The sequence below is a fragment of the Ignavibacteriales bacterium genome (assembly GCA_026390575.1).
In the GTDB taxonomy this organism is placed as follows: domain Bacteria; phylum Bacteroidota; class Ignavibacteria; order UBA10030; family UBA10030; genus Fen-1298.
This window is the reverse complement of sequence record JAPLFR010000016.1, coordinates 519,045-576,436: the sequence shown is the minus strand read 5'-3', so window position 1 is coordinate 576,436 and position 57,392 is coordinate 519,045. Positions and strand designations below refer to the sequence as shown.

The window sequence follows — 57,392 nt, the reverse complement described above, 5'->3', positions numbered from 1 at the left end:
TATCGTTGTAGAATTGGCGGGCAAATGTGATTTGGTTTTCGGTCGTCGTCAATTCTTCCATCAGCGGTTGAACACTTTCGTTCGCTTTCAACGTAGGATAATTTTCAACAATGGCAAAAAGTTTGGAGAGCGCCGATGACAGCACATCTTCTTTCGCCATGCTGTCGGCAATCGTATTTGCACCAACAGCTGCGGCACGGGCTTGAATGACACTTTCTAATGTCCCCTTCTCAAATTCCATTTGTCCCTTCACCGCATTGACGAGATTAGGAATCAAATCATGCCGGCGTTTGAGCTGTACATCTATTTGTTTCCAAGCGTTCCGTACTTGATTCCGAATTTGGATAAGAGAATTGTAGCCGCCAATCGCAACGGCAACAAAGATTATTATGATCGCAAGAAAAATAAAGAAGAACATTGATCCCTCCTGTAGTAGTAATAAGTTGTCAAACGAATTATACTATTTTTTTTAATGCAAAGGACGAAATTTTCAACAGTGTATATTTTGCGCCTGTCACGAAGAGATTCTCTTGGAATTGCAGTGATCGTTATCCCTTCTTAAATAAAAAAATATACTCGTGTTTAAAAATGTAAAAACCGCCGACCAATGCACGATACCGCCAAAGTTCTTTCTGCATTCTTTTTCCCTTTGTTTCGTCGAAATTTTTTATGATAATAGACTTCAAGGAATATCCCCGTTTTAACACCTCTTGCATCGTATAGAAACCGAGCGGTATCCAAGTACCGGCGGAATATTTGTCACCAACAACAAGTGCAAAATACCGGCCTTTGTCTAACACGGGATACGTAGCATCGACGATTTTTCCGAAAAGATTTAAAAATTCATTTATGGATTTTGCATTTGACAAATCTCTTTTGTCTTTGCTAAATTTGACAATATCCCAGTACGGCGGGTGCATCATTAAGAATTGCACATTTTTAATTTTCCGCCGATGCAGTTCGGATTTAAAATCCAAGTGTGAACTGTCACCCACAATTATTTCCGTTCTGGTCGAATAACGATCGTCTTCCTGTTCAATTGCTTTTGAAGCCGAATGTGCAACTTTTCGCAGAAGTTCTACTCCGACACCATTCCGGCCTAATCGTTTGCTCTCTATTAACGTGGTACCACTTCCAAGAAATGCATCCAGCACCCACTCACCTTTTTTTGTATAACGTCTTAACAGTTGATTGGGAATTTGCGGAATAAAGTTACCCCAATAACCTCCGCTATGAGATCCGGAAGTGTTACGTTTTTCTAGAATCCAAAGACTATCCGTAAGAATATCATCATATTCCTTCCATCTATGTACATTCAGATCGTTCACCTTCCCGGTCTTTGTTTCCGAGAGTGCGCGGACTAATCGTTGGATATAGTATTTGGCTCGTTCAATGGTTCGCGTAACAAGAATTTGGTCAAGCTCACCAAATACATATTCCGATCGAACCTTGATCGATTTTCCGTTGATCGTAATCTTTCGAACCCCATGTTCATCATACGATAGCATTTCAATATCTTTTTTGACGTCATGAACCACAGCGCGAATTCGGGAGAGGCTTTTTTGCCTAAGCAATTGTGACAATGCATCGAGTATCATAGTTTTGTTTGATATCATTTTGTCGTTATATCCTCTGTTCGCAATCCATCGCCTATAAGATACTGCACCTCTTTTCCGTTTGCAAGAGTATATGCTTCTCAATATGCTTTGCTGTACAACATCATTACAAATTTGATTTATTGACTCTATCTCAAATTTCTATAATATTCAGAAAGAGAGACACCGTACTGCATGGAAAAATAATTCTAATTACAATAAGACAGAACATCAGTAAGACAAAAAGCTTTGTTTCCATTCGTCGTGAACAAAGTATTATATTTATAGAAAAGAAATAACCAATGATTCATAAGTATATTCTCAGCTGGTTTGGATTATTATTTATTGCCATAATCAATGGCGCACTTCGCGATTTAGTCTATAAACCATTTCTTGGTGATTTGCTCTCACATCAAATCTCGGTAGCAATAGGAATATCCTTTTTTGGGTTTTTCATCTGGTATCTCAGTAAACGCTGGCCTCTTTCATCTTCAAGCCAGGCTTGGCGAATCGGTTTTATGTGGTTGAGCATGACAGTCGCCTTCGAGTTTCTCTTCTTTCATTTTGTAAGGGAAGTGCCGTGGAGTATTCTCCTTCATGATTATAACATACTTGAAGGACGAGTGTGGATTCTCGTGCTCGTATGGGTAACGATTGCTCCGCGGCTGATGTGGAGATGGAATAAGAACTAGAAAAGATTCTTGAAACCCGACCTCCACATGTTTTTGATTATGAACAATAAATTCAACATAGTATGAAACCATAGTTTCATCATAGGGAGTTTAACGTTTATCATTCCATGTATTGCAGGTTTTATGTATCAAATGATTAAATGCATACTATTATCGCGGAAATGATGGATTCTTCTTTCCAGTATTTTCATTATATTGTCCTACAGTAAAATGAATCAAGAACTTAGCATACTCATAATAACGGCTGTATCCGTCGCGCTCGTTCATACGATTCTTGGCCCAGATCATTACGTACCATTTATTGTTATGGCCAAGGCCGGCAAATGGTCCACGTTTAAGACAACGCTTGTCACCATCTTCTGCGGCATCGGTCATGTGGGTAGCTCTGTTGTCCTTGGATTTGTGGGGGTAGGACTTGGAATTGCCGTTGCGCATCTGCAGTCGATCGAATCGATCCGCGGAAACATTGCCGGTTGGATATTAATCGCTTTCGGATTGATCTACGGAATTTGGGGACTTCGCAGAGCATATCTGAATAAACCGCATACTCACTGGCATCCTCACAGTGATGGCAATACACACAGCCATACACATGTCCATGCAGAAGAACACGCACACGTGCATGAACAGCCTGACAGTCCGAGTATGACGCCCTGGGTGCTGTTCATCATTTTTGTTCTTGGCCCGTGTGAGCCATTAATTCCAATACTTATGTACCCGGCTGCTCACGGTCATATTCTTAATGTTGTTATCGTAAGTCTTGTCTTCGGTTTGATTACCATTGGCACAATGGTTGGTATTGTTCTCAGTTCCATTGCCGGTTTACGCTTGCTTCCTATGGGGCATTTTGAGCGCTACACTCATGCGCTCGCGGGAATTTCAATATTCTTTTGCGGAATTGCGATCCAATTCCTAGGTTTGTAAAGATTTTTTCCTCTGGATGAGATGAGGAGCAAGGTAGTGGTTTATCCTGGTGCGATCTCGTTTTTTGTTAGAGTAAAATAGCACAAATTACTTCTGTAGTGCCTGGTAATATTCTTCTCCGTTGAACACATACGACTTAAGACATTTTCCTTGATCCAACTGTTTCAAAGTTGCAATAATTTCTTCTTGCTGCATAGCCAATGATTCCGTCATCTGATCAACAGTCATTGCACGGCGCTTGAGGAGCGCAAGAATCGCTTGTCCGTCAATACTGTGCTTTTGTGTCTTATGTGTTTCTTTGAAGATACCGACTATTTCACTCCGTTCACCCAATATCTTTTGAATCTCCTTCAAGCGGTCTTCATCAACCGGCTGTGCAATTGCGTATGCCGGCGGGCGGATGACGGTATTGAGATGAATTTTTTCCGGTAGGATTTCATCCAGCACCTGTTTCATCTTGAATACTTCCTCATCGTGGTCGTTCATTCCTTTGACAAAAAGAATTTCGATCCACATTCTGCCCTGGTATTCCCGCCGAAACGCTTTGATGCCGTCGATAATAGTGCTTATACGGAGTTTCGGATTGGGCCGGTCGACTTTTTCAAATACATCTGCCGAGACCGCATCCAGCGATGGCGAAACAATATCTGCATCCATCAAGTCGCGCCGTACTTCTGGATTATCCAAAAGCGTCCCGTTTGTGAGCACAGCAACTGGAACACTCGTCATGTGCTTGATGCCGCGGATGATGTCGCCAATTTTTGAGTTCAATGTCGGTTCGCCGGAGCCGGAGATGGTAATATGGTCGAGATCCGGATATTCTGCGATCACGTCTTTCACCTCGGCAAGAATTTCATTTGCTGGCAAATATTCTTTCCTTGCAAGGCCGCGTTTGTCGGTGATGCCGACTTCGCAGTACACACAATCAAGTGAGCAGAGTTTATTCGGGATAATATCTACACCCAGTGATAAACCTAATCGCCTCGACGGAACAGGACCAAAGGTATATTTTCGTTCTCTTGGCATATTTTCTTCTCGTATCAACAACACACGTTAGAGAATTGCAGTTCCATTTACCATGAATTACAGATTTGGGAGTTTATCTTTCTAAATTGGCAATGTAATATCAAACTTCACAGATAGCAGCCGGAGAGCTGTTGCTGTCATCAAACTCGCAGTCGCTGCGGATGCATGATCGTTTGTGAGCGACTTCACGATGATATACATCACTGCCGCACTCAGTGCACATGTTGCATATAAATGTCCGCCATGTTTAAATATATCCGGAACTTTATTGCAAAGGATATCGCGCATCACTCCTCCAAAGGTCGCCGTAATGGTTCCCATAAGCACAGCAATGAACCAAGAAACATTCAATTCTAGAGCATACGCAGCGCCAATCGCGCTGTACAAACCGAGTGCAAGTGCATCTGGAATGATAATCGCATACGGGCGAATAGTAATTTGCTTGTACCGAAGAATAAGTGCTGTGATAACCGAAAGGATAAAAATTCCTGCAGCATATTCTGGATGAATGACCCAAAAAATTGGATAACGGTTCAACAAAACGTCGCGGATAGTTCCGCCGCCGAGGGCTGTGATAAATGCTACCGTGTAAATGCCGATCAAATCCATATCGTTGCGCTTTGCTTCCAGAATGCCGGAAAGCGCCGCAACAAAGATTCCCAATATTTCTATCACTGTGAGAAGCAGCATGGATATACAATATACCTAATTTTCAGGAAGAGCTAAAGGAGGATTTACAATGAGAATACCATCGCACATGGACCTGCAATACGGTACTATGCTAGGCGGGAGTGTTGCATAGCATCATTCGTTCATGTAAAAACTATGTTAAGGAATTCTCTTTCTTACCTCGATAATTATTCATGGTGTGCCAGTTCACGATCGACTTCTTTTCTGTGGAAGAGTAAAATAAAAAGTTGCGCCTTTATCCACTTCACTCTCGGCCCATACTTCTCCGCCATGCCGACGAATGAGACGCTGAACAATAGCCAAACCAATGCCGGTGCCTTCAAATTCTTTATCACTGTGCATGCGCCAGAAAATGGTAAAGAGCTTGCCTGCATATCGCATATCAAATCCGGCTCCATTATCCCGAACCAAGTATATGATGTTATCTCCTTCTTGGAGATAACTCACTTCAATGATCGCACGCTCCCGCTTAGAGGAAAATTTTATAGCGTTGGAGATGAGGTTGAGCCACACCTCGCTGATGAGCGTTATGTCGCTCATTGTTTTCGGTAAAGGACCTACCTGGAAATCAATACGTTCTCGACTTTTCGGGGTTGATAATTTGTAGAAAATGGATTTTACAAGATCCTCCATATCGATCAAGGTCATTTGTATTTCAGTATGGCTGATATGAGAGAAAGCAAGAAGATCGTCGATCAATCTGCCCATTTGCTGTGACTCGCCGTAAATAATAGTACACAAACGTTTCCCTTCCTTGCCCAGTAAATTTTCATAATCTTCCAGCAGAATATGCGCAAAGCCATCGATTGCTCTTAGTGGTGCGCGCAAATCGTGCGCAACCGAATATGCAAAAGCTTCAAGTTCCTTGTTTGCTGCTTCCAACTGTTTTGTGCGTTCGATGACACGGAATTCCAACTCTTCATTCAATGTACGGACTTGTTCTTCTGCACGTTTCCGGTCTGAAATATCATGCAGGTCAATCGATCGACCTGCGATGTGCCCTTGCCAATCATGAATGATCGAAACGTGCAGGTCAAAGATATATGTCGTCTCTCCACGCTTCAGTGTCACCTCACTGCTGATATTGGCATTATGAATCCAATGTGAACTCAATTCCGGCAAAAATTGATCTATATGTTTGCCGATTGCTTGCGAGGCAAGTTCGCTTATCAACTTTTCTGCTGAAGGATTCATTTCCACAATACGATTTTCTCCATCCACGACCATGATACTATCACTAATACTGTCAATGATTGCTCTGCGAGAAATATATATCAGATCGCGACGCCGGAGAGAGGGTAAAAGAAAAGCTACTGTAATAGATCCTGCAGCCATTCCCAATGCAGTTGCTGCGAATGGCGGGAGAGGGCTCATAACGAGAAAATCCAACAGAACACCAAGCAATGCAAGTATTGCAGCAAATACTACTGCACCGGCTTGCCATCCATAGATTCCATGCGACAATATCAATAATCGGATAAGAAAAAAGCAGCCGACGCCCATGAGTAAATACGAGTAAGCAACAAATAACCAATACCAGATACGCGCGTCGGTAATAGAAACAAAGGTTGTTATGTTTACGATACGTGCTATACTCGCAGGATTCCAGACTAAGCCATGTATTTCGTTCGTGAGAATAAGCCCTGCGCTCAAGGCAGGGAAAACACTAAGCATAACAAGCGTACGGGTTGTGAGTATGTTCCCCCATCCGCCGTAACGCAGAGTAAGACAGAAGAATGCCGTAGGAGTAATGGTAAAACCCAAAATGCACATCTTGTACCAGAATACTTTTGTTGCAAAATCAAAATTGATACCTTGTAAAGCATGTGCCAGAGTGACATCGGCGCACGAGAGTAAAATTAAAACACCGGCTTTCCACGATGGTCTCACCCTGCGTGCGATGATAACATAGAGCGACGCCAGGATAAATCCAACCGCTGCAATCATTGATATAATTATATCTGCCGTCATTCTATCAACCATCTTTCATGACATAGATAGCAACGCTTGAAATAATGGAAACAGTATTCTTTTAAATATTTTCCCGGTGCGACAATCACCATATCTTTTTCTTTCTTCTTATTTCACTCTAAGATGAATATCAGAAATGACATGATGAATTTACAAATATTGCGCTTCATAAATCAATATTTTCATCTATACACTGATTCATAATTTGAACATTGAGAAATTGTGTTTTGCCCGATGCATGTGAGTGGATAAGCCGAACTTGAAAAACTGGCTGTTCATTTGATGCCTATTTTAAGAAATTCTATTTCTTATCTCGTCCAAACGTATCTTTGCAGATGGATCCTGGACGAAAAATAATTCAAGTTTCTGGCAGATATATTCTGAACAATACGCGCAGTTTTCTATTGCCTTTTGTTTTGCGCATTCTCTTATAGTGCACGTCGTACATCCTGAAAACAATCTTCCGCCTTCCGTGTGGCAGCCGTCGCAATCAGTGATGTCTGACAGCTCGTAATTCATTCTATAGTGTTCTTTACAAATTCTGGCGATCTCGGTTCTCTTTTTTATCTGCTCTTCTTTGTTGACTTCTCTCGTTGCCAAGTAAATAGGGCAGGTGCTGCAAACGAGGCCACAGTACGAAAATAATTCATTCATTTATTCCTCTCTTTCTGGAAGGGTTGACTCATGACCGCCTTACAGTCTGGAGTTCTGTAATACTTTAACCAAACGTCTTTCGAGGTTGAGATTGCTCAGGGCCGACACGTCCAACTATGATATCTGCTACGAAATAGTTCTCGCCTATGATTGGAGCTCCTGCCAGACGCCGCAGCATAGCAAGCTGGCCAACGTGCGTCAGCGCGTCAGCGATTGGTCCTTGAAATAACTTTTCCAATGGGCATGCAATCGTAGAACCGCTTGCCAGGTATGTATCAAATTGTCTTATAGAGTCAAAGAAACGAGCAGCTTCACTCTCCCAATCCTGTGGAGTTGATTCATGCCAGATGCCTTTTCCCTTTGCCATCGAAAGCGCCCAAACTATGAGGTCGCCCATGTGCGTTAGAATTTCAACAGATGTTCTGGATTTAGCATCGATCCGAAATGTGGCAAAATTTTCAGGGGCATTACGGAGCGTTTTTGCCGCACGATACGCTAAGGTTGCGATACTATGACGGAACATTTCATTCTTTGAATTAATAATTGTTTCCATATTCTTACCTTATTTCCCCTTATAGTTCTTGAAGATTCTACTGAACTTTTATAAAAGCCGCTTGACCGACGGGAGTTGCAATTCCCACTGCTCTCCGCGTTTTATGTGTCCCGATGTTTTTAACGGGATAGTGGAGAGTGCCTGCTTAGGCGTTTTCTCATATCGGCAATAGCCGCACATGAATGATCATTATTGTTTTGTACAACCATTTTTTCGAGAAGTTTATGTCCTTGATCCCATACTCGAATATCCAATCTGTTCATAAAATGAAGCCGCCTTGCTGTTTCATAGTCTATCCGTAGAGCGAGACTGCGGCAATCGGCGAGCCGGCACAAAGAGGGTGCGTGCTCATGGATTCTGCAGCCATTTTTGTCCAAGTATATACATTCACCATTTGATTTGTGAGCAAGCATGAATGCGCCCGGTATGAATGGATGAGGTTCGGTTTCATACTGCATCGCAGTGTCATCTTTCTCAAGCCTCACGGCGTCGCCCTGGCAACACAGGGTACAGCCATTACAAGGAACATCTGTTATCGGAAGTCTTTTTGCCATTTATCTTCCTTCTGCAAAAACATCGGGTGGAATGGGATTTTAAACTTTTATTAAATCCTTTGATAAAACTAATTTTATTTGTCCATTCGTGGGAGTCATATTCTCCCAGAGCCAATTATGATATTGAATCACTTTTTCAGCGCTCAAATAAGAACGATTTGCTGTTGTATGACAATCTTTGACCACGAAAATATTATAATCCTTGATTAAAGCAGAATGCACAGTCGCGTTGACACAAAAATCTGTCGCACAGCCAGTAATAAATAAATCAGTTATATCATTTTTTTTCAATATGGTTTCTAAATCTGTATTATAGAATGAATCGTTAGCCGTTTTACCCAGGATAATATCATCCGGACGCTGAATGAGCGTTGGTAAAATATTCCAATCAGATGTACCGGGAATATATGAATTTTCCTTCGTTCCATCGTGTTGGATAAAAATTACTTTGTCTCCATTATGCCGGAAATAATCTGATAATGAATTTATTCTTTCCACAACACCATCGGCATCATAGCGCGGCGTTTCAGGCTTAAAAGATCCCACCTGCATATCTATGATTAATAATACTTTCATTTTTCTCCAATTGACCAATAGTTAAAATGCCGCTCACAGTACCGCTGTTTAAAAACAGGATAGCGGAGAATTGCTATCTAGCCCGCAGCCTCATAAGAATCACCGTTGCACGAATGCAGACTCCAACGTTTCGAGAACCCTCTTGCGTGTCGGGAATGTCATGATTCCTACCAAGACTAATAAAACAGCAGATGCAGCATTCAGCCAATACATCGGATAAAATTCGATTGTCCCGTTCTGAACACCTATCATACAAATCACGGCTCCGAAGAAGGATGCTCCTTCAATTGGCGCCATGAGTATTATTGAACTTGTCCGGTATAATCCCACGGCATACAAAGCCGCATCTTCCGGTGTTTGAATGTCTGACTGCCCGGTGAGACGTTCGGGACGCAGTTGAAGGCTTGAGAGATAGAACGCTGTTGTAGCAGCTGCCAGCGTAAACACAGCATGTGCTGTGGAAAGCACATGCATCAACGACACATCTTGTTTGCTAAAGCCTTCAGGATTGAACATGGAGTACAAGAGAAAAACGACGAAGTAATAGAACGAGATTCCAAGCATCAGAGCAATTCTAATGATGAGAATTCCTCGCAATTGTTCCGCTGTTAAGGCTTGTTCAAGATGTGTACGTGTGAAGTGCATTGGAGAAGTCATGATAATATCATTTTATTGTTACGTGTATGCCTTCGCCGTCTCGCAGGGTGCAACTCCCACTGTTTTCCGGTGGGATTGTGGGCCACATATTGTTTATAAGTAACCACCGCTTGCGAGAGGCAGCTGTGAATATTCCGGTTTCGATTGTATAATTCCTATGATGAGTGCATTAAGTTCTCGCAGTTTTGTCGCCTGAGCATTTTCATTCTTTATTTCATCTTTCCAGTAAAGGTGTTTTTTCGACACCTTAGCGCATACATCAAATCTGTATATCGAAAAAGGTCTCACTATTGTAACGGGGCCCTCTGTAGGTACAATAAAAGTATCAGGATATTCAAAAAAACCGATTTCATTCATTTTATCCAAAATTTGCTTCAAGTCATTGGCGGATAGTGTAAATGGAACCGTAGTATCTCCATCGGAAATTAAATCCTTTGTATAGGTATTTTGAAATGTGTTGATAATATTCCGTTCGTTAACCCCATAACTGAACTTAAAATTAAAGTCTCTCATTTCAGGCGGAGTGGTTGAGTGGGAACAAGAAATAAAAATCGGAATTAAAATAAAAAATATTGATTTCACCTTTATGAGACGCTCCTTTGTTTATTCTCCGATTATACACTACTTAATGGATGGCGGCTAGGCTTATCCTCTGCCTTTCATATTTAGATATATTCTTATCCATTCAATCAAGTCATTGTAATCTCTTAATTCGAGTTCCCATTCATGCTTTTCATAAAATAATTTTGCATCCCTTGAGAAGTATGCTGTTGTGGCGAGAATTGCTTTTGTAGCCAACTCGTCATTTTTTACACCAAAAAGTTCTCTAACTGGCTGCACACCAACTTTTTTCCCGGGGTCAGGTCTCTTGCATTCGATTAAGTACTTTACCTTAACCTCAGAATTTCTGACAACTATGATATCTCTGCCACCATCACGAGTCTGCTTAGTTAGCTCGACATCGTAGCCAAATCCGTGGAATAGTTCTGCAACTAGATCTTCAAAACCTCTGCGATTCATTGTCTTTAGTTCTTGTGGGTGCGCACTAAAGTAATCTATTAGCTTCTCGTCGACAATGTTTGAATATTCAATTATACTTTTTCCGGCGAACTTGTCATCTAGCTTAAAAACAGCTTCGATCTCCGGGTTAGGTTCACTTGCGACTGTAAGAGTAGCTTCTACCGAACCAACCGCATATACCGTACCACTAAGCGAGACATAATAGTTCCTTGCAAGTCCTCCGCAAGATGGGCACTTAATTCTTATGCCAGTATCATCAACGTCAGGTTTGTGGAACTGGTACTTGCAGATCCGGCATTCGGCATAATCACTTTCCATTTTTTTCCTCTTATGAACCTAACTTATGATAACTCCTGCCGCTTTCTATCGGGATTGCGGGGAGCCGCAGGCTAGACGCCAATGAATTATTTACAGTTCCGAAAACGAAATGGAATATACATCCATGATGAAGTTGGTTTATTGTCGTTCATTGCTGGTTTAAATGTCCACTGCATTGCCGATATCAATGAACACTCATTGAAAATCTTGTCTGATGATTCCATTATTACTGCAAGCCTTGGATTACCATGCTCATCAACCCAAACTTTTACTTTGGTTGTACCAGTCATTGATTTAATGATTGCTTCCTTGGGACATTTAGGAATAATCATTTTCAAGAATGTCGGTTGCTGTGAAAGAGGAATTCCTTCATAGGGCGGAGCATCTGATGTATCTTTCATCTTTCTGTGTTTTTTAACTTTTTTTGCATCCCTGCTAAAGAAGGCGGAATCTCCAGTTAAAACAAGATTAGAGGGTTTTATTGGATCGATGGTGAGTATTTCGGGTCGTGATTGTCTTGCATCATTTCGAATTGTAATGAAACACAAAATAATGACACCGGTAAAAAATACTCTGGTAATAGTCATGAGTTATCCTTTTATATGTTTGATCATAACAACTCTCGTGAAGAGGATGATGGTGTAGAGAAACACTATTTATACTTGCTCAATATTGAAATACTTTTTTTATTTTTATAATATACAGCCCAATCCAACGCTGTTCTTTCTTCTTCAAATTCGTCTCTTAACCTAGGATTAGCCCCATGCGCCAATAAAAATTCAATTGTTTCTGATTCGTCTTTCTCGGCAGCAATCATTAATGGTGTCGTCTTAAAATCATCGGTTTGATAATTGATGTTGGCACCATGTTCCAAGGAATACTCTATAACATCTCTATGTCCACTGAAACAAGCATTAAACAAACAAGTCGAAAAGACGGTGCTGTCTGGCTGATACCTTTTCTTTATCATCAATTTCATTATTCCTAGATCGCCATCATGTGCTGCGTTTGTAAAGAATCGTAGAGTATCTTTTGGTAATCCTTGGGAATGAATCATAAATGTCTGTGCAACACTATAAGGAATAAAGTTTAAGCAAATAAAGAAGATCGAAATTATGAAACAAATAAAGTATTGACGTTCAATCTTCGATTTCTTGAATAACTTGATTATTATTCTAACCATCTGGATAAAAGTTATTATGATTAGAATGAGCGACGCTAATATCAATAATGCCCCATAGGAATGAACAAAACTAAATCCTATCATTTGTGGCCCCTGCTCCCAGGTCAGGAATGTCGCTTCATAATTCATTCTGATTGCCACAACTAACGCACAAATCCAAAGAACGCTTAGGGTATTAATCCTCATTATTGAGAAGTTAAAGTTTATACCGGAAATGTCGTAATGTTCTTCTCTCATAAATAAATGGTGTCTAATAGTTGGAAACTCCCACTGTTTTCATGCGGGATAGTAGAAATCGTTTGGTTAGGCGGCAATATTCTACAACGGCTTGTGGTTGGCACTGAAAGGAACCTGCCCTGCTTTTATTACCCGCCCATCAATCCCCAACAGCCCGCCCGCTTTTCTCCGGTTAATCTATTTAATCGGTAATCTAAATGCAAGGTATTTTACACTGGGGCGTCACGAACCACTTCGTGACGAGGAGTTATTGATAACAATTCATTTTAGTGTCACGGTATGCCTGCCTCGTGTATTTTACGGGGGACCGTGACACCCATGTCTGATAGATAGGCATCATTTTGCAACGGTTGAACGAGGTGAAGATTTCTTGTATATTCTTCCTATAAAACTTTTTTCACTTATCGTAAGACTGTGCGTTGATGAAATTTTTTTTCGCAAAATATTCTATTGTTGTTCTTCTCTTACTGTTCGCAGGAGCGGCACGAGTTACACCATATCAACAGCGTATGGGAGTTATCCGTAATAATAGTCAGATCAATACTGTCCAAATCAAACACATTCTCCAATCCGTTCAGCAGCGTTATGCACCAGATTTGCAGCTCGCAGTTTTTGACATTTCTTATAGACAGGTCGAAAAAGGAATTATCCTCCATGGAGAAGTCGATAACCCTGAAGCGAAGAGTGCTGTAATTCATGCATTGCAAAAAATTGTCAAGGGCACAGTGATCGACAGTATCCATGTGTTGCCCGAAGCTGCACTCGGACCGAACATAGCGGGTATCGTTACACTTCCTGTGGCTGATGTTCGCCGGAGACCAGGAAAGCAGGAAGAGCTTCTGACGCAAGCATTGATGGGGACTATTGTTACATTGCTGAAAAAGGAACGCGGATATTTTTTCATTCAAACTCCCGATCACTATCTTGGCTGGCTCGATTCTGCTTCCATGGTTGTGTGCAATCAAGCTGGTGTGGATGCATGGAATGCTGCCTCCAAAGTGATTGTCACAAATTTTATGGGCGTAGTACATGCACGAACAGATACATCCTCTACAGCTGTGTGCGAAATAATTGACGGATGTATTTTGAAAAACAACGGCAGGCAAAACGGGTGGATTGCAGTGGAACGTGCAGATGGAAAAAATGGATTTGTGCCGGAGTCGCTTGTTCAAGACCTTGACGAATGGAAGAGAAGCCGGGTGCCGACAGGCGAGAATCTTGAGAAGACCGCGAGATCATTTTTGGGCATTCGTTATCTCTGGGGCGGCATGTCAGTGAAAGGTATGGATTGTTCAGGGTTTGTAAAAACTGTGTACCATTTGAATGGCGTGGAATTAAATCGTGATGCCAGGCAGCAGGCACAGCAAGGAAAGCCCATTGAGCCGGGGGAGAATTTCCAAAATTTGGAGAAGGGGGATTTACTATTCTTCGGCCGAAAAGCGACAGCGAAACGGCAGGAACGTATTACCCATGTTGCTTTATACCTGGAAAACGGATTGTACCTTCACAGTTCAAAAAGAGTACGGGTGAGCAGTTTGAATCCATCATCGGACTATTATGAAGAGCCGCTCCTGAAGAAGTTCGTGCGTGCACGGAGAATTCTTCAGAACTGACCGGCACCGTTCACTCTAATTCTTGAAAGGAGATTATCATGGTACAAAACGAAAATACCCGCTTGCGTGCTAAGCAAGCAACGTATTTGATTTCAGCGCACACAGTACTTTATATTCTTTATAATTATGCCCATGGAAAAATAGATCTACTGTATGTGTTGACGGACTACATGCCGATCTTTTTAATACTCTGTCTGGCACCTCTTGCAGCAGTTCTCTTTTTATCCACGCCGTCAGCGCGACAGGGGGCAGTCGTATTGCTTGGCATATTGCCGGCAGAATTGATCTACAACATTTATACAAGATTCAGTGCTCCAGTGCCGTACAGCGTTGAGGAGCCAGCGTTACTCTGGAAGATTCTTTATGAAAGCTCGTTTGGGATTGTGCTGGTGTTAGAAGTGATTGCCTTTTGGCTGACATTCAGATTACTGCAGGAGATTCATACGCAATTGAATTCATTGTCAGAAAATCCGTCGTAGGCAGCACTCTCCATTCATAGATATGAGCGAACATAGTAGGAAAAGATGAAAGACGATGAATGCCTCAAACAATATTTTGCACAGAGAAAAAGTAATTCAAGAACTATGTACAATTCCAGGTGTTGGTAAAAGCATTTCGCTTGATCTTTGGAATCTCGGTATTCGCTCCGTTGATGCGTTGAAGAATAAGAATCCAGAATTGCTTTATTGGAAACACTGCGTTCTGGTTGGACAACCGGTTGATCGCTGTTTGTTGTATGTATTTCGATGCGCAGTGTATTATGCTTCGCACAAGCGTCATGATCCTGAACTGCTTCTCTGGTGGAATTGGAAAGATCATTAGGAATCCGCCTTCCTGCAACTTCTTCGCAGTTGTTACCGTAATAATACATGTTTTTCATCGGTATAAATCACACATAAATGTTACACCGTAACAATCGAGGTTATCATGAAAAAACTTTTGTTTCTTCTCGTTATTGTATTCACGTTCTCTGCCTTTTCACAGGAAGCAACGCTCATCAACGGCGAGATTGAAAGCGGCGGATTCGGCGGCCCGGTTCTCAAAGTAACAAATATCAACGGCGAAAATTCAGTCATGGTCGGCGGTCGCGGCGGATGGATTATCAATCATTCGTTCATTCTTGGCGGCGGGGGGTATGGGTTAGTGACTGACGTGAAATCGAAGGTATCAGATTCAGTTCATCAGTATATCGAAATGGGATACGGTGGTTTAGAGCTTGAATACATTGCATCGTCCAATGATCTTATTCACCTTTCCATAGGCATGCTTGTTGGCGGAGGCGGAATAGGATATAAATTTGAAGACAATGATGCCTTTAATGCTTCACACAATAAGAACGCATTTTTTGTATTTGAACCAAATATCAATGCGAATCTCAATGTTACACGCTTCTTTCGCGTTGCCGCCGGCGTCAGTTATCGGTATGTGAGCGGTTTAAAGAGCGTAGTATCTACCAACGCTGATTTGAGCGGACCTTCAGCGAATCTAACATTCAAATTCGGCAAATTTTGAAATGAAATTCTAAATGAGGTAATAAAAGGCAGGTGACCAACCTGCCTTTTTTTTGATGGGTACTCAGATATTGATTCTTACAAAAAAAAGGTCTAATGTTCAACGGTTCGGTCGTGTAATTGAACGCCGGCTCCTCAGAAAGGAAACCAAGCGAAGCAGAGTCTTATGAAAGGATCGATCATGAGGAGAACGATATACATTCTTTTATTCTTGGGCATCGCGCAGCCGCTGTTTGCACAGGAACAGGGAAAAGAGAGGTTTGTAAAAATTATCAACCGGCTGGTTGAGGCAATGAACAACCAGGATTATAATGGAATAGTGCGGGAGTACGACAAAGGGATGTCGGCTGCGTTTCCCCTTTTTAAAACGACGTATTTTTTTAAAAACAATTTTGATACTTTCGGAAAAGTTATCAAAGTAGATCCGCCTGAAGTGAGAGCAGTAGACCAAGCTTTTTGTGTTATGTATTCCGAACGCGGTGCACAAGATTTGACGCTTTACATCGATGATCAAGGAAAGATAAAAGGTTTTCTTTTTACTACTCACGTTGCTTCGGAACCTCAACCGAATCCATCAAATACAACAGAACCAAATGCAGCGGCAGTCCAAACACCAATTTCGTCGTCCGCGAAGCCGGCAGCACCTAAATCTAACTCAGATTCTTCCGCATATTCAGAAGCTGTGAAGGAAGTTGCACCGAGTTCCACACCATCACCCAGTCCGGTGAAGCAGCCCGTTGCTCCAGTCGTTCGCGACAAACAACAGACGCAATTATATGTACCATTTACAGGCACGTGGGCTGTCATCGCCGGCGGCGAATTACGCGAAGGCACATCGCAGAGTAACTTGCTGCAGCAACAGTATGCGTACGAATTTTCCGGAACAGATGCAGGCGGATCTCGCTATAAGAATGATGGAAAAGCAAATGAAGATTATGTCGGATACGGAAAGGATATTATCGCTCCAGCCAACGGTACGGTTGTTGAAGTTATTGACGGCATTCGTGAGAATTCTCCCGGCACGCGCAATCCGTACGCACAAATCGGCAACACAATAATCATCCAGCATTCCGGAAAAGAATATTCAGTTCTTGCCTTTTTGAAACAAGGAAGTATTCGTGTAAAAGTGGGAGATAAAGTAATCCGCGGGCAAGTGCTTGCAAAGTGCGGCAGTTCTGGAAATGCAACAGAGCCGGTACTGCATTATCATTTGCAGGATTCACCGTACCTGCAAAACGCCAAAGGAGTTAAATTTTATTTTGAGCATGCAATGGTGAGTAAAGAAGGAAAGAAGGAGCTTCAATTGATCCATTTGCCTGTGGTCGGTGAGGTTATCAGTCCAGAGTAAAAGACACTTTTTGCTTTCGACCCAAAGCATTGTTTACTTCGAAGTTGTTTGCAGTTCAGATTTGAGTTTGCCCTCTATAATTGCCACCATGTAACCGATATGTAAAGGTTTGGGAATAAAATAATCCACTCCCATGCGTAATCCCGCTCGCATAACGCGCGCATCGCCGAGTTCCGTCATCATGAGAAATGGTATCGGACTCAACCGTTTGTCCAAACGCGTTCTCTGAAAGAACTCAAAACCATCTGTGTTCACTTGTGGAAAAACAGCTTCACTCAGAATGAGATCCGGTGTATGTGTGCTTAGAAAGTGAATCGCATCATCCGGGTGTCGTTCAATTTTAACATCATAGCCATGATTCATAAGTGCCCGCGCAACATATATCGAGTTATCATGATCATTCTCTACGATCAGGATCATTGCCTTTGATTGGTTGGTTGTACGAAATGCAGAAAATTTCTTCTCTGCTGCCGCTTGTTCTTCCTGTGTGATTCCGTATTTCTTACGCATGATTTCTAAGATTTCATTTTCATGATCATCCACAACGCCGTCTCTCCACACAATACGTAACGCGTCAACGTACGCATCGATCTTGATGTCAACTTCAATTTGGCAATGGGTATCAAAGGAAATTGAATATTGTGAACGCGCACGATGAAGCATCTCAGAATCTTCGTGAGTAATAACACCGTCTGCCCAGCATTCCTTGAGCAACTCCCTGTATAATGCGAACCGGCTAAACTCTTCTTGCTGCTCGCTGATTGGTGTTGATTGCGGCTGCGGAATATCTACAGGCTGCGTTGGTATTTCGTTTTCTACAACATTGACTGGTTTTTCTAACAGAACTATGTCCGGCGTTGATTCGATAGATTGAGGAGTCTGCGTTTTAGGTAAGTCCTTTTCAGCCCGCATCAATGCCACGATACGATCTGATAATGCATGGGCGTTATAATTCTTTGGATCAATACGATATACTTTTGCCAGCTCATTCAATGCTTTTGGGTATTTTTTTTCCTTCGTGAAGGTTTCTGCGGATGCGAACAATTCTGATATGACTTCCATACGGTCTTCGTTCGTCTTGCTCGTTTCACCGAACACCTGCGATCGCTTTTCATTTTCCTTCTCGATCATATACTGTGTCCGTTCAAGAAAAGAACGAATGTATGCGTTTTTCGGATCAATTTTATAGGCGGTTTCAATTTCCTGCAAGGCGTCATCATACCGTTTGAGACGGACGAACTTGTCTGCCTCTCGAAGATGTTCGCCGGTGAATTCTTTTGTTGTATCAACAGAAAGTGGTCTTTTCGTGAACATTGTTTTTTCCATTTTCGATGAATCCAAATTATTATGTTTTCATTCTATTGTAAATATTACTTCAATGAATTTTCGAATGAAAGATATATTACGGATGGGAAACCGAATGTGATGTAGGAACAAGATGTGATACAGCAGACATACAATCGATGGATGTGCGTTTTTCTTCGATTTTTTTGTATACTTATCTACTTCATGAGCGGTAAGACAATGTCTCTGACCAAAAGTGCCGTGCAGTTATGCAGTGATTGGTAGAATTATTCCGGGGCAATCTATTCCTTCTTATTTCCTTTTTTCTGCATTCGTATAAAGCAATATTATTGATGCTGTTTCAACGACTTTTAAATCCAAGCGAACGAGAATATTTGCGGGGTCACAATGACGTTCGCAACTTTCCATCTATTATTGCTAATAATAAGTCGATATCAACCGGCTTCGTGATATAATGATCAACACCGAGGCGCAAACCTGCTTGAATAATTTTCCTATCAGTAAGAGAACTCATAATAACAAATGGCACATCCTTAAGGACAGAATGTTCTCGCAGCTTCTCGAAAAAGGCTACACCGTCAATTTGTGAATTCGTAAAAAAGAGTTCCGACATGATGATATGAGGAGTCTGTGCGGAAAGAATCTGGTAAGCGTCTTCTACTTTCTGTGCCATCAGGATAGTATATCCCCGTTGTTTGAGGGCTTTGCCCAATGACACAAGTATCTTTCGATCGGTATCAACAATAAGGATTGTACCGTGCGACTTTGATGGACGTTTCACCTCATCGTATCGCGCTTCTGAGATTTTTTGTTCTTCCGGCGAGATGTCATATTTTTCACGCATCATGTGCAGGGTCTTCTTTTCTGCTTCTGTCAGAAGATTGTTCCGCCATGCAATGTGGAGTGCTTCGAGATACGCTTCAATTTTAACATGGCGCTCAAGTTTTTCATGGTCTTCCTGAGTAATGCCGAACAGCTCTCGCACAGCGGTGAGTTCCTGTGCCTCCTCGTCGCTTACCTTTCCATCGAGCCAGACATTTTTAAGAAGCTCACGATACATAATGATGCTGCCCCGTTCATCCTCTTGAGGCCTCACACGGTCTGATTCTTCTGCCTGTAGTACCGGTTTGAATAACTTCGCCCCATCAACACTTCCTTCTTGCATCAATGTATCAATCCGTTCGGAAAATGTTTGGGCATAGTAATTCTTGGGGTCAATTTTATAAACCTCTGCAATCTCTTCCAGTGCAGCTTTATAATCTTTTTTGTTGACAAAATCTTCTGCCGTAGAAAGGTGCCGGGAAATAATTTCCATACGCTCTTCCAGCGTCAGCTCTGCCGGACCGCTTTGCACGGCTGCGTTTTGTTGTGAGCGTTTTTGCATGAGCTTGACTCGTTCAAGAAACGAGCGTGCGAAATTATTTTTTGGATCGATTTTTAAGGCAGAGTCTATTTCTAAAATTGCTTCTTCGTAACGCTGGTAGCGTGTAAATTCATCTGCTGTCCGCAGATGTTTGCCGATGCGCTCTTTTAATGCCTGCAGGTCAAGTTTGTTTTCGTTCGACATAGGTTTTTGTTAAGTAATTTTGGCTCTCAGTATGACAATTAGCTTTTATTTTTCACAATAAATCGGATATGATGATGCGGGCGGACTGCGGAGGGCAATTCATCTTTCTTCAGTACACTGATGGATCCATCAACTTCCAGCACTGCAATGCCAACATCTGTAAATTTTGAAATGCCATGCTCACGAAGTGCCTGTTCAAGTTCTTCGTTCGCGATGTGTTCTTTCTCCATATTCTTTTTAACCACAACTCCCCTGTGTATGAGCACCGTTGGTGTTCCTTCAAGTGCTGTACGCAATTTGCGTGAGCGAGAAGAAACTCGAGTAACGATTGCATTGGTAACGAGCAGCGTGCATGCCCCAACAACGCCGCCAGTAAGAGATGTATCTGGGCCAGTCATTGCGTTCTGCACAGCATTTGCCAGAAGCAAGATAAGCACCAATTCAAATGATGCCATTTGCCCGACTTCACGCTTGCCCGTGAGGCGAATTCCCGCCAGTACAATTGCATACACGATAACAGTTCTTAGCGCAACTTCTAGGAGTGAAATATTAAATGTCCACATAGTGCTGCTGTCTTAACTCCTGAATAATCAATTGATCATTGGAATTTCAATGCTTTCATTGTCTCAATACTCCAAACTGAGCAATGACTAGTGTTCCAAACACCGTTTCCACCGATCGGGTTGTGAGTAATTGAAGCGATGTACTTGCCGAATACCATATTCTTGAAGTTGTACTTTTAACGGATTCAGGTGGTGGAACCTCGGCGAACGAATTTGTCGTGCGAATGATTTCATCCGTCGGCATATTTCCGGCAACAATAAGAAGCTGATGGGTTGTATCAGGATTCATGGCGGCAATCAATTTTAAGCATTGTGCCTGCTCATTTGCTGTTGCTTTAGGCGGCAATTGCGTGCTTACAACGACGAGCGATCGCGCTCCTGCGTCAACGGTCGCTTGCAATGCCGCCTCGAAGCTTGTTGATCTCACCGCGTCCCATGAAAAATTATAGTGGGAAAGCAGAGGGTACACACTGAAAATTGCATTTCCAGTTTGTCTGCCGGAAATATTCTGCATTTCGCCGAAAGCATTGCGCCAGTCGATCTTTGCAGAAAGTTCATTGATAAAATCTACTCGCGATGAAACGCCAGGATAACGCGAAATACCTTGTATTGCAAGAATTTCAACTTGTTCACTTTTAAGAGTCTTCACGAGTTCGATTATATTATTTCGTTCAATTCTCTTGCTAAAATTGGCAAGATTGATGCTTGCAATCTGAATGGTGATCTCGGGTTTTTTTGCTACCGCTTCCTTCTCGGCTTTCGGCGGCGTTGCGCAGCTGTACAGGCACAACATCGTTGGTGCAAGTATGCATGCACGTAACATGATTGTCTTCATCGGGTTTATCATAAAAGAATTTAGGGAAATATAAAAGGTTCGCTTCATCAATTCACAATGTGGTACCTAGATATCTTATATTTGTTTTGATGTAAGATACATGTTCAACGGTTCGAATACAAATTCAGTCCAGCCAATTTTATGGCTTTGCCGTTCGCCGTCATTCGGAAAACCTGAGTGTTTCAAGGTGAGCTTCGTTCCGGTTTTTGTCGGTTTGAAGTGACACGTGACGATAGATGCTTTGTTTTCCTTCGCCCATTCCGAAGGTTTCCATGTGAAGGAAAGCCGTTTGCCTGATTCGTACGCGAGTACTATTCCTTTTACCCAGCCATCGAACAGTTCCATCTTTCCGCCGATAGTCGGTTGTACTTTCCCATTCTGACCACTCCATTTGGCTATCTGGCGTACATTTGTGAGAGCCGTGAATACGGCTTCAGGTGAAAATGGAAACGATGCAGCGATGGTGAATGATTTTGTTTTCATTGTCCGTCCTTTGATCTTTATTGTCGCTTCGTGTTGAAACAATCTGGTGGTTTGTTAATCTTTTTGTTTTGCTATATTCATTTGCTCAACGGCACACTCCGGGCAAATACCATGTGTCACTGCCGGTGCACCGCTATCGCGGAGATAATCTTCAATGGGTTTCCACTCGCCGTTTTCCGCGCGATATTTTTTACACCATGCACAAAGCGGAAGCAAAGTTTCCAAATCTTGAATCCGCTTTTTTTCCTTTTTCTGGAACTCGATTGTTTTAAGAAATCCGTAAACAAGAAGCAATATTCCTAAAACATCGCAAATGTTGCCGGCGTTTGTCAAAATTAAATCAAAACTTTCGCGCTTCCAGCCAAGCGGAGACGACGAGTAGCGAGATATTGATAAGTCAAGAATAACATCCGAAATTCTACCGATGGATAAGAAAACAACAGCAATCGCAATTGGAATTAAAGACTGAAACTGTTTCCGCTGTTTCCAGAGCAAGTTAAATGCCCAGCAAAGCAAGAAAAAACTAACAATATCAGGCAAGAAAGTAAAATTCATATTATCTCCTCTTGAGCAATTATAATATAAATCATATCATTTCCATCTGCCGGCTATCTTTGTGCCGCATTTGAAGCACGTTCCGTTTGATATTCGGTTACGCAATACCTGGAACCCTCGGCGCTCAATAAGCAGTTCGTTACAAGAATAACAATACGTATTCTCGTAGTTGCGCGTTTGTCCCGGACGATTGCCTGTATAGACAAAGTGCAATCCTTCTTTGTAACCGATCTCTGCCGCACGAATGAGTGTGGAGATGGGAGTGAACTCTTCACCTGTCACTTTATATCCCTGGTGATATGCCGTCACGTGCCAAGGAATATCAGGCGAGACGGAATGAATAAATTTGGCGATATCGGTTAATTCTTCGTTTGAATCATTCATTCCCGGAACAACAAGCGTAACGACTTCAACCCACTTACCGCGCTTGTGCAGAGATGGGATTGTGTCAAGCACATGCTGCAGCACTCCGCCCATTTGTCCATATGCTTTTTGACGGAATGATTTCAAATCAACTTTATAGAGATCAATCCACGGCTGAAGATAGTCGAGCACTTCCGGCGTGGCATTGCCGTTCGACACATACGAAGTAACAAGTCCGGCCTTCTTTGCAAGTTTGAATATTTCTACAGCCCATTCAGTTGTAATGAGCGGTTCGTTGTAGGTACTGGTGATGATTGGCGTTTTATGCCGAAGAGCAAGACGAACAATTTCTTCAGCCGTTATTACCTCGATAGTAGAAACGGCATGAGGATCGCGCAGAGTTTGTGAGGTTATCCAGTTTTGACAAAATGAGCAATGAAAATCGCAGCCAAGCATACCGAAACTTAAAGTAGAAGATCCCGGATAGGCATGAAAAAATGGTTTCTTTTCTATTGGATCAATTGCAATACCGGAGACATACCCCTGCGGAACAAATAGCGTTCCGTGTCGATTGAATCGAATTTTGCAAATTCCATCCTTATCCGGCGGGACTTTACATCGATGTCCGCAAGCAAAACACTGCACCCAGTTATTTGATAACTTGGTGTATAGTTCGCCTTCTTTCGTATGGTCAGCAAGGATATCTTTCAAAGTAACTTCGGGCATCACTCACCTCGGCAGTAAGGTACGGTGAATGGTGTGCGATGTCAAGCGTAACAATTGTCTCTGTGAATCTCCTGTCCGGTTATTTCGACAGCAGGTGAGGATAAACGGAACCTCTTCGTATCACTTCAGTGTTCAATAATTGATTCAAATTAATATTATTTTAAATTCAAATATGCAAAAACAAAAACTCATTGTTATTTCGTCTGTTCTGGTCGATGTCATCGGATTCGGCATTGTCATTCCTATCTTGCCGTTCTATGTTACGGAATTCGGCGCTTCGGCAGTCATCGTTACGCTTTTATTTGCCACATTTTCCTTTTTTTCGTTCTTGAGTGCGCCGCTGCTCGGAGCGTGGTCAGATAGAATCGGACGAAGACCGATCTTTCTTCTCAGTGTTGCCAGCACGGCAATAGGATGGTTCGTCTTTGCGAGTGCACATTCTCTTTGGATGCTTTTCCTTGGCCGTATTATCGACGGATGCGCTGCAGGAAACTTCACGACGGCACAAAGTTATATGGTAGATCTTGCGAAAGATGAAAAGGAGCGGTCCGCAAATATTGGACTTATTGGAGCGGCATTCGGTATAGGATTCATTTTAGGCCCTTTGATTGGCGGTGCGTTAAGTAAAGTGTCGCATGCATTTCCATTTTGGATCGCGGGTGCACTTGCCACAACAAACGCTGTCTCTGCATTTTTCTTTCTACCAGAGACACATCATAAACGCGATGCGCACAGTCCGATGAATTTTAATCCACTTGCACCGCTCATGCGAGCAGCACGAGATGAAAAATTGCGCCCGCTTTATTTCACATGGTCATTCTTTGCCTTCGCCATTGTAACAAGCCAGACAGTCTTCGGTCTATTTGTAAAAGATGTGTTTGGATTTAGCGCGTTTCAAACCGGGATGATGTTCACGATGGTCGGTGTGATTGTTGTGATGAACCAGGGCTTTCTACTTAAGAAGTTTTGGCTGGAAAAATTTTCGGAGTCAAAACTTGAAATTATGATGCTTCTAGTGCTAGCGATTTCCTCTCTCATGGTCTCGACAGAAATCTTATTGTTGTTTTATCTGAGCTTTCTTGGTTCAGGAACAGGCCAGGCTATACTCCGCGTTGTTATTACAAGTCAAGCTGCAGCCGCAGCCGATCCTTCAAAGAAAGGAGAGACGATGGGAGTTCTCTCTGCGCTGATGTCTGCATATATGGTGATAGCACCGATTCTTTCTGGCTTTTTGTACGAGATTCATCATTCTGGACCGTACATACTATCAGCTGTGTTGTTAATGCTCGGCGTTTATTTTGCATTGATGTTCAAGAAGCGGCGTGAAAAGAATCCAACAAGTTTACATATAGCCTGAATGTCTTCCTCAAAATAGTTCTAAGATAATTAGAAATATTCTTGTATTATTGTAGCGATGTTGTTTCATCATCGCAGCCTAGATTTTTTCATCCCCAAATATTTATTCTTGCATAAGGAAAATTATGGGTGGATTTTTTGGCAGTATCGCAAAACATTCCTGTGTGTCGGATGTTTTTTACGGCACCGATTATCATTCTCACCTCGGCACAAAAAGGGGAGGAATGTCATTCTTCTCTCAAGAGAACGGATTTCAGCGTGCCATTCATAGTCTAGAAGACGGATATTTCAGAAATAAATTTGAAGCCAATATTACCGGCTTCACAGGAAATCTTGGAATCGGTGTCGTCAGCGATACTGACGCTCAGCCGATTCTTGTTACATCGCATATGGGACGCTTTGCTGTGGCAACGGTAAGCAAGATTGTCAACATTGCAGAGTTAGAAAAGCGATGCCTAAAATTGCGGCACACATTTACAGAAACGAGTCAGGGTGCAATTAATCCAACTGAACTGGTTGCAATGCTGATTGCCGAAGGGGATGACTTTACATCCGGTATACAAAATGTGTATGATCTTGTGAAAGGTTCTTGCTCCATATTGATTTTAACTGAGGATTGCATTATTGCGGCCCGCGATAAACTTGGAAGGACACCCATTGTTTTAGGAAAGAAAAAAGAAGCGTATGCCGTTGCTTTTGAAACATGCGCATTCCCGAACCTGAACTATGAGATTGAAAAATATATAGGCCCCGGAGAAATTATACGTATCACGGCAGATGGATATGAACAATTGCGCAAGCCGAATGATAACATGCAAATATGTTCATTTCTCTGGGTGTATTATGGTTATCCGCCATCGTTTTATGAATGCAAAAATGTCGACGAATGCCGTTACCGCTGCGGTGCAGCACTTGCCAAGAGAGATTCTGTAGAGGCGGACTTTGTTGCAGGCATTCCTGATTCCGGCATTGGGCATGCGATGGGATACAGTAACGAAAAAAGAATTCCGTTAAAAAGGCCCTATGCAAAATACACGCCTACATGGCCGCGGAGTTTTATGCCGCAAAGCCAACATATGCGTGACTTAGTTGCCAAAATGAAGCTCATACCAAATGAATCGGTGATAAAAGGAAAACGAGGAATATTCCTTGATGACTCGATTGTGCGGGGCACCCAGCTGAAAGATAACGTGCGTGATTTGCATGATGCGGGTATGAAGGAAGTTCACATGCGTATCGCATGTCCACCTCTCACATTTCCATGTGAGTTTCTTAATTTCAGCCGCTCTAGATCTAACATGGATCTCGCATCGTACATTGCAGTCAAAGAACTTACCGGTAGAGAAGATTGCGATATGAAAGGGTATTCTGATCCCGAAAATGATAAATACAAATCTATGGTAGAACAAGTTAGGAAGAGACTTGATTTTACATCTTTACAATATCAGAAACTGGATGATCTGGTCGAAGCGATAGGACTACCCAAGGAGAAACTCTGCACACATTGCTGGGATGGATCAAGTTATTTTTAGCATCGTGACAATGCCAATATAGCAATCGACAACGAACTGCATATTTTAACTCATTTGTTTGAACATGTAGAGCTTCTTTATACTTTGTGTTCAGAATAGGGGGTAATATGATAGTAAAATGGCTTCTTGTCGGCATCACCATTGTAACCATTGGTTTCTTTCTTCCGGGCAATTCGCCAGAATTGTGGCCCTCGATGGATACTGCCGGAATAATTGCAATGCTTTACATTGCAGCACTTATGATCTATACATTAAGGTATCCTTTCCCAGTACGGACACGCATTATCGCTGTGATTTGCAGTATTGTCGTCTTGGGTTGTATCATCACGACATGGATCACCTCGGAAAATCAAAGTTATTGGCAGAAAGAAACGCTTCTTTCGATTAGAAGTATTATTGGCCGTGACTTGATTTTATCTGAAGTACCGAATGACCTCATCGAAGTTCTTGAGCTCTTTCATACTCAAGGAAAAGTAAAGAATACTACTCTTGGTCAAATATTTCAGCAAACATATCCACATGCTCCCGTGCAATCAAATATCCATCAGTTACACGAGGCATGGGATACCTCAATGGTATGCACATTGACTGTTTTAACAGATACTCAAGTAATAGTCGTTGCGCAAGATAGATACGCACGAGGAAGAAATCCGCTTTTTGAAAATATCAATGGCAAAAAAGGGACCATACAGGAAAAATTTATTCTCACAGAGCAAGGAGTAAACCATGAATCAGAAAATTGATACTCCTGAACCGGATAAAAAGAAAGAGCCGTTGGGTTTCTCTAATGATTTTATATTCATGCTTGTCATTCTCACTGGCGCTGTGCTCTTTTCACTTTTTTTCAATTATTATTTCCTACCTGATCGAACATCTGATAGAAATTTCGGCATTACCTCTTCGCCTTGGAATAAAGCATCAAACTTAACCATAAAGAATAGTGAAAAAGAATTCTCAGGCAGCCCGCTTGATCTTGTTCCTTTTTCTCAGCGTCTTTATTTGCTCATCAGCATTCTTCTTTTTATCATTGCACCGGCCCTCTTTTTCTTGGGTTGGAAGAAACGATACGAAGAAAAAACGACAGAAAAGAATAATAATGTTCCTCGAGCATATACGATATTGTCAATAATTGGAGGTTCCTTTATTCTTGCCTTGGCAATCTATTCTTTTTTGAAAATGTATATAGAAATAAAAATAATAGATAACCCATTGAGAGCCTCGACGGCAATCCAAACCAACAAGGACAATATCATCAATGATCTCAATGCGACTGCCTGGCAAGTGCATCAGTATAAAGCATTGCCTCATGAATTGGGCGGTGGTCATGGATCGTTTATTGGATATATATTACCAGTTAAACTTTCAGAGACTGAAAATGGCACATATACAACATCCGGTATGGATAGTACTGTTATTCTCACCGGCCAATCAAAGATTTATTCGGATGCCAGTGTTAAAGTGCGAATAGATAACCATGGAAAAATGAGTGATTGGCAATATTTCGGTAAGTTTAAAGAGTAAGAGTATATCGTTTTTGTAGTAAGGAGAAAGAAAATGCTCAGAACGGATAAGAAAATTCATATTGATTGGAGGTGGGTAGGAATTGGGTATTGTTTTATGGTTGTCGTTCTTTTATTACCCGGCATTATTTTCAGCGTTGTGCTGGTCTATATAAATATTAATATTTTAAACGTCCTGATTAACACCCCCACTATAGTCCGATTAATTGCCACCCTTGAAACTATAGTCATTGCATTCTATATCGGCTATCGCTCAAAAGGGAAAGCAATATTTGAACCGGGTATTTCAGCATTATTGTATTACGGAACAATGGCAGTGAGTCATTATTCTATACCTAAAACCATTGGTTTCTATTACTTTTGGGCAGTTGTGGTATTTTCTTATACTTCGATGAGTGCTTGGATTGGTAAGTTAGTACAGGCGCGAATAAACCGTGGTACTGTCGCACAAATCGATGAATAATAATATCTCACAAATTCATGTGTATAATTTTTGATCCGTTGAATCCGTTAAATTTTGTAGACGACGCTGTACTGTACGCTCCGATATTGTCAGTTAAAAGATAATCGCCAACTTCCAGGCTTGCCGGCAGTTCCGCCGATAACGTAATTTTATCGAAACTGTCGCATGTGGGTCCGACCACTGCGCATATTTCTTTTTCACCTTCCTTCCAAGCACTGAAGTTCGGAATCCAATGATCGTATACTACTCCAGAAAAAGTATGATACACCCCATCATTGATATGATAGAATACTTTTCCATCTCTGCGGGCTTTGCCGATGATTTCAGAAACGAGCGTCGCGGCGGTTGCTACCATGAAACGTCCAGGTTCAGCAAGAATTTCAATGTCATCCGGGAACAGCCTTTTGAATTCTGAATTCAATAAACCGGCAAGAACTTTAAATTCCGGTACTTGCGGATCGTACGGAACTGGAAATCCGCCGCCAATATCTACCAAATTGAGATTGAATCCTTTTCTACGGGCATCGTTAAAAATCTCTGAAGTGATAGCAAGCGCTGCTGTGAAATTGTCGAAATTTGTACATTGGCTGCCTACGTGAAAACTAATACCTTCAACCTTTAATCCCATATCGAATGCTTGTTGTATCAGTTTTTGTGCATCGGCAGGTTCGGCGCCAAATTTTGAACTCATTTCAACTTGTGAACCGGTATCTGGAACTTTCAGCCGCACAACCAATCCTGCAGTCTCGCAATGATCTTTTAGCTTTTTCAGTTCGTCGCTATTGTCAAATGTCACCAAGGGTTTGTATTGCTTGATCTTGCTCAGCGTGATTTTGTCTTTGATTGTGTTGGAAAAAATAATCTTATCCCAGACAAAATGCTTTTTATCTTTTTTGTCGAAATGTTTTATATACTGGTACACCTGCATGAATTCGTTGTATGATGCTACATCAAAACTGGATCCTTCTTTGAACAAAGTCTCGATAATCTGCTGAGTGGAATTTGCTTTGACTGCGTAATAACACTGAACCCGCGGTAAGTGTTTTTTAAATGTCCGGTAGTTTTCCCGAATTTTATCGTGATCGAGTATGAACAACGGAGTGCCATGCTGTTCTACTAATTTCAGAAGCGCTTCTTTCATTTCTATTTCTTTCCTTGTTGTATAAAAATAAAACCGCTCAGTGCGTGAAGCATATCTTCAGCGTTCTTTGCGGTCTATTGAGTCTCGTAGGAAATTATGCAAAAAGCTTATTCATAAGCGATTTTAATTCCTCAACTTCTTTATTGTTTTCAAGATACGATTTGATAAGTTTCTGCCGAAGTTCATCGCCGCGATCGTACAGTCGTTTCAGTTTCTTTGGCTTTGTTGTTTGTATGACATAAGCCGCCATGAGTGGAAAGGCAATAGTCGAATCTACATATGCGGTTACCGTTTCGTCAAGTTTAGTAGGATCTATTTTACCCCAGCTGGCCGCTTCGCTTGGCGGTGCACCGGAAAGACCGCCAGTGTCCGGTCGTGCATCGGTGATATTAATATCATAATCCTGACCTGCTTCAGGAATCATCAATACTTCCTGAATTTGCGGCTCAGTTTGTAGCATAAAATTCTTGGGGCTGCCGCCGCCGATGAGAATAACGCCGGTTTTTCCTTTTTCATATTGCTTGGCGTTCAGTATGATGGCGGTCGAGTCGTTGACGTCGATACTCGGATTAATCTTGAGTTTGAATCGATCGAGCATTCCGGATGCTTCTGCAAGCAATTCCAATCCAGCTACATTCATACCAATTGTTGAATCGCCGGGGGAGGATGTGAAGACTGGAATACCATTTCGATATGCAGCCGCGAGCACACTTACCTGACCGATATTACTCTTATGCTCGTATTCATTGATCACTTTGCCAAGATGATAATAGTATTCCCGGGTTCCCATCTCCTTTTGGAATTCAGGACGCAGCATAATTTTCCGTAAAATTTTATCTGACTCCATCAGTACATCTTGATAATCAAAAAGGATGTCGTAAATTCTTGTCACCCCTTTGTCGCGAAGATCGGCATCATCCACGTTATGACTACCGCGGAAGAGCGGCATATTGAAAGCAAAATGGAGATCGTGGTACATATTCGCACCGGTTGCAACGAGCCAATCTACAAATCCATGATTCATTAATGGAATAATGGTCGATGGACCGAGTCCTGCGGGTGTCATTGCACCTGCAATACTCAAACCAATAGTCACATCTTCCTGGGAGTATTTATCACGCAGTAATTGACACGCCGCTCTCAGTCTTCCGCCATTGTAAGCATCCATGTTGTCAATAACGGATGCAAGAGTACTCTCTTTGGAAATTGGTGCGGGAAGAACACGCTTTCCGGTTAAATATTTATCTTTGCCCGGACATTCTTTCTTATGTTCCATAATCATTCCTTTTTCCGTCTCGTAGTTCTTCACTTATCTTTTATCTTCTCTATCAACTCTAACGCTTCTTTCCGAAAGACATCATCGTCTTCGTCTTCTTTAGGCAACGTTGCAATTTTTATCAAATGCCCGCGCGCCTTTCCATATTCATCCATCTCAACGTAGGCGCGGGCACAATCGAGTCGGTACATTATAAAGTTCGGACGTAATTCGATTGATTTTTCGTAATTCTTTATTGCATCATCCATGTTTGCCCAACCAATTCCCAATGGCCAGCGAACAAACTTTGGTTTCTCGCAAAGCTTTGCATTTGTGCGCCCCAGTACGTAGTATGCTGCCGGCTCTGTTACATCGAGAGAAATTGCTTTTTCACAATCTGCCCTTGTTTGTTTAACGAGACTCAGCGATTCAAAAACACCACGGAAGAGTGCAATGCGACCATTCGCAATTGCTTCTCTTGTATACCCCATTGCACCCTGAGGGTTGGCAGCAATCGCTTTTTTTGCATAGTCTAAAGACTTCTCATAAAATTCCAGTTGCTTTTGTTTTTCTGCATCCGTTTTACCGGAAAGATGTTCACCGATGTCAACATAAGTGCGGCTCAGTCGCCAGAGGATTTCATAATCATTTGGTGAAAGAGAAAGCGCTTCGTTGTACTTTTCCAATGCTTTCTTGTTGTCAAACACTTTTTCTGAAAAGTTATTTCCTTCCGCAATCAATTGACTGACTTTGTTTGAATCGTCTGCAACGGTTGCCGCGTAAACGTTCGCTGCAGACACACAAAGGCCAACAAAAAGAATGAGTAACAGAGAATTGGAAATGTGTTTCAAGGTATGATCCTCCTTGATATGTAAGTGAAGAAAAATGCCAAATGAATTGTTGTATGATACCAAAGAATTATGTTATGAATTTCGCCCTTGAAGCTTTTTAAGCTCATCGCGCAGTTGCGCCGCTTTTTCATAATCTTCTTTGGCGATGGCGTCCTCAAGACGTTTTGTCAATTGTTCGAGCTGAGAAAGCTGGGGATTAGGTGGTTCTTCCTGTTCAGGTTTCGCATTGGGTGGAATTGCTTTTTCTTCTTCTCCGCCTTCAGACACAAACGACGCTTCTGCCATTACTTTTTCGGCAACATAAATTGGTGCACCGTACCGTACAGCGATCGCAATCGCATCGCTCGGGCGCGAGTCTATTTCTTGTGTGTCAAGATTGATGCGGGCGTAGAAGGTGCCATCGCGTAATTCGCTAATCAGGACATCTATGAGCTCGCCGCCAAGCAGATCGATAAGATTCTTTATGAGATCGTGCGTCAGCGGACGCGGAGGTTTGATGCCTTCCATTTCTAATGCAATGGATTGTGCTTCGAACGCACCGATGATAATAGGCAGCCGGCGTGCCCCGTTGGTCTCTTTTAAAATCAGCGCGTATGCACCGCCGCTGGCTTGACTGCTGGACAATCCTAGAATATCGACTTGAACTTTGTCCTCTGTGGACATATTATTTCCCGAGAAGCTTTTTCGCTTCGAGCATGATTGCAGGAACGATTACAAATGCATCGGCCACGATACCATAATCAGCAATCTGAAAAATAGGTGCGTCTTTGTCTTTGTTGACGGCAACGATATACTTTGAGGATGACATACCGGCAAGATGTTGAATAGCTCCCGAGACTGCCACAGCAATGTAGAGTGATGGTGAAACAGTCTTTCCGGTTTGTCCAACTTGCTCATTGTGCGGACGCCAGCCGGCATCAACAACGGCGCGCGAAGCTCCGACAGCTCCACCAAGAACATGAGCGAGGTCTTCAATCATTTTAAAATTCTCCGGACCCTTCATTCCGCGTCCGCCGGTAACGATAATATCCGCTTCTGCAACATCTATTTTGCCGGATGCTTGCATCGTTTCAATGACAAGCGATGCGAAATCTGATTCGGCAAGAGGAATATCCATGACCTCAACAGTTGCCGCGGCACCGGTGCTTGCTCCGGCGGGAAAGACATTAGGACGAAGCGTAAAAACCTTAACAGCCGAATTGATTTTTATTTCGGTCAGCGCTTTGCCCGCATACACGGGACGTGTTGCGATAATATTGCCGCCATCAACTTTTAAAGCTGTGCAATCTGAAGCAAGGCCGGCATCAAGTTTCACGGCAATACGCGCCGCTGCATCCTTGCCCATTGCTGTTGCAGAAAGAAAAATGATATCTGCCTGTTCTTTTTTTGCCGCCTCCGCAATGATTTTGGCGTATGCGGTGGAAGAATATTTTCCAAGTTTCGATTGTTCGACGATAAGAACCTTCGATACGCCGTATCCGCCAAGCTCGCCGGCAATGGCTTGCACTTGATCGCCGATAACCAAAGCAATGACGTCTCCGCCTGTTTGATCTGCGATTGTTCGAGCTGTGCGAATAACTTCAAATGCCGACTTTTTAAATTTATTGTCTCTTTGTTCTGCGAATGCAAGTATTTTCATATCAATTCAAAAAGAAAAATTATTAAATAAAAAACAGTTTACTGCTCATCTAAAATTATATATCGAAAAGAATCAAATAACCTTGGCTTCTTCGTGGAGCAAGCGGATCAACTCCGGTACTGCGCTCACATCGGTTCCGATAATTTTTCCGGCGTTCTTGGAAGGAGGTTTACGCATTGCCAGCACTTCTGCTTTCACTTGCGATGGTGTTGGCACTTTCTCTTCGATGGGCTTGCTCTTGGCCGACATAATTCCTTTGAGCGATGGATACCGCGGTTCGTTCAATCCCTTTTGTGCCGTGAACACTGCGGGAAGTGTTGTTTGAACTTTCTCTTTGCCGCCTTCGATTTCGCGTTCTGCAATTGCACTACCGTTCGCAATATCCAATTTTACCGCGACAGAAATGGAAGGCAATCCCAGCATTTCTGCAACCATAGTTCCAACCGCCGCATCATCTGAATCGACAGATTGTTTACCGAAGAAAACAACATCGGCAGAAATTTCTTTAAGCTCATCGGCAAGTGCGCGGGCAACAGCAAAAGAATCGCGCAGTGAATCATCTTTCAATAGAACTGCTCTATCAACGCCCATCGCCAGTGCTTTGCGCAATGTTTCTTTGTGCGAGTCGCCGCCAAGCGATATGGCGATTACTTCGCCGGTGTTCTTTTCTTTTAACCGAAGGCATTCTTCAATAGCGTATTCATCGTAAGGATTGAGAACGAACGTCATACCGGTTTTATCAATATTCTTCCCATCTGACGCAATATTGATTTTTGCCGCCGTATCAGGTACATGGTTAATACAAACTGCAAGTTTCATAGTGTGTTTCGTTATTAGTAATGGATGATTGCCTATTTATAAAATAGGAAAGTTTTCATAAACGAACAAGTCTCATCAAGAGTAGACTCGTTGTTATCTATAACCATTGTTTGAGGAGAGATGGTTCCACATTCCCGCCGCTGATGATGGCACAGATTTTCTTACCGGATAACTTGAGAACATTATGGAAGACAGCCGCCGGAGCAACTGCGCCGGTCGGTTCGACAATAATTTTCATACGCTGCATGCAGTAGCGCATCATCTCGATCACCTGTGTATCGGTCACAGTGATAACGTCATCGACATACTTCATAATAATTTCAAAGTTGCGTTTGCCAACAGACTGCGTTCGCATACCGTCGGCAATGGTATCTGGCGGAGCAATGCGTACGATTTCTTTTTTTCGAAATGACTGCTGGCAGTCGTTCGCCGGTTCAGTCTCCACGCCGATGACCTTGATATGTGGAAAAAAATGCTTTGCGGCAACGGCACATCCACTGATAAGACCGCCGCCGCCAACAGGAACAAAAAGATAGTCGATCGAAGTACGTTCCTGTGCAACTTCCAGCATCAACGTTCCTTGTCCAGCGATAATTTTATCATCATCGAATGGAGGTACCATTGCATAGCCAAATTGCGTCTGCAATTTTTTTGCAACTCGTTCCCTGTCATCAGAAGAATCTTCGCAAAAAACAACCTCGGCACCGTATGATTGAGTCGCATCGACTTTAATGCGAGGAGAATTCTTCGGCATAACAACAACAGCTTTTACATGTAACAGCTTGGCGGCAAGTGCTACCCCCTGTGCATGATTACCGGAGGAATGTGCTACAATACCCCTGTGTTTCTCGTCCTGCGTAAGCGAAGCAATTTTATTGTATGCGCCGCGAATTTTAAATGCACCAACCCGTTGAAGATTCTCTGCTTTCAAAAAGATTTCGTTGCCGCATATCTCGTTCATCCTGCGAGAGGTAAGGAGCGGAGTTTTATGAACCACCGGTTTGACGATGGTATACGCAAGTTCAATATCAGTAACTGAAATCATATAAATTTCGCTATTTTATGCAGTTGCAAAGTAGAGAAAATGATTTTCTTTGACAAGAGAAAAAAAATACTTGACACTCTGGAAAAAATTCTCTAATCTTTTATCAGAGTAAAGTATGAAAAAATATCAGAGTAAAGTATGAAAAAACCAAGTATAAAAGAAGTTGACGATCTGTATAACGCTATTCTCCAGCTCAATTCAGTGGATGAATGCCGGCGGTTCTTTCGCGATCTGCTCACAGAATACGAAATTAAAGAATTCGTAGAACGCTGGAAAGCAGCGCAGATGCTGGCAGACGGCATCCCGTACACGCAAATCGAAGCTGAAACCGGGTTGAGCACACGCACAATCGCCCGCGTAGGCAGATGGCTGAAAAAGGGTAAGGGCGGATATTCGATGATGTTAAAACGAACGACAAAATAACAATACATTTTTTTTGGACTAAACACTTTATCAGGATAAAGTATGCTTGCGACAAATGGAAGAATGAAAATAGCAATCCAGCGGAACGGACGTCTTACCGAAGATTCGGTTTCGTTGCTCCGTGCATGCGGATTAAGTTTTGAATTTCAAAAACAAAGTCTCTACTCACCCTGCAACAACTTTGACCTGGATGTGCTGGCGATTCGGGATGATGATATTCCTGAATATGTGCAGGATGGTGTTGCGGATCTTGGAATCATCGGAGAAAATGTACTGCAGGAGCGAAACGCCCATGTCCATCTCCTTGCACCGCTGGGATTCGGCGGATGTAAACTCATGATCAGTGTGCCGCAGAGATCTGCTGTTCGTAAAATCTCGGACTTGAATGGTCAGCGTATCGGCACAACGTATCCTACAATTCTCAAATCATTTTTAAAAGACAATAAGGTACGTGCGGAAATTGTCGAATTGAGCGGTTCGGTGGAATTGGCTCCGAGCCTTAATGTTGCCGATGTCATTTGTGATATAGTCTCAACCGGCACCACTGCAAAGATGTACGGTTTGCGCACATTCTGCACCGTATTAGAATCACAGGCAGTGCTGGTAGCAAATCCGGCATCGATGCGCGATAAGAAAAAACGCGCAGTTATCGATCGACTCATGATTCGTGTTCATGGTTCGCAGGAAGCTGGCGGCAAGCGTTATCTTATGATGAATGCACCGGCTGATTCTGTCGCGAGGTTGAAGCGTGTTATTCCGAGTTTGAAAAGTCCGACGGTGGTGCCGCTTGCAGAAACGGGCATGGTAGCAATTCACTCTGTCGTGGCAGAAGATGTATTTTGGGATGTGATGGAAAAACTTAAAAAGGCAGGCGCCAGTGATATTATTGTGGTGCCTATTGAAACGATTATCCGATGAAGATTTATTCTGAAAATACATTGACGAGAGAAGAACGCATTTCTCTTCTTCAGCGTCCGAGCACTCTACAAAGCGATTCTGGGAATATCATTCAGGAAGTGTGCCTCACGATCAAACGGCGTGGCGACGACGCGGTGCATGAGTATAGCAGAAAGTTTGATAAAGCGGAAGTGCAAACAATTCGTGTATCGTCAGAAGAATTTGAAGCGGCAAAAAAACAGCTCTCACCTGAATTTAGAGACGCATTACATGTTGCATCAAAAAATATCTGTACGTTCCATGAATCTCAGTTGAATAAAACACAGCGTATCACAACAATGGAAGGTGTTGTATGCTGGCGTGAAGCTCGCCCTCTTGAACGGGTTGGTTTATACGTGCCTGCTGGTTCGGCACCGTTGCCGTCAACAGTATTGATGCTTGGAATACCGGCAGTGCTTGCTGGATGTTCGCGCATCGTGTTATGTTCACCGCCGAAGACGAATGGCACTGTCGATCCGCTCGTGCTTGCAGCCGCAGCAATGATTGGAATTACTGAAGTGTACAAAGTTGGCGGTGCACAGGCAATTGCAGCGATGGCATACGGAACAGAAACCATTCCGAAGGTTCATAAAATATTCGGTCCGGGCAATCGCTACGTGACCGCTGCGAAACAATTCGTTTCGACCGATCCTGAGGGTGCAGCAATTGATTTACTTGCTGGACCATCTGAAGTTCTTATTCTTGCTGATGAAACAGCGAATCCGGAAGTTGTAGCGTATGATTTGCTCTCCCAGGCAGAACACGATGCTGATGCTCAGGTTGTGCTGGTAACAACAAGTGAATTATTAGCGAAGGAAGTACTGCGAATTTTACCGCAGAATGCATCAGAATTTCCACGGAATAAAATTGTCGAGTCATCATTGGAACACGGCTACATTGTTATTGCGAATTCATTTGAGTCGGCTGTGAGATTTTCTAACGATTATGCGCCGGAGCATCTCATCATCAATATGCAAAATGCTGAAGCAATTGTTCCATCGATTATGAATGCCGGATCTGTGTTTGTGGGACAATTTGCTCCAGTAACGGCGGGAGATTATGCGTCGGGCACAAACCATACGTTGCCGACCAGCGGTACTGCCCGCTGGGCAAGTGGAGTCTCACTTGATAGTTTTCTGAAAAATGTTACGTTTCAATCTATTACGAAATCTGGCCTTGAAAGCTTGGCACCGACATTAACCGCGTTTGCGTCTGTCGAGGGTTTACAGGCACATGCCCGCGCTGTCACATCCCGACTTTTAAAGTAATAGCTCAATCATATGAATATAGAATCACTTATTCGAGCAAACATTCGCGCATTGAAACCGTATCACAGCGCGCGTCAGGATTTCCTCTCCGGTATTCTTCTTGATGCCAATGAGAATTCTTTTGGAAGCTCACTGATAGTTGATGACGTATCTCTTAACCGTTATCCTGATCCATATCAGTGTGAATTGCGAACTGTCCTTGCCGACATGAATGGCGTTGGAGTAGAGAATGTATTTGTTGGTGTGGGATCGGATGAAGTTATTGATCTGCTCGTGCGCGTGTTTTGTGAACCGAAGCGTGATTCTGTCCTTCTCTTGGAACCGACGTATGGTATGTATCGTGTCGCTTCGTCAATTCAAAATGTTCAAATTCATCCATGCCTGCTGACCGACAAATTCCAAATTGATCTTGATGCAGTGAAAAAGACAATCGATGAAACGACGAAGCTGATCTTCTGTTGTTCACCAAACAATCCAACAGCAAATTTATTATATTCAAAAGATATTCTTGCATTGTGTGAACTTGGAGCTATGGTCATTGTTGACGAAGCGTATATAGATTTTGCACGATCAACATCGATGGGAAAACAATCGTCCAAGCATCCTAATTTAGTTGTGATGCGCACACTTTCAAAAGCGTGGGGATTGGCTGGAATTCGTCTCGGGTACTGCATAGCCGATCCGATTGTTATATCTTTTATGATGAAGGTTAAAGCGCCCTACAATATAAACGCGCTGACAAGCCGGGCAGCGCTGCAAGCGCTTCGCAAAGGAGAAGAAGTGCGCCGAACGATTGATTTAATTGTGGAAGAACGCGAATGGCTTTCCGCTCAACTGACAGCTCTACCGTGCATAGAACATGTTTTTCCATCTGACGCAAACTTCATTCTTGTTCGATGCAAAAATGCAACGGCTCTTTATAAATATTTGGCATCAAAAGAAATTATTATTCGTAATCGCACGACAGAACCGCTCCTGGAAAATTGTTTGCGTATTACCGTCGGTACTCGGCATGAGAACGAACAATTGATTCGTGCCATAAAGGAATATTGTGCATGAAAGTTATTTTTCTTGATCGTGACGGCACTATTATTGTGGAACCGCCAGATGAACAAGTGGATTCCTTGGAGAAGCTTGAATTAATTCCAGGCGTCATTCAAGGGCTGCGACTTTTGCAGAATCGTGGATATATTTTTGTGCTTGTGTCGAATCAAGACAATCTTGGATCATCAGCATATCCGAATGAAAAGTACGAAATCGTTCAGAACAAATTAATGCGGTTGCTGAATGGTGAAGGAATTCAAATCAATGCTGTATTCATTTGCCCACATGGTGCAAATGAAAATTGTGCGTGTCGGAAACCCAAAACAGGTTTAGTAGACAAGTTTATTCGTTCTCATGAAGTCGATCTTTTTCGGTCATTTGTATTTGGAGATCGTGAGACGGATGTCCATCTTGCACGCAATATCGGCTGCAAAGCTATTCGCTTGACATCCAATGAATCAACGAGCGCTGATTTTAAAACTGGAAGCTTTATTGAAGCATGCCGTTATATCGTTCGATCGGATCGCTCGGCAGCCCTCAAGCGAAATACAGCGGAGACAAAAATTTCTGTGGAAGTATGTTTGGATGGTACAGGCAGTTATGAAATACATTCAGGTATCGGTTTCTTCGATCACATGCTTGCTTTACTAGCGAAACATTCCGGCATCGATATGAAAATCGAAGTACAAGGCGATCTTCAAGTGGACGAACATCACAGCGTCGAAGATACAGGGTTAACGCTTGGCGAAGCGATCCGGCAAGCGCTTGGCGATAAGCGCGGTATCGAGCGGTACGGATTTCTTCTGCCGATGGACGAATCGATGGCGCAAGTTGCGCTGGATTTGGGCGGGCGGCCATTCTGTTCGTTTAATGCGCCATTCGAGCGCGAAAAGGTCGGCGAATTTCCAACAGAATTAGTGGAAGATTTCTTCCGTGCATTTGCCGACGGCTTGCGGGCAAATCTCCATATTACTGTTGCCGGCAGAAACGACCATCATAAGATTGAAGCAATCTTCAAAGCGGTAGCGCGTGCGTTGCGGCAGGCGGTAACACAGAACGAACAAAATGCCGATGTGCTTCCTTCAACGAAAGGTATGCTGTGATTGGGATTATTAATTACGGTGCTGGCAATATTCGATCGGTAAGCAATGCGCTCAATCGGCTCAGTGTACCGCATTTTATCTCTCATGATTGCGGTGAACTTAATAAAGCCGATAAACTTATTTTTCCTGGAGTCGGCGAAGCACGAAGTGCGATGGATGCACTTATACGCGCTGGGCTCACTGATTGGCTGAAAGAAGTGACCGTTCCATTTCTTGGAATCTGTCTGGGAATGCAATTGTTATTTGAACATACGACAGAACGAGCCACCGATTGCCTCGGTATGATTTCCGGAACAAACGAGCGGTTCAAGAGCGAAAAGTCCAAACTCAAAGTACCACACATGGGATGGAACCAGGTTCAGCAGGATGGTAAAAATCCGTTATTCTCCGGAATTAAATTTGGCGAATATTTCTATTTTGTCCATTCCTATTACGCACCGATTGTTCCGGCAACCATCGGTATGACGGACTATGATGTACAATTCACATCAGCAATGCAACAAAAGAATTATTACGGGGTTCAATTCCATCCTGAAAAATCCAGCAAAGTCGGGTTGCAGCTTCTGAAAAATTTTATTGAATTATGCTCATAATTCCAGCAATCGATATTATTGACGGTAAATGCGTCCGCCTGCGTCAAGGCAATTACGATCAGAAAACTGTTTACGGGGCATCGCCTGCAGAGATTGCAAAGCAATTTGCGGAAGCCGGATTCACGTTTTTACACATTGTGGATTTACAGGGAGCAAAGGAAAAGAAGATTGTCAATTGGGATTCCATCGCATCTATCATCGCAGTGCCGGGATTACAAGTGGAAGTCGGAGGCGGAATTCGCACAACGGACGATATAAAGAAACTGATTGAAATCGGAGTGTCGCGCGTTGTGATCGGCAGTGCGGCGGCAAAGTCACCAGAGTTAGTAGAGTATTGGATTAAACAATTTGGCGCCGATAGGATTGTTGTCGGCATGGATGTGAAAGACGATACGGTTGCCATCAGTGGATGGTTAGAAGACAGTCATCGTGCGCCAATGGGATTTGTGCTGGACATGATAAGGCGTGGTGCAAAAATATTCATTTGCACCGATATTTCACGCGATGGAATGCTGGGCGGAGTGAATATTGATTTTTATCAAAATCTAAAATCTGCTTTCCCAAAACTATCCATTATCGCTTCCGGAGGCATCTCGACACTGGAAGATGTACAAGTATTGAAAAAAGCAGAGCTTGCCGGAGTGATTATCGGCAAAGCCATCTATGAGAATAAGCTGCCAATCGATGAACTTGCAAAGATGAACGGTGCCGTATGTTGACGAAACGTATCATCCCTTGTCTCGATGTGAAAGACGGTAGAACCGTGAAGGGCACAAATTTTTTGCAGCTTCGTGATGCTGGCGATCCAGTGGAGTTAGCTGCACGATATTCCGAAGAAGGCGCTGATGAATTGGTTTTTCTTGACATTAGTGCAACGCTCGAAGGGCGAAAAACTTTTTTACAAATGGTCGAACGTGTAGCGGAAGCTATTCAAATTCCATTTACCGTGGGCGGCGGCATTAGTACTGTGGACGATGCCGGACGTGCTTTAGATGCAGGCGCAGATAAAGTTTCGCTCAATTCTGCAGCGCTTGCGTGCCCATCGTTTATTGATGAGGCAAGCAAGCGAGTTGGCTCGCAATCGGTTGTCGTTGCTCTTGATGTTAAAAAAAACAATGGAAGCTGGACAGTATGGACAAAGGCCGGCACGGAATCAACGGGTAAAGACGCGCTTCTGTGGGCGGATGAAGTAGTTCAGCGCGGTGCCGGTGAGCTGCTTGTTACATCGATGGATCGCGACGGAACGACGGCAGGATATGATGTTGAGTTGCTGAGAGCTATATCGGATCGCGTTTCCGTTCCATTGGTTGCATCAGGCGGCGCCGGCAGTAAAGAACATTTGCGGGATGCAATCCTGCTTGGTCACGCCGATGCAGTGTTAGCGGCGAGCATTTTTCACTATAACAAAATTTCGATTTCCGATCTGAAATCATTTCTTCACGATGCTAATATTCCGGTGCGAATGTAATGGATACATTAAACTTTGAAAAATTAGGCGGACTTGTTCCTGCCGTTATTCAAGATGTGCGAACGAACCAAGTACTCATGGTTGGATTTATGAATCCGGAAGCGTTAGAAAAGACACTCGCCGACAAGAAGGTAACGTTCTGGAGCCGCACGAAAAAGCGTTTATGGCAAAAAGGAGAAACATCGGGTCATTTCCTTGAATTTGTTTCGTTGCAAACGGATTGCGACAAAGATTCGCTTCTCATCAAAGCAATTCCACATGGGCCTGTGTGTCACACGAATCAGTTTACCTGCTTTGGTGAAGATGAATCGATAGATGTAGGCAATGTGTTGTGCAGACTGGAAGAAACTATTCGCAGCCGTAAACAGATGATGCCGGAAGGATCTTATACTTCGAAATTATTCAAGGAAGGAACGCCGCGCATTGCGCAAAAAGTTGGCGAAGAAGGTGTGGAAGTTGCGCTCGCTTCGGTTCTTGGTGATAAAAAGCGTTTCACAGAAGAATCCGCCGATCTTCTCTTTCATCTTCTCGTGCTTTTGCGTCAACAGGATTTGACACTTGCAGATGTGACAAAAGAATTACAAAGTAGGATGAAATGACTTCCTCAAGTCAAAAAACAAATCTTGAATATCAAACAACTACCAAAAAATGTTGGATATTCAAATTTTGGAACTTGTTTGTTAAGATTTGAAATTTGGAATTGAACAATTAATCTTCATGAACAAACTCGTGTCCTGCATGCTGGAGAGCTTGCGTTGCCTTTACGAGATGTTCTTCCATCAGAAAGATGTAATCGGAATTGAAGGTAGAAACCGCAAATATACTGATCCCCGCATCGGTCAATGGCTTTACAAGAGAGACAAGAACACCAGTCGTATTCGATGGAATTTGCTCTGTTGTATGTATGCAGCGATATCCAATTTCCTGTTGACCTTTATCCGGTGCCATAAACTCTGGACTAATTATGGTAAGGTCTTCGTCTGTTCGCATGACGAAACACATCTCTCCCTTGGCAAAGACGGACGGCAGTTCTGCGAACTGCGGCATCTTGCTGATGGCAAACTTTTCATCGAGTAGCCGTAATTTCAACTTGTGGTCCATGTGCGCTATTCCTGTCAAAGGCAGGATGAATCTCCCCCATATTCTAATAATAGGGAAGATACAACTTCTCCACCAATCTCGCAAGGACATTTCGCACACGACTCTATTTAAATCTCGATTCTGAACAACGGCAAGTCCTGATTCTTCGGGCGTCCAGGCAGTTTTTTCCGCTTTGGCTTGCTGATACCAAAATGCATTTTCAATCGCTCTACGTCGTATCCAAATGGCAGCAGCAGCGTTTCCACGGCTCGCAGTGCAAGCTCGGTGTATTGCTCGATGTCATAGCCATCTTCGAACGCATACAGTGCGATGGGCTTGGCCTTTTCCGGCTTTTTCTTTCCAGATTGGTCTAAAATGATGAACTCTATCGACTCGCCCGCCGAGAGGTGCACCCCCATTGCTTCCACCATCTTTGAAACAACTGCACTGATACTGTTGTTGACGTATTCATCAGCTTCGTGCGTGATGTGACGTTTAAGGACCAATTCCATCGGGTTCGCGCGTCCGCTTTGAAGGAGTGAAATATAATTCCGGGCAACTTCCAACACTTCTAATACCAATGCCGATATTTCTTCAACAGTCTTGGCGGTTGACATCTTATCCAGCATCGCTTTTTGCATGTTCTTGATGAGCTTCGGCGTGTCGCGGCGCCGTGCCTCAATACCGCGCATTTTCAAATCGCCGTGCTTGTACCATCCAACATAATGATTCGCTGTAGTGATCAACGGATCTGTTTTGGAAGCGGGAAAGAGTATCCAATTATAAATGCCTTCCAGCGAAATGTTGATGCCGACGCGCGCAGAGATTTCGCGGGCGAGTTCTTCGTAATCGTTCTGCGTTGCACCAGTTTTTTTTAGCCATACGCAATCGATAATTCCATGGAGAAGCTGATAGCCGCGGCTCTCGGCGATTTCTTTTGCGGTAAGAAGGATGTCGCGCGAGAAAGCGTTCACTGATTCATGCGCTTCAATGCGTCCGAACCGCGCATTTTTATAGCCGAGGTACCCAAAGCAGCTTACGAGCATCCACTTGAGCGCGCTCTGCCTACAGTCATACCGTTTGAAAAGTACTTCATCCTTTCCCTTGTATTCTTTTTTCTTCTGTTTGTAGTACGCCCGCCTGGCAACGACGGCGCGCAATGTCTCCGGCACAACACCTTTTCGTTTTTCACAAATCGTGTAGCCGAGCTCCGGTACTGCGCTGTTCTTATCTGCCTTGCCGGCAGTCGGGCAACAGCGGCAGTTGATTGTTTCCGGCGAGACATTATTGTTGACCATGATGCTTGGATACATCGACGCAAAATCGAGTTCAGCAACATCTTCATGATAGCCAAGCGGCGGATTGAAGATGAGTCCGCCGCGGTCGGCGAGCAGAAGTGTTGCGGCGGATTTGAATTCCTCCGGTTCGCGCTTCTTCGATGGAATTAAAACGTTGTTGCGGTATGCCCACGAAAGCTGCATAGACGACATGGATGTGCCGATGCTCGCGCGCCCTTGTCGCTGTCCGCACATCTGCGTAAGGCGTGTCATTTCGAACAGACCGTCAAGATCAGCCTCTGCAACAGTAAACGAATTGTGCGCATCCACGTGCCAGCGGCCTGCGAGCGTGAACGCGCCGTCCTTGTGAACAATCTTGCCGTACTGAAAGAAACTGGACTCCTTTGTTGTGCGAAACTCGGCGCCTGCATCTCTGTTGAGGAGCAACGGAATATTGGATTGCCGGGAAAGAGCAAAAAGTTTTGGCAGAAGAACAGCGTCACCGTAGTCGGTTACCAAAATATCGGGATCACAGCGGTAGAGATGCCAGTTGAGTGCTTCGAGCAATTCTTTTGGAGAATCCTGCTCCAGCGCATACGTGCGGTTATCGTAGCTGATTTCTAATTGCAGAAATTTTTGGTATTTCGGCGGGACAAAATCATTACTGTTGCGAATCTGCATGATGGAAAACGGTGGCAATGTATATTCAAAAGCTTCACGGCTGTCTGTCAAGTTCCAGTTGAGCAGTTCGCCCTGTGTGCTGATTTCATATTCACCGTATCCGAGTGGGAACAACTGCGTTTCGTACAGAAATTGTTGTTCCACCGACACATCGGAATTGAAGAAGGCAAAATGGGGAAAGAATTTTTCAAAGTACCACACTGCTTCCCTCAACTTCATCGGATCATGAACGAACATCTGGAGAACATCAATAGAATCGCCGGAGTAAATCTCTGTGCGCGCTGTCGGTGTGAACGAGACAGGAACCGGACATCGTGCGCCAAGCGCAACTGCCCTCTTTGTGTCGGATGCATTGAGATGAAGAAAAAAATATGGTGTGAATTGCCGGGAAAAACGCAGACGATTGCCGTTGTGATCAATAAACCACAGTGTCACTCCGTGCTCAGATGGATAGACATCGAACAACCACGCGGAGACAGACGATTGCCGATTGATTTTTGTCGTACTCAAGTAATTGATACTCATTGACTCACAGACTAATGGCTCATCGGCTTAATCTCTTCATTTCTTCTTCCAACCGTTTAATTCTTTTCTGTTGTTCGACGAGAATCGACATCATCATGCTTTCGAACGGAACAGCGCGCATGGCGTAAAAATTTTCCGCTAAGTGTAATTTCGCCGCACGGAATATTTCATCGAACAATTCCTGATCTTCTTTGCGCAGTCCGCGGCGGAATTTTGCCCAGCTTGACAATTCCGCATCGATCAGGTTGGTGAAGGTTGGTACCGTCCGTCCCATAATTTGTTTCTCCTCTGGCGATAAGCTGAACAGCAGGTGTTGTTTGTTGTGATTCCAAAAAAAGTTGAAGCGTACCTTGTTCGTTGGTATCGAGTTTGTACACGCGATCCGCGCCCTTCTTCAGCGTGTTGAATAATTGATTGCGTTCTGGCGGAGCGACAGTTCTTTCTAAACACACGAGTAAAAGCGAGGCGCCCGTCGCCTTCATGTTTTGGAATGAAACCAAAAGTCTTTGAAGAATCTGCTGCACCTCCCGCAGGGAAGCTTGTTCATCGTAAAATGTGTCGAGCAGTCCAAAGATCAATGCTGTATTTGAACGGATGGTTGAAAGAAACGAAGGCAGTTTGTGCACAATCGCCTGTTCCATCTGGTAACAGGTGAAGCCGCGTGAGATGAAGATGCGATTGAGAAATTTATTCGGGTCGATTTTCCGCGTGCGAGCAAATCGTGAGAGCGCGTGCACGTCGAACCGGTTGCAGCCGTCCACCACGGCAAGTGAATTTCCGCCAGCCATCGCATACGCCGCCATCTGAAGCGATAATTGAAAAATAGGGCGTTCACCGTACAGCAGGAAGACCTTTCCTGGTTTTTCCGCAAATGCGCGGATGATACTGCCCGAACCGGCTGCCGCCGCATTATCATGTATTTCTGATGCAGCCGTTGAGCTCGAGGGCGAACGATATTTTGTATGAAATGATGGAGTCATGAATCTGATCTATAATACTGCCGTCCCCCTTTTAGGGGGACTACAGGGGGTTCTGCAGCGCACCATAAATTACATCAATTACTCCATCAACATTTGTCGAGATTTCAGAATTATTAAACCTTAACACACGATATCCTTGCGAGCCCAAATATTCATCGCGTTGCCGATCTCTTTCTAAACCATGCATTGTCGAATGTTGAGCTCCGTCAATTTCAACGATGAATTTTTTCTGCCAGCACATAAAGTCAACAATATATTTTCCAATAGGGACTTGTCGTCTGAAATAATGGCCTAACTGATTTCTTCTCAATCGAGACCAAAGCTTCTGCTCAGTATCTGTCATGTTCTTGCGAAATGCCCTCGCTTGGCCAATTGAAGCATGCCGATATTGAATTTGATCTTTCATCTTTTTCAGAAACCTCTCCCTAACCCTCTCCTAGTAGGAGAGGGGATTGTTTTAGCATAATCTTTTTAATGACGATACGACATTTTTGTCGTCTTGTCAAGAGTGTCAATCAAAGAACGGAGCGCTAATGTTTAAAAAAGCTTGACAATACAGTGTATAATGCATTATCTTAGTAGTGACATTTATGTCGTTTTGAGGAAATCACATGAAAACTACAATTGCACAACGCATTCGGGAAGCGCGCTCCTTCAAACAATTAGATCAGGGAACACTTGCTGCGAAGATTGACATCGCTACGCGCACGGTCCAGCGATGGGAAAAAGGCGAGCAGGTTCCCGACAGCAATTACCTTATGCGCATCGCTAAAACAACCGGCGTGCTGGCCCGCTGGCTGCTCACCGGAGAGGGGGAAATGCTTCCCACTGATTTGCACAAGTCTAAGATTATCCCGCTGCCGACAAGCCGCTACAAAAAAGTGACGCTTGTTTCTCTGCCGTTGTTTGCTTCTGTGCCCGGCGGAACGCCGAGCCATATTTTTCATCCGGAACAAGCCGAGCGGCATATCACCGTTGACGATGTGCGGGATCCGGGCGCATTTGCGCTTGAAGTGAAGGGGAACAGCATGTCTCCCCGCATTGAGAACGGCGATATTATTGTCGTGAGCCCGACGCATGAAGTAAAGAGCGGCGACATCTGCGTGGTGCGTGTGGACGAAGAAGATACGGTCAAGCGGATCAAGATCGATGAACAGTTCGTTCACCTCATTCCATTGAATCCGGAATACGAACCGATGCTCGTGCGCAAACGCGATGTCACCTTTATGTGGCGCGTGATCAAAGTGATAAAGAGTGTGTGAGAAGGTGGATGTCAGGAAATCTACTACGGCTCCGTAAGAGTCGGACGTTTATAAAGCACGTAACGTTATAGTTACAGCTCCAAGGAGTCGAACTATTTAACGCCTCAGATATTGAACGTTATAAATAATAATAAAATGACACCGTAGGTGTCATACGTTTGTAACATAAACAGTTGAGGCAGTTTCAACTCCGTAGGAGTTGAACTCCGATGGAGTTTGTTTCGTGTGAGCAAATAATTACAAACCTGCAGCTCCTAACGGAGCTGTTAGGAGAAAATGAAAAATGTTCGTTGGTTGGTACTTTATCCAGCAATAAATGAGCATTGCCGTTGGAACGGTCTTGGCAAATAAAAAATAACAGCTGATTATGGAATCCTTGAATAAATTTTCTCTTGTAGCCCCCTGCGGAATGAACTGCGGCATTTGTATGGCGTATTTGAGAGAAAAAAATAAATGTCCCGGTTGCAGAGGAACGGACACCTATAAAGCAATCACCCGTGTTCGATGTAAAATCAAGAACTGCACAATATTTCGTGATGGCAAAGCAAAATTTTGTTATGAATGCAGAAATTTCCCCTGCGATAATTTGAAATATTTAGACAAGAGGTACCAAACCAAATACTCTATGAGCATGATCGAAAACCTTGAAACCATTAAAAATTTCGGTGTTAGAAAATTTTTAAAGAGTGAAAATATAAAATGGGCTTGCACAAAATGTGGAGGTGTGATTTGTGTTCATAAAGGATATTGTAATGATTGTGGAAAAAAGAAATAACAGACATATAGATATTGTATAAGCTTAATATGGCGGGTTGTCGGAAATTGATTTTAAGAACAAATCAATAATATGGAATAAATAATTTATTAATAGTTCATTCCTAGGAAGAGAAAAAGTAATTTCAATGGTATTCAATTCTCTCGTTCACCATCGTAAATCCATTCGATTAAAAGAATATGATTATTCACAACCCGGTGAATATTTTGTTACTATTTGTACATACGACAGGAAGTGTTTTTTGGGGGAAGGGATAGAAGAAAAAATAAAATTGTCACCGATTGGTGAAATAGTAGAAAATTGTTGGAAAGAAATACCCAAGCATTTTTCTAAAGTTAATCTGGATGAGTATGTGATAATGCCGAATCATGTTCATGTAATTATTGTTATTACCGAGGGTAGGGATTTGATTAATCAAATCCCTACAAAGAATTTCCCATTAATGAAGAATCCAAAGTTGACTATAAAGCACTTACCACAAAACGTGTTCACGATTCTGGATACGCAGATTTTCGATGGCAACCTTTATTTTATGATCGGATTGTTCGCAACGATAAAGAATTAGATAACATAAGAGACTATATCATCAATAATCCACTCAAATGGTTTCTTGACGAAGAGAATCCAAACAAAACTTGAGTTTGTGTAAATGTCCCAACTCTCTTCCATAGAATGGACTGAATCTACCTGGAATCCTGTAACTGGCTGCAGCAAAATCAGTCCCGGCTGCAAGAACTGTTATGCTGAGCGTATGGCAAATCGCTTAAAAGCAATGGGTTCGTTCCGGTATCGAAATGGATTTAAAGTAACCCTCCAGGAAGATATTGTCGAATTGCCGCTTGAATGGAAACAACCACGAGTGATTTTTGTGAATTCCATGAGCGATCTATTTCATAAAGATGTGCCAAGCGATTTTCTTGTGAAAGTCTTCGATACAATGAAACGTGCACATTGGCATACGTTCCAGATACTCACAAAAAGATCGGATCGATTAGTGCGCATAGCACCCTATCTGCCGTGGCCCGAAAATGTCTGGATGGGTGTGAGTGTTGAATCCCAAGAATATACAGACCGCATACGTGAACTGATTAAAGTTCCTGCTGCTGTTCGATTTCTTTCGTTGGAACCACTTCTTGGTCCAATCTCAAAACTTCCGCTTAGAGGAATTGATTGGGTAATAGTCGGTGGCGAATCGGGTCCCAAAGCAAGACCCATGAAACACGAATGGGTCATACAAATCAAACGTCGCTGCCAGGAAATGTCTGCCAAAGGCAGATGCGCCTCTGGCGCAGAAGTTCCGTTCTTCTTCAAACAATGGGGCGGTGTTCGCAAGAAGGAAGCGGGTCGTGAACTTTTTGGAAAAACTTATGATGAAATGCCGATACCTCACTTAAGGCAAAATGCTACTCCTCTCCCTGTCGAAACTGATTCCATTCTTGAATAATTGCTCGTTGATTCATGAAACGGAATCAAGCTCTTAAGGAGTAAAATGGTTCCAGTTCAGGAGTGGATTCAAATTGACTCTTAATGATGAAGCTGTTATCGGATTTCTACTCCTTAAATGAAGAATGGAGTTCAGTGAATATACTTTCTACATCTTCTGTGATTTCATTAAAGGTTTTCCGGCAAGATATTTTTTCCAAGGCTCCCAATAATATTCGTGCCATCCTTTGTCAATTCCTTCTGCATGTTTATCGGGAACATTTGCGTGAATCGCGTGCAGCACGGCATTCTTTCCTTCTTGCTCCAACGTAATAATAAACGTTGAATCATAATCATCTGGGCTCCAATCACTTGCCCGCCATGTCTGGACGATAAGCTTGTCTTTAATGAGCCGAAGATTTTTGCCTTTGATATAGCCGTCATGCGCAGAATAGGTGCTCCCCTCTTTAGCCGAAATTTGTGCAGGAGCCCCAGTTGTTAATGAATGCTTCTTAGCATCCATATAGAGATCGTAAAGATCTTTCACAGTCGCGTTCTTGAACACGACTTTTTGAACGAGTGTTTTAGGCATAAATTGTGCCCTTCCTTTGAATAGTGATGAGGTGAGCTATATTGGATAAATTCAAGTACCATATTCAGAAATTGTAACAATAGATAAATGAGTTTTCGTTCCAACATTTCGTTCGGAATGATTGAACACGTAAGGCACTTGCGGTTGAATGGAATACTGAGTAATATTTTTCCTATGCGATTCTCTTCACGTACATATATTTTATTAGTCTAATAGCATATGAAGATCGGTAAAACCTTTTACGCTGCTAACAGAAAACAATGGCGGTCGTGGTTAGCAAAGAACCATCGATCGGAACCGGAAATCTGGCTTATCTACTATAAAAAGAACAGCGGCAAACCACGCATTCCGTACAATGATGCCGTGGAGGAGGCGCTTTGCTACGGCTGGATAGACAGCACGCTGAAACCGAAAGATGAAACATCCTACCTGCAGCGATTTAGTCCCAGAAGGAAAAACAGCAAACTTTCAGAGATGAACAAGGAACGCGTGCGCCGGTTGATCAAAGCGAAAAAGATGACTCGCTTCGGACTCGAAATCATTCAGCATCACATGGAAAAAGAAGCGGATAGCTCAAAACAGTCGGCGAGAGTAAAGAAATTTATTATTCCGCAGGATATCCTTGATGCACTGAAATCAGATCCACTTGTGTGGAAGAATTTCAAACAATTTCCAGAATCCTACAAACATATCCGCACCGGATGGATCGATGGATCAAGAATCCGTCCGGATGTATTTAAGCAACGTCTTCAGTACTTTTTAAAGATGACTGCAAAAAATAAAATGTTTGGGATGGTTCGGTAGGATACGTTTTGAATATTCGCCGAATAGTTCTTCTCCATCATTGTTCCATTCTTTTTTGACATTCCATAGGATTCACAGTACATTAAACGTATGAATTTAATTCGGAAGGATTATTTCTTATGAATCGCATCTTCATTATTCTTCTTATCGCAGCATGTGTGCAGCTATCAGCGGCGCAGGAAAAACTCGATACTGCGGCTATTGTAAAGATTAAAGACGAGGGGATGAACCATTCACAGGTGATGGAGATTTCCAGCTGGCTGGCGGATGTGTATGCGCCGCGCCTCAACTGGTCGCCGGAATACCGCAAAGCCGCCGATTGGGCTGCTGCAAAGCTAAAGGAGTTCGGTGCAGAAAATATACATTTTGAAAATTTCAGCCCGGTAGGAAAAGGATGGAGTCTCAAGAAGTTTTATTTCAATGTGACAGAGCCTCAGGTGTTTCCGGTGATCGCGTATCCAAGAGCCTGGTCGCCAGGCACGAAAGGAACAATTTCAAGTGAAGTGATTTTTCTGAATGCAGCAACTGAAGAAGAACTTGCAAAATTTCATGGAAAACTGAAAGGCAATCTTGTCTTGATCAGCGAACCTGTTTCAGTGAAGCCGCACTTTCAACCGGATGCCGCGCGCCAGGCCGATTCGGTGCTTCTCAATCTCGCGAACCGAAATGCCTTTGGTCAAGGCAAATTCGGCCGTCCGCAGCCTGATTCAGCTTCTATGCAGCGGGTACTCTTTTATACGAAGAAAGTGGAGTTCTGCCAAAAGGAAGGAGCGGCAGCAATCCTCGATGCGAATCCTGGCGATGACGGAACATTATTGTATGTTCAAGGCGCTGTCGTACCGCAGTCGCAGCAGATACCTGGTGATTTTACCAGTACGCGAAAAAATCCTTACGAGGCCGATGCATCTCCACTCATTCCTCAAGTGACCGTTGCTGCAGAGCATTACAATAGAATGGTTCGTGCTCTTCAAAAAGAAACCCGTGTGAAAGCAGAAATGCGGCTTGATGTAGAACCATCTAACGTTGATTCCAGTTTTAATATTCTCGCTGAAATCCCCGGAACAGATTTAAAGAATGAAGTTGTGCTCATTGGAGGTCATTTTGATACATGGCATTCCGGAACTGGTGCTACAGATAATGGCAGTGGTGTTGCAGTATGCATGGAAGCAATTCGTATTCTCAAGAAACTCGGTCTGCAGCCGCGGCGTACTATTCGTGTTGGATTATGGGGAGGCGAAGAAGAGGGACTGCTCGGTTCGCGTGCCTATGTGAGAAACCATTACGCTGAACGGCCTGATACTGGTCGTGGTCAGGGGATGAATGCCTCCGACCCGCTAATCGTTAAACCGGAAGACAGTTTATTCTGTGTCTATTTTAATAACGATCATGGCGGCGGCAGAGTACGCGGAATGTATCTGCAGGGAAACGAAGCAACAAGAGCTATCTTCCGTTCGTGGTTTTCTGTTTTTGCAGATCCCACTGCGCAGACACTCTCAGTTATTAATACTGGAGGTACAGATCATTTGTCGTTTGACGCTGTAGGACTTCCGGCATTTCAATTTATTCAAGACCAAATGGACTACGGTTCTCGAACGCGTCATGCCAATATGGATGTATATGAACGACTTGTTGAGGATGATATGAAGCAAGCCGCTTCAATCATGGCAATGTGTGCTTACAATGCGGCTATGCGCGATTCGTTATTCCCGCGTAAACCGATGCCATTGCCAACGGCTCGATAAGAACACGATCAAGTTGAGAACACATCATGGCTTCCTTCACGAGGAGTGAGGGAAGCCATTGGTTTTTAGGAAATCATAAACGAAGTTTTTTGACATTCCATGAGATTCAGAGTACATTAGCACACTTATTTATGCAAAAGGTTTTATTCATCACATATTTCTGGCCTCCATCAGGCAAAGCGACGCTCCATTGGCCGTTGAAGATCATCAAGCACCTTCCGGGGTATGGCTGGCAGCCGGTTGTTCTTACTGCCGACGAAGATACTTTTTCCCAAAAAGATGATTCACTGTTAAAGGAAGTTGACCCGAGCCTGAAAGTTTTTACCGCTCATGCCCTGGAACCATTTCGCATTTACCGCCGCTTATTGGGAAAAGAAAAGAACTCGCCGTTGACAGCATCGGAAACAATATCGACAACAAATCGAGGATTGCGGCATCAGCTTTCTGTCTGGATACGGATGAATTTATTTATTCCGGATGCGCGCATCGGATGGTACTGGAATGCTGTCCGCAAAGGAAAGCAAATCCTTAAATCAGAAAATATTGAAGCGATCGTATCCATAGGCCCGCCGCATACAACGCTCCTCGTTGGAAAAAAGTTGAGTCAGGTTTCCGGAATTCCGCATATTCCTGTTTTTATCGATCCGTGGGTAGATATTTCATATTACCAAGGATTCAAGAGAGGCAGGCTCACCCTCGCCATGGATCGTCGGTTTGAGCGATCTGTCGCTGAAAATGCTGGACAAGTGGTGTTTGTAACCGAGTCTATGAAGAAAGATTACATTCGACAGTATCCATCAATCCAGAATAAATCTCAGGTTCTCTATTGGGGTTATGACGAAGAAGCGTTTCAGTCATATACACCAAAGCGCTCGAAAGACGAGGAAATTCTTTTACACGCAGGAAATATTTACGATCATCAAAATCCGCAAAACCTTTGGAAGACTCTTCGGAAGGAAATAGATAACGGAAGAAATCTTAAATTAGTCTTTGTCGGGACGGTCGGTCCCGGAATTCGACAGTCGCTGAATGACGCAGGGTTACTCGGCCAGACAAAATTCAAGGGCTTCCTGCCATACAAAGAAATGATTGAAGAAGTAAGCAGGGCATCGTATCTGTTAGTTTGTGCATCGGAAAGGCGGCATGTGCCCGGCAAACTGTTTGAGTACCTTCGTTCCGGAAAACCCATTCTGGCTTTTGGCGATGGCAACGAAGAAGTTCAAAAGATATTAGAAGAAACAAAGGCGGGAATGATCTTTCCGCTTGCTTCGGACGGCGGGGAATTCTTTAAACAGCTGCATTACTTCCAGACCGATTTGAAAAGCGTACAGAGATTTAATAGAAAAGAAATTTCTAGGGGTTTGGCTAAAATTCTTAGCAGCATCACTGCACGATAATACTTTTTCGTTGATCGTACTTGTTGGTTTTATCCCATCTCATACCAGATAAGGATTCTTAGGCAAGGGGATAATAATAAATCCTCGGTCTTTCATGCCCAGTAGTACTTTTTCACCTGGTTGTTCCTTAAATACAACGCAGCACAACGAACCATGGGGAATAATGCCTACTGAGCTGATGAAGCTTCTCATCGCTAATTTGAGTTTTATTTTCCTGTAAAGCTTTTGATTGATCGGAACATCCATAATTCCATCTATCGTTGTATGGCTTTTAAAATGGTCATACCGTTTAAATGCAATGCAAGGTAATCCCATTCCCATTGCAATCTTTTCGATCTCACGTTCTGATATTTTAAAAACATAATTCCCGACAGATTCCCACGAAAAGCGATTCTTCCAGATTCTATTAATGAATAAAGGATTGATTTTGTCGCATATATTTTTCATCAGCACAAGAAACGACATTTTAGAAAGTATATCAATTGGCTCTGTGACAAGCACTGTGGCAGATTTGCTGACGCGTAACATTTCATACAAACCTAAATAGGCGCGCGGGAAATGATGGAATGCTTCCTTACAAATGACATAATCAAAGGAGTTGTCGTTGTACGTCAATCGCTCGACATTTTGCTTGCTGTACTCTTTAATAAGTCCATCAGACTGTGCCTCTTTGAGTATGGCATCAGAGAGATCCGATGCTACGACACGTTGATTCCTCTGCCGTAAATAATTTGCCTCTAAGCCGCTGTAATCTCCAACAGTCAACCATGTTTTGCTGGAATCAAAAAAAGGTGTTAGGAATTCCAGCGGTTCACTGATCAACCTGTAGGCAGCACAATTCTGATTTTTGATGTGGAAAAGAACTTGCTCTTTTTCAGGCACCATTTTTTTAATGTTAGTCTCTTGAGCCTGATAATTTGAATTGATCATATTTTCAGATACTGCCATAAATAAGAATCTTCCTTTGAAAAGTATTTTGGAATAATTACTACTTTATCAACTTGACACTTTTTTATACGTCTCGATTGTTTTTAGTGCGGTATTCTCCCACGAAAACAATTTTGATCTGTTGAATCCTTTTGTTCTCATATCCTCGGCTAAAGTTTTATCTTCTATTACTTCGGCCAATCTCTCCACAAGACTCGGGATACTTTCCGGATCAAAATATCTGGCCGCATCCCCTCCAACTTCTGGAAGAGAACTTCGATTGCTTACCAGTACGGGACACCCGCATGCAAATGCTTCAAGAATAGGTATGCCAAACCCCTCATAGAGTGAAGGAAACACAAATGCTTGTGCTTTGGAGTAGAGATATTCTAATTGATTGTCATGAATATCTATTTGACTAATTTTATCAGATAGTTGAAGTCGATGGATCTTTTTTCTTTCCTGCATGGTAAATTTACCACCGCCGGCACAGATCAAAGAGCTCATGATATTAAGTTGTGAAAGTGTTTTTATCGCCTCCAGGAGGAAAGAAAAGTTTTTATAAGTATTTCTTTTCCCTACATAAAGAATATACTTGTCTGGCAATGGAAAGACAGCATTACCCATGCTGGTCGGAGAAAGCGTCGTCGCCAGCGGAATAACATCAATCTTTGAAGCCGGTATATGCAATAATGAGACGATATCCTTTTTTGTGTGTTCAGAAATTGCAATGATCCGATTCGCCTTTGCCGAGACCTTCTTTTTATTCTCTGCAGTAAAATCAAATTTGCTAAATAACTGAGGATACAGTTCATGGGACATATCATAAATGGTGAGAACAAAAGGTATGTCACCGAGAAGATCTATGAAATATGGATCGTAGTACGTAGGATGGAACACATCTGGTCGAGATTCTAAATGGAAATTGCGTTTCACATACATCCGATTAAGCAGCTTTATGATTTCATTTCTCCCTTTAAATCTATAAGAAGGGAAAAAATGCTTGGCTTCAACCGAATGAAGTTCTGGCAGACAGTGGCTATTCGAATACTCAATGATAAGCGATGGTTCAATTCCTTCCATCAGAGTGAACTGTTTGAACAATTCGCAGTAGTATCGAGAGATTCCACCGTATTCCTGAAATGAAAATACTTGAGGATCAAAAAGTACGTTCATCGGATGTTCTCATGTGTCAGGCTTTTTGTTTGTCCAATCGCGGCTGAGTCAATTTTCGTATTGCTTCCCATGAACAATGGTATGAAAGAAGGAAGACCCAACAACGACAACTTCAGTAAAACATTAAAGATACTATTGTTCCATGAGCGGTGCGTCAATAAATGAAAACTTTTACTGTTTGTATAGAGATGCATATCATGTTTTTTTGCAATATATCTGAGCGAAGTTAATGAAAACAAGGAGATATGTTGTCCATGAGAAAAATAATAATACTTCCAACGATCCGGATCTGGTGTTCCAGAAGTGAACGTTTCAGTTGAAAATATGATTGACCGTGAAATGGAAAACATCCTTTCTATTTCCTGCATTGGATCCGCAAAATGCTCGAAACATTCAAATGAAGTAACTAACTCGATTTTATTTGTGTCCACTGCATCATATTCAAAGCCTCTTGCAAACAGATTCTCCGTAAAAGGATCGCTCCAGTAAAAATTAAAACCATAGTCACGCATGATACGTACAAACAGGCCATACCCGCCGCCATAATCAAGAAAGGATCCTTTCTTATCGAACAGAAAAAAGAGAATTGCACTTGTTCGTTTTGCAAGTAAGATATTCCTCTTTATGATACCAGTGTCTTCAGTATTGATAGGACTGAGATAGGATTCTTTCAGCCAATAAGGTTCTTCTGTCTGAATAAATCCGCACGAAGAACACTGAAAATAATCAACATCATATTTATCAAGAATTCTTCGACGAAATATCTTTGAGGATGTT

At 42.9% G+C, this 57,392-nt stretch carries 62 protein-coding genes (2 of these 62 cut by a window edge); 27 read left to right on the top strand and 35 right to left on the bottom strand.

Features of this window, described 5'->3' with window-relative positions:
- Window positions 1-418 carry the 5' portion of a LemA family protein gene (locus tag NTX44_15365; GenBank protein ID MCX6122990.1) on the bottom strand. It extends 146 nt beyond the left edge of the window, so 418 of the gene's 564 nt are visible here — the first part of the coding sequence; its start codon is at window positions 416-418; the stop codon falls past the left edge of the window.
- A 130-nt stretch (window positions 419-548) separates the two neighbouring features.
- Window positions 549-1,616, bottom strand: a complete 1,068-nt coding sequence (locus NTX44_15360; GenBank protein ID MCX6122989.1) for a DNA methyltransferase — start codon at window positions 1,614-1,616, stop codon at window positions 549-551.
- A gap of 281 nt (window positions 1,617-1,897) precedes the next feature.
- On the opposite strand from NTX44_15360, the gene NTX44_15355 reads away from it, so the two are divergent.
- Together NTX44_15355 and NTX44_15350 are read left to right on the top strand one after the other, a co-directional pair.
- Window positions 1,898-2,287, top strand: a complete 390-nt coding sequence (locus NTX44_15355) for a hypothetical protein (GenBank protein MCX6122988.1) — start codon at window positions 1,898-1,900, stop codon at window positions 2,285-2,287.
- Between the two features lie 210 nt (window positions 2,288-2,497).
- Window positions 2,498-3,211: a sulfite exporter TauE/SafE family protein gene (locus tag NTX44_15350; GenBank protein ID MCX6122987.1), complete on the top strand. Its 714-nt coding sequence runs from the start codon at window positions 2,498-2,500 to the stop codon at window positions 3,209-3,211.
- An 87-nt stretch (window positions 3,212-3,298) separates the two neighbouring features.
- Here NTX44_15350 and NTX44_15345 read toward each other — a convergent pair whose 3' ends face one another.
- From NTX44_15345 to NTX44_15295, 11 genes are all read right to left on the bottom strand, one after another.
- A complete protein-coding gene (locus NTX44_15345) occupies window positions 3,299-4,237 on the bottom strand; it encodes a radical SAM protein (protein MCX6122986.1) in 939 nt (312 codons plus the stop codon).
- A gap of 81 nt (window positions 4,238-4,318) precedes the next feature.
- Window positions 4,319-4,927: a trimeric intracellular cation channel family protein gene (locus NTX44_15340; GenBank protein ID MCX6122985.1), complete on the bottom strand. Its 609-nt coding sequence runs from the start codon at window positions 4,925-4,927 to the stop codon at window positions 4,319-4,321.
- Between the two features lie 186 nt (window positions 4,928-5,113).
- Window positions 5,114-6,898 (bottom strand): ATP-binding protein, encoded by a 1,785-nt coding sequence (locus NTX44_15335; GenBank protein MCX6122984.1) that lies wholly within the window; start codon window positions 6,896-6,898, stop codon window positions 5,114-5,116.
- A gap of 718 nt (window positions 6,899-7,616) precedes the next feature.
- A complete protein-coding gene (locus NTX44_15330; protein ID MCX6122983.1) occupies window positions 7,617-8,105 on the bottom strand; it encodes a hypothetical protein in 489 nt (162 codons plus the stop codon).
- A gap of 119 nt (window positions 8,106-8,224) precedes the next feature.
- Entirely contained in the window at window positions 8,225-8,659 is a 435-nt protein-coding gene (locus tag NTX44_15325; protein MCX6122982.1) for a YkgJ family cysteine cluster protein, read from the bottom strand.
- A 39-nt stretch (window positions 8,660-8,698) separates the two neighbouring features.
- Window positions 8,699-9,235: a cysteine hydrolase family protein gene (locus tag NTX44_15320; protein ID MCX6122981.1), complete on the bottom strand. Its 537-nt coding sequence runs from the start codon at window positions 9,233-9,235 to the stop codon at window positions 8,699-8,701.
- 99 nt (window positions 9,236-9,334) lie between these two features.
- Complete coding sequence (locus NTX44_15315) at window positions 9,335-9,892, bottom strand: hypothetical protein (GenBank protein ID MCX6122980.1); 558 nt, start codon at window positions 9,890-9,892, stop codon at window positions 9,335-9,337.
- Window positions 9,893-9,985: 93 nt separating this feature from the next.
- Window positions 9,986-10,474, bottom strand: coding sequence for a hypothetical protein (locus tag NTX44_15310; protein MCX6122979.1), 489 nt, complete (start codon window positions 10,472-10,474; stop codon window positions 9,986-9,988).
- 63 nt (window positions 10,475-10,537) lie between these two features.
- A complete protein-coding gene (locus tag NTX44_15305; GenBank protein ID MCX6122978.1) occupies window positions 10,538-11,230 on the bottom strand; it encodes a restriction endonuclease in 693 nt (230 codons plus the stop codon).
- Between the two features lie 86 nt (window positions 11,231-11,316).
- A complete protein-coding gene (locus tag NTX44_15300) occupies window positions 11,317-11,817 on the bottom strand; it encodes an energy transducer TonB (GenBank protein ID MCX6122977.1) in 501 nt (166 codons plus the stop codon).
- Between the two features lie 65 nt (window positions 11,818-11,882).
- Window positions 11,883-12,650: an ankyrin repeat domain-containing protein gene (locus tag NTX44_15295; protein ID MCX6122976.1), complete on the bottom strand. Its 768-nt coding sequence runs from the start codon at window positions 12,648-12,650 to the stop codon at window positions 11,883-11,885.
- A 422-nt stretch (window positions 12,651-13,072) separates the two neighbouring features.
- Between NTX44_15295 and NTX44_15290 the strand changes: the two genes are divergently transcribed.
- From NTX44_15290 to NTX44_15270, 5 genes are all read left to right on the top strand, one after another.
- Window positions 13,073-14,263: a C40 family peptidase gene (locus NTX44_15290; GenBank protein MCX6122975.1), complete on the top strand. Its 1,191-nt coding sequence runs from the start codon at window positions 13,073-13,075 to the stop codon at window positions 14,261-14,263.
- Between the two features lie 38 nt (window positions 14,264-14,301).
- Window positions 14,302-14,742, top strand: a complete 441-nt coding sequence (locus NTX44_15285; protein ID MCX6122974.1) for a hypothetical protein — start codon at window positions 14,302-14,304, stop codon at window positions 14,740-14,742.
- 55 nt (window positions 14,743-14,797) lie between these two features.
- Entirely contained in the window at window positions 14,798-15,085 is a 288-nt protein-coding gene (locus tag NTX44_15280) for a hypothetical protein (protein ID MCX6122973.1), read from the top strand.
- 105 nt (window positions 15,086-15,190) lie between these two features.
- Window positions 15,191-15,775: a hypothetical protein gene (locus NTX44_15275; GenBank protein ID MCX6122972.1), complete on the top strand. Its 585-nt coding sequence runs from the start codon at window positions 15,191-15,193 to the stop codon at window positions 15,773-15,775.
- 180 nt (window positions 15,776-15,955) lie between these two features.
- On the top strand, window positions 15,956-17,122 hold the full coding sequence (locus NTX44_15270) for a peptidoglycan DD-metalloendopeptidase family protein (protein ID MCX6122971.1): 1,167 nt from the start codon (window positions 15,956-15,958) through the stop codon (window positions 17,120-17,122).
- Window positions 17,123-17,155: 33 nt separating this feature from the next.
- Here the strand turns inward: NTX44_15270 and NTX44_15265 are convergent, their stop codons facing one another.
- From NTX44_15265 to amrS, 7 genes are all read right to left on the bottom strand, one after another.
- Window positions 17,156-18,436, bottom strand: a complete 1,281-nt coding sequence (locus NTX44_15265; protein ID MCX6122970.1) for a response regulator — start codon at window positions 18,434-18,436, stop codon at window positions 17,156-17,158.
- Window positions 18,437-18,809: 373 nt separating this feature from the next.
- A complete protein-coding gene (locus NTX44_15260; GenBank protein MCX6122969.1) occupies window positions 18,810-19,994 on the bottom strand; it encodes a response regulator in 1,185 nt (394 codons plus the stop codon).
- A gap of 38 nt (window positions 19,995-20,032) precedes the next feature.
- Window positions 20,033-20,557, bottom strand: a complete 525-nt coding sequence (locus tag NTX44_15255; GenBank protein MCX6122968.1) for a DUF421 domain-containing protein — start codon at window positions 20,555-20,557, stop codon at window positions 20,033-20,035.
- Between the two features lie 55 nt (window positions 20,558-20,612).
- On the bottom strand, window positions 20,613-21,392 hold the full coding sequence (locus tag NTX44_15250; GenBank protein MCX6122967.1) for a hypothetical protein: 780 nt from the start codon (window positions 21,390-21,392) through the stop codon (window positions 20,613-20,615).
- Between the two features lie 75 nt (window positions 21,393-21,467).
- Window positions 21,468-21,875, bottom strand: coding sequence for an SRPBCC domain-containing protein (locus NTX44_15245; GenBank protein MCX6122966.1), 408 nt, complete (start codon window positions 21,873-21,875; stop codon window positions 21,468-21,470).
- Window positions 21,876-21,929: 54 nt separating this feature from the next.
- Window positions 21,930-22,430 carry a hypothetical protein gene (locus NTX44_15240; GenBank protein ID MCX6122965.1) on the bottom strand — a complete coding sequence of 167 codons (501 nt, stop codon included), beginning with the start codon at window positions 22,428-22,430 and terminating at the stop codon, window positions 21,930-21,932.
- A gap of 36 nt (window positions 22,431-22,466) precedes the next feature.
- Window positions 22,467-23,519, bottom strand: coding sequence for an AmmeMemoRadiSam system radical SAM enzyme (gene amrS / locus NTX44_15235; GenBank protein ID MCX6122964.1), 1,053 nt, complete (start codon window positions 23,517-23,519; stop codon window positions 22,467-22,469).
- Between the two features lie 172 nt (window positions 23,520-23,691).
- On the opposite strand from amrS, the gene NTX44_15230 reads away from it, so the two are divergent.
- From NTX44_15230 to NTX44_15210, 5 genes are all read left to right on the top strand, one after another.
- A complete protein-coding gene (locus NTX44_15230; protein MCX6122963.1) occupies window positions 23,692-24,876 on the top strand; it encodes an MFS transporter in 1,185 nt (394 codons plus the stop codon).
- 124 nt (window positions 24,877-25,000) lie between these two features.
- Entirely contained in the window at window positions 25,001-26,407 is a 1,407-nt protein-coding gene (locus NTX44_15225; GenBank protein MCX6122962.1) for an amidophosphoribosyltransferase, read from the top strand.
- Between the two features lie 107 nt (window positions 26,408-26,514).
- Complete coding sequence (locus NTX44_15220) at window positions 26,515-27,150, top strand: hypothetical protein (protein ID MCX6122961.1); 636 nt, start codon at window positions 26,515-26,517, stop codon at window positions 27,148-27,150.
- Window positions 27,134-27,928, top strand: a complete 795-nt coding sequence (locus NTX44_15215; protein MCX6122960.1) for a hypothetical protein — start codon at window positions 27,134-27,136, stop codon at window positions 27,926-27,928. The genes NTX44_15220 and NTX44_15215 overlap by 17 nt, the downstream gene beginning before the upstream one ends.
- Window positions 27,929-27,961: 33 nt before the next feature.
- On the top strand, window positions 27,962-28,390 hold the full coding sequence (locus NTX44_15210; protein ID MCX6122959.1) for a hypothetical protein: 429 nt from the start codon (window positions 27,962-27,964) through the stop codon (window positions 28,388-28,390).
- Window positions 28,391-28,397: 7 nt separating this feature from the next.
- On the opposite strand, the gene NTX44_15205 is transcribed toward NTX44_15210, so the two are convergent.
- From NTX44_15205 to NTX44_15175, 7 genes are all read right to left on the bottom strand, one after another.
- Window positions 28,398-29,531: a type III PLP-dependent enzyme gene (locus tag NTX44_15205; GenBank protein ID MCX6122958.1), complete on the bottom strand. Its 1,134-nt coding sequence runs from the start codon at window positions 29,529-29,531 to the stop codon at window positions 28,398-28,400.
- Window positions 29,532-29,625: 94 nt separating this feature from the next.
- A complete protein-coding gene (speY, locus tag NTX44_15200; protein MCX6122957.1) occupies window positions 29,626-30,807 on the bottom strand; it encodes a deoxyhypusine synthase in 1,182 nt (393 codons plus the stop codon).
- Window positions 30,808-30,836: 29 nt separating this feature from the next.
- Window positions 30,837-31,637, bottom strand: a complete 801-nt coding sequence (locus tag NTX44_15195; protein ID MCX6122956.1) for a hypothetical protein — start codon at window positions 31,635-31,637, stop codon at window positions 30,837-30,839.
- 72 nt (window positions 31,638-31,709) lie between these two features.
- A complete protein-coding gene (locus NTX44_15190; GenBank protein MCX6122955.1) occupies window positions 31,710-32,300 on the bottom strand; it encodes a bifunctional nuclease family protein in 591 nt (196 codons plus the stop codon).
- Window position 32,301: 1 nt separating this feature from the next.
- Complete coding sequence (locus NTX44_15185; protein ID MCX6122954.1) at window positions 32,302-33,276, bottom strand: electron transfer flavoprotein subunit alpha/FixB family protein; 975 nt, start codon at window positions 33,274-33,276, stop codon at window positions 32,302-32,304.
- Window positions 33,277-33,348: 72 nt separating this feature from the next.
- Window positions 33,349-34,095 carry an electron transfer flavoprotein subunit beta/FixA family protein gene (locus tag NTX44_15180; protein ID MCX6122953.1) on the bottom strand — a complete coding sequence of 249 codons (747 nt, stop codon included), beginning with the start codon at window positions 34,093-34,095 and terminating at the stop codon, window positions 33,349-33,351.
- Between the two features lie 97 nt (window positions 34,096-34,192).
- Window positions 34,193-35,140 carry a threonine/serine dehydratase gene (locus NTX44_15175; protein MCX6122952.1) on the bottom strand — a complete coding sequence of 316 codons (948 nt, stop codon included), beginning with the start codon at window positions 35,138-35,140 and terminating at the stop codon, window positions 34,193-34,195.
- 138 nt (window positions 35,141-35,278) lie between these two features.
- On the opposite strand from NTX44_15175, the gene NTX44_15170 reads away from it, so the two are divergent.
- Genes NTX44_15170 through hisIE form a run of 9 tightly spaced genes read left to right on the top strand, consistent with a single transcriptional unit; the run spans window position 35,279 to window position 42,574 of the window.
- Complete coding sequence (locus NTX44_15170) at window positions 35,279-35,563, top strand: YerC/YecD family TrpR-related protein (GenBank protein MCX6122951.1); 285 nt, start codon at window positions 35,279-35,281, stop codon at window positions 35,561-35,563.
- Window positions 35,564-35,605: 42 nt separating this feature from the next.
- Window positions 35,606-36,481 carry an ATP phosphoribosyltransferase gene (hisG, locus tag NTX44_15165; GenBank protein MCX6122950.1) on the top strand — a complete coding sequence of 292 codons (876 nt, stop codon included), beginning with the start codon at window positions 35,606-35,608 and terminating at the stop codon, window positions 36,479-36,481.
- A complete protein-coding gene (gene hisD, locus NTX44_15160) occupies window positions 36,478-37,767 on the top strand; it encodes a histidinol dehydrogenase (protein ID MCX6122949.1) in 1,290 nt (429 codons plus the stop codon). The genes hisG and hisD overlap by 4 nt, the downstream gene beginning before the upstream one ends.
- 12 nt (window positions 37,768-37,779) lie before the next feature.
- A complete protein-coding gene (gene hisC, locus NTX44_15155; GenBank protein MCX6122948.1) occupies window positions 37,780-38,826 on the top strand; it encodes a histidinol-phosphate transaminase in 1,047 nt (348 codons plus the stop codon).
- On the top strand, window positions 38,823-39,914 hold the full coding sequence (gene hisB / locus NTX44_15150) for a bifunctional histidinol-phosphatase/imidazoleglycerol-phosphate dehydratase HisB (GenBank protein ID MCX6122947.1): 1,092 nt from the start codon (window positions 38,823-38,825) through the stop codon (window positions 39,912-39,914). The genes hisC and hisB overlap by 4 nt, the downstream gene beginning before the upstream one ends.
- On the top strand, window positions 39,911-40,507 hold the full coding sequence (gene hisH / locus NTX44_15145) for an imidazole glycerol phosphate synthase subunit HisH (protein MCX6122946.1): 597 nt from the start codon (window positions 39,911-39,913) through the stop codon (window positions 40,505-40,507). The genes hisB and hisH overlap by 4 nt, the downstream gene beginning before the upstream one ends.
- Window positions 40,498-41,226, top strand: coding sequence for a 1-(5-phosphoribosyl)-5-[(5-phosphoribosylamino)methylideneamino]imidazole-4-carboxamide isomerase (gene hisA, locus NTX44_15140; GenBank protein MCX6122945.1), 729 nt, complete (start codon window positions 40,498-40,500; stop codon window positions 41,224-41,226). Before hisH ends, hisA begins: the two co-directional genes overlap by 10 nt.
- Window positions 41,220-41,975, top strand: a complete 756-nt coding sequence (gene hisF, locus NTX44_15135; protein MCX6122944.1) for an imidazole glycerol phosphate synthase subunit HisF — start codon at window positions 41,220-41,222, stop codon at window positions 41,973-41,975. Before hisA ends, hisF begins: the two co-directional genes overlap by 7 nt.
- Window positions 41,975-42,574 carry a bifunctional phosphoribosyl-AMP cyclohydrolase/phosphoribosyl-ATP diphosphatase HisIE gene (gene hisIE / locus NTX44_15130; protein MCX6122943.1) on the top strand — a complete coding sequence of 200 codons (600 nt, stop codon included), beginning with the start codon at window positions 41,975-41,977 and terminating at the stop codon, window positions 42,572-42,574. The genes hisF and hisIE overlap by 1 nt, the downstream gene beginning before the upstream one ends.
- A 109-nt stretch (window positions 42,575-42,683) precedes the next feature.
- On the opposite strand, the gene NTX44_15125 is transcribed toward hisIE, so the two are convergent.
- The 4 genes from NTX44_15125 to NTX44_15110 all read right to left on the bottom strand — a co-directional run bounded on the left by NTX44_15125 (window position 42,684) and on the right by NTX44_15110 (window position 46,924).
- Window positions 42,684-43,076, bottom strand: coding sequence for an ACT domain-containing protein (locus tag NTX44_15125; GenBank protein ID MCX6122942.1), 393 nt, complete (start codon window positions 43,074-43,076; stop codon window positions 42,684-42,686).
- 107 nt (window positions 43,077-43,183) lie between these two features.
- Window positions 43,184-45,523 (bottom strand): hypothetical protein, encoded by a 2,340-nt coding sequence (locus NTX44_15120; protein MCX6122941.1) that lies wholly within the window; start codon window positions 45,521-45,523, stop codon window positions 43,184-43,186.
- Window positions 45,524-45,705: 182 nt separating this feature from the next.
- The gene (locus NTX44_15115) at window positions 45,706-46,518 is read right to left on the bottom strand and encodes a hypothetical protein (protein ID MCX6122940.1); all 813 of its coding nucleotides are present in this window, start codon (window positions 46,516-46,518) and stop codon (window positions 45,706-45,708) included.
- Window positions 46,519-46,558: 40 nt separating this feature from the next.
- Window positions 46,559-46,924 (bottom strand): endonuclease domain-containing protein, encoded by a 366-nt coding sequence (locus tag NTX44_15110; GenBank protein ID MCX6122939.1) that lies wholly within the window; start codon window positions 46,922-46,924, stop codon window positions 46,559-46,561.
- 205 nt (window positions 46,925-47,129) lie between these two features.
- Here NTX44_15110 and NTX44_15105 point away from each other — a divergent pair, with 205 nt between their 5' ends.
- The 3 genes from NTX44_15105 to NTX44_15095 all read left to right on the top strand — a co-directional run bounded on the left by NTX44_15105 (window position 47,130) and on the right by NTX44_15095 (window position 49,999).
- Window positions 47,130-47,780: a helix-turn-helix domain-containing protein gene (locus NTX44_15105; GenBank protein ID MCX6122938.1), complete on the top strand. Its 651-nt coding sequence runs from the start codon at window positions 47,130-47,132 to the stop codon at window positions 47,778-47,780.
- Window positions 47,781-48,682: 902 nt separating this feature from the next.
- A complete protein-coding gene (locus NTX44_15100) occupies window positions 48,683-49,120 on the top strand; it encodes a hypothetical protein (protein MCX6122937.1) in 438 nt (145 codons plus the stop codon).
- Between the two features lie 84 nt (window positions 49,121-49,204).
- Entirely contained in the window at window positions 49,205-49,999 is a 795-nt protein-coding gene (locus NTX44_15095; protein MCX6122936.1) for a phage Gp37/Gp68 family protein, read from the top strand.
- 147 nt (window positions 50,000-50,146) lie between these two features.
- Here the strand turns inward: NTX44_15095 and NTX44_15090 are convergent, their stop codons facing one another.
- On the bottom strand, window positions 50,147-50,569 hold the full coding sequence (locus NTX44_15090; protein ID MCX6122935.1) for an SRPBCC domain-containing protein: 423 nt from the start codon (window positions 50,567-50,569) through the stop codon (window positions 50,147-50,149).
- A gap of 219 nt (window positions 50,570-50,788) precedes the next feature.
- On the opposite strand from NTX44_15090, the gene NTX44_15085 reads away from it, so the two are divergent.
- The 3 genes from NTX44_15085 to NTX44_15075 all read left to right on the top strand — a co-directional run bounded on the left by NTX44_15085 (window position 50,789) and on the right by NTX44_15075 (window position 54,512).
- The gene (locus NTX44_15085) at window positions 50,789-51,373 is read left to right on the top strand and encodes a YdeI/OmpD-associated family protein (GenBank protein MCX6122934.1); all 585 of its coding nucleotides are present in this window, start codon (window positions 50,789-50,791) and stop codon (window positions 51,371-51,373) included.
- Between the two features lie 119 nt (window positions 51,374-51,492).
- Window positions 51,493-53,115: a M20/M25/M40 family metallo-hydrolase gene (locus NTX44_15080; protein MCX6122933.1), complete on the top strand. Its 1,623-nt coding sequence runs from the start codon at window positions 51,493-51,495 to the stop codon at window positions 53,113-53,115.
- A 131-nt stretch (window positions 53,116-53,246) separates the two neighbouring features.
- Window positions 53,247-54,512 carry a glycosyltransferase gene (locus tag NTX44_15075; GenBank protein MCX6122932.1) on the top strand — a complete coding sequence of 422 codons (1,266 nt, stop codon included), beginning with the start codon at window positions 53,247-53,249 and terminating at the stop codon, window positions 54,510-54,512.
- Window positions 54,513-54,551: 39 nt separating this feature from the next.
- Here the strand turns inward: NTX44_15075 and NTX44_15070 are convergent, their stop codons facing one another.
- The 3 genes in view from NTX44_15070 to NTX44_15060 are tightly spaced (at most 48 nt apart) and all read right to left on the bottom strand, a layout consistent with a single transcriptional unit that may run on beyond the window.
- Complete coding sequence (locus NTX44_15070) at window positions 54,552-55,460, bottom strand: class I SAM-dependent methyltransferase (GenBank protein MCX6122931.1); 909 nt, start codon at window positions 55,458-55,460, stop codon at window positions 54,552-54,554.
- A 48-nt stretch (window positions 55,461-55,508) separates the two neighbouring features.
- A complete protein-coding gene (locus NTX44_15065; protein MCX6122930.1) occupies window positions 55,509-56,615 on the bottom strand; it encodes a glycosyltransferase family 1 protein in 1,107 nt (368 codons plus the stop codon).
- Window positions 56,612-57,392 carry the 3' portion of a class I SAM-dependent methyltransferase gene (locus NTX44_15060; GenBank protein ID MCX6122929.1) on the bottom strand. 23 nt of this gene lie beyond the right edge of the window, so 781 of the gene's 804 nt are visible here — the last part of the coding sequence; its start codon lies off the right edge, out of view; the stop codon is at window positions 56,612-56,614. The genes NTX44_15065 and NTX44_15060 overlap by 4 nt, the downstream gene beginning before the upstream one ends.

Excerpts from the sequence above, each read along its gene's own strand:
- NTX44_15355 (MCX6122988.1), top strand. The coding sequence starts at position 1,898 with ATGATTCATAAGTATATTCTCAGCTGGTTTGGATTATTATTTATTGCC.
- NTX44_15105 (MCX6122938.1), top strand. The coding sequence starts at position 47,130 with ATGAAAACTACAATTGCACAACGCATTCGGGAAGCGCGCTCCTTCAAA.
- NTX44_15110 (MCX6122939.1), bottom strand. The coding sequence starts at position 46,924 with ATGAAAGATCAAATTCAATATCGGCATGCTTCAATTGGCCAAGCGAGG.
- hisD (MCX6122949.1), top strand. The coding sequence starts at position 36,478 with ATGAAGATTTATTCTGAAAATACATTGACGAGAGAAGAACGCATTTCT.
- NTX44_15090 (MCX6122935.1), bottom strand. The coding sequence starts at position 50,569 with ATGCCTAAAACACTCGTTCAAAAAGTCGTGTTCAAGAACGCGACTGTG.
- NTX44_15285 (MCX6122974.1), top strand. The coding sequence starts at position 14,302 with ATGGTACAAAACGAAAATACCCGCTTGCGTGCTAAGCAAGCAACGTAT.
- hisF (MCX6122944.1), top strand. The coding sequence starts at position 41,220 with ATGTTGACGAAACGTATCATCCCTTGTCTCGATGTGAAAGACGGTAGA.
- NTX44_15325 (MCX6122982.1), bottom strand. The coding sequence starts at position 8,659 with ATGGCAAAAAGACTTCCGATAACAGATGTTCCTTGTAATGGCTGTACC.
- hisB (MCX6122947.1), top strand. The coding sequence starts at position 38,823 with ATGAAAGTTATTTTTCTTGATCGTGACGGCACTATTATTGTGGAACCG.
- NTX44_15230 (MCX6122963.1), top strand. The coding sequence starts at position 23,692 with ATGCAAAAACAAAAACTCATTGTTATTTCGTCTGTTCTGGTCGATGTC.
- NTX44_15180 (MCX6122953.1), bottom strand. The coding sequence starts at position 34,095 with ATGAAACTTGCAGTTTGTATTAACCATGTACCTGATACGGCGGCAAAA.
- NTX44_15125 (MCX6122942.1), bottom strand. The coding sequence starts at position 43,076 with ATGGACCACAAGTTGAAATTACGGCTACTCGATGAAAAGTTTGCCATC.
- NTX44_15170 (MCX6122951.1), top strand. The coding sequence starts at position 35,279 with ATGAAAAAACCAAGTATAAAAGAAGTTGACGATCTGTATAACGCTATT.
- NTX44_15360 (MCX6122989.1), bottom strand. The coding sequence starts at position 1,616 with ATGATATCAAACAAAACTATGATACTCGATGCATTGTCACAATTGCTT.
- NTX44_15085 (MCX6122934.1), top strand. The coding sequence starts at position 50,789 with ATGAAGATCGGTAAAACCTTTTACGCTGCTAACAGAAAACAATGGCGG.
- NTX44_15295 (MCX6122976.1), bottom strand. The coding sequence starts at position 12,650 with ATGAGAGAAGAACATTACGACATTTCCGGTATAAACTTTAACTTCTCA.
- NTX44_15275 (MCX6122972.1), top strand. The coding sequence starts at position 15,191 with ATGAAAAAACTTTTGTTTCTTCTCGTTATTGTATTCACGTTCTCTGCC.
- NTX44_15305 (MCX6122978.1), bottom strand. The coding sequence starts at position 11,230 with ATGGAAAGTGATTATGCCGAATGCCGGATCTGCAAGTACCAGTTCCAC.
- NTX44_15240 (MCX6122965.1), bottom strand. The coding sequence starts at position 22,430 with ATGAATTTTACTTTCTTGCCTGATATTGTTAGTTTTTTCTTGCTTTGC.
- hisA (MCX6122945.1), top strand. The coding sequence starts at position 40,498 with ATGCTCATAATTCCAGCAATCGATATTATTGACGGTAAATGCGTCCGC.
- NTX44_15190 (MCX6122955.1), bottom strand. The coding sequence starts at position 32,300 with ATGTCCACAGAGGACAAAGTTCAAGTCGATATTCTAGGATTGTCCAGC.
- NTX44_15320 (MCX6122981.1), bottom strand. The coding sequence starts at position 9,235 with ATGAAAGTATTATTAATCATAGATATGCAGGTGGGATCTTTTAAGCCT.
- NTX44_15255 (MCX6122968.1), bottom strand. The coding sequence starts at position 20,557 with ATGTGGACATTTAATATTTCACTCCTAGAAGTTGCGCTAAGAACTGTT.
- NTX44_15225 (MCX6122962.1), top strand. The coding sequence starts at position 25,001 with ATGGGTGGATTTTTTGGCAGTATCGCAAAACATTCCTGTGTGTCGGAT.
- NTX44_15220 (MCX6122961.1), top strand. The coding sequence starts at position 26,515 with ATGATAGTAAAATGGCTTCTTGTCGGCATCACCATTGTAACCATTGGT.
- NTX44_15245 (MCX6122966.1), bottom strand. The coding sequence starts at position 21,875 with ATGAAAACAAAATCATTCACCATCGCTGCATCGTTTCCATTTTCACCT.
- NTX44_15100 (MCX6122937.1), top strand. The coding sequence starts at position 48,683 with ATGGTATTCAATTCTCTCGTTCACCATCGTAAATCCATTCGATTAAAA.
- NTX44_15270 (MCX6122971.1), top strand. The coding sequence starts at position 15,956 with ATGAGGAGAACGATATACATTCTTTTATTCTTGGGCATCGCGCAGCCG.
- NTX44_15205 (MCX6122958.1), bottom strand. The coding sequence starts at position 29,531 with ATGAAAGAAGCGCTTCTGAAATTAGTAGAACAGCATGGCACTCCGTTG.
- NTX44_15175 (MCX6122952.1), bottom strand. The coding sequence starts at position 35,140 with ATGATTTCAGTTACTGATATTGAACTTGCGTATACCATCGTCAAACCG.
- NTX44_15350 (MCX6122987.1), top strand. The coding sequence starts at position 2,498 with ATGAATCAAGAACTTAGCATACTCATAATAACGGCTGTATCCGTCGCG.
- NTX44_15210 (MCX6122959.1), top strand. The coding sequence starts at position 27,962 with ATGCTCAGAACGGATAAGAAAATTCATATTGATTGGAGGTGGGTAGGA.
- amrS (MCX6122964.1), bottom strand. The coding sequence starts at position 23,519 with ATGCCCGAAGTTACTTTGAAAGATATCCTTGCTGACCATACGAAAGAA.
- NTX44_15300 (MCX6122977.1), bottom strand. The coding sequence starts at position 11,817 with ATGACTATTACCAGAGTATTTTTTACCGGTGTCATTATTTTGTGTTTC.
- hisIE (MCX6122943.1), top strand. The coding sequence starts at position 41,975 with ATGGATACATTAAACTTTGAAAAATTAGGCGGACTTGTTCCTGCCGTT.
- NTX44_15340 (MCX6122985.1), bottom strand. The coding sequence starts at position 4,927 with ATGCTGCTTCTCACAGTGATAGAAATATTGGGAATCTTTGTTGCGGCG.
- NTX44_15215 (MCX6122960.1), top strand. The coding sequence starts at position 27,134 with ATGAATCAGAAAATTGATACTCCTGAACCGGATAAAAAGAAAGAGCCG.
- NTX44_15065 (MCX6122930.1), bottom strand. The coding sequence starts at position 56,615 with ATGAACGTACTTTTTGATCCTCAAGTATTTTCATTTCAGGAATACGGT.
- NTX44_15115 (MCX6122940.1), bottom strand. The coding sequence starts at position 46,518 with ATGACTCCATCATTTCATACAAAATATCGTTCGCCCTCGAGCTCAACG.
- NTX44_15185 (MCX6122954.1), bottom strand. The coding sequence starts at position 33,276 with ATGAAAATACTTGCATTCGCAGAACAAAGAGACAATAAATTTAAAAAG.
- NTX44_15075 (MCX6122932.1), top strand. The coding sequence starts at position 53,247 with ATGCAAAAGGTTTTATTCATCACATATTTCTGGCCTCCATCAGGCAAA.
- hisG (MCX6122950.1), top strand. The coding sequence starts at position 35,606 with ATGCTTGCGACAAATGGAAGAATGAAAATAGCAATCCAGCGGAACGGA.
- NTX44_15265 (MCX6122970.1), bottom strand. The coding sequence starts at position 18,436 with ATGTTCACGAAAAGACCACTTTCTGTTGATACAACAAAAGAATTCACC.
- NTX44_15280 (MCX6122973.1), top strand. The coding sequence starts at position 14,798 with ATGAATGCCTCAAACAATATTTTGCACAGAGAAAAAGTAATTCAAGAA.
- NTX44_15095 (MCX6122936.1), top strand. The coding sequence starts at position 49,205 with ATGTCCCAACTCTCTTCCATAGAATGGACTGAATCTACCTGGAATCCT.
- NTX44_15345 (MCX6122986.1), bottom strand. The coding sequence starts at position 4,237 with ATGCCAAGAGAACGAAAATATACCTTTGGTCCTGTTCCGTCGAGGCGA.
- NTX44_15330 (MCX6122983.1), bottom strand. The coding sequence starts at position 8,105 with ATGGAAACAATTATTAATTCAAAGAATGAAATGTTCCGTCATAGTATC.
- NTX44_15080 (MCX6122933.1), top strand. The coding sequence starts at position 51,493 with ATGAATCGCATCTTCATTATTCTTCTTATCGCAGCATGTGTGCAGCTA.
- speY (MCX6122957.1), bottom strand. The coding sequence starts at position 30,807 with ATGGAACATAAGAAAGAATGTCCGGGCAAAGATAAATATTTAACCGGA.
- hisC (MCX6122948.1), top strand. The coding sequence starts at position 37,780 with ATGAATATAGAATCACTTATTCGAGCAAACATTCGCGCATTGAAACCG.
- NTX44_15315 (MCX6122980.1), bottom strand. The coding sequence starts at position 9,892 with ATGACTTCTCCAATGCACTTCACACGTACACATCTTGAACAAGCCTTA.
- NTX44_15290 (MCX6122975.1), top strand. The coding sequence starts at position 13,073 with ATGAAATTTTTTTTCGCAAAATATTCTATTGTTGTTCTTCTCTTACTG.
- NTX44_15070 (MCX6122931.1), bottom strand. The coding sequence starts at position 55,460 with ATGGCAGTATCTGAAAATATGATCAATTCAAATTATCAGGCTCAAGAG.
- NTX44_15250 (MCX6122967.1), bottom strand. The coding sequence starts at position 21,392 with ATGAAGACAATCATGTTACGTGCATGCATACTTGCACCAACGATGTTG.
- NTX44_15335 (MCX6122984.1), bottom strand. The coding sequence starts at position 6,898 with ATGACGGCAGATATAATTATATCAATGATTGCAGCGGTTGGATTTATC.
- NTX44_15260 (MCX6122969.1), bottom strand. The coding sequence starts at position 19,994 with ATGTCGAACGAAAACAAACTTGACCTGCAGGCATTAAAAGAGCGCATC.